56 protein-coding genes and 1 tRNA gene (2 of these 57 running past the window's edge) are annotated in these 57,671 nt (G+C 41.4%); 6 read left to right on the forward strand and 51 right to left on the reverse strand.

What is annotated here, in order from left to right; genetic code table 11:
• A protein-coding gene (locus tag DW025_RS02875) for a GTP pyrophosphokinase (RefSeq protein ID WP_117551290.1) crosses the window boundary here: on the forward strand, window positions 1-470 show its 3' portion. 250 nt of this gene lie to the left of the window's left edge; only the last 470 of its 720 coding nucleotides appear in the window; its start codon lies off the left edge, out of view; it ends in the stop codon at window positions 468-470.
• A gap of 124 nt (window positions 471-594) precedes the next feature.
• Window positions 595-668 (forward strand) — tRNA-Arg (locus DW025_RS02880).
• 124 nt (window positions 669-792) lie between these two features.
• Here the strand turns inward: DW025_RS02880 and DW025_RS02885 are convergent.
• From DW025_RS02885 to DW025_RS02895, 3 genes are all read right to left on the reverse strand, one after another.
• Entirely contained in the window at window positions 793-1,221 is a 429-nt protein-coding gene (locus tag DW025_RS02885) for a hypothetical protein (protein ID WP_117551288.1), read from the reverse strand.
• Window positions 1,222-1,292: 71 nt separating this feature from the next.
• Window positions 1,293-2,060 carry a hypothetical protein gene (locus DW025_RS02890; protein ID WP_243104875.1) on the reverse strand — a complete coding sequence of 256 codons (768 nt, stop codon included), beginning with the start codon at window positions 2,058-2,060 and terminating at the stop codon, window positions 1,293-1,295.
• A gap of 140 nt (window positions 2,061-2,200) precedes the next feature.
• Window positions 2,201-3,142 carry a hypothetical protein gene (locus tag DW025_RS02895; protein ID WP_119998915.1) on the reverse strand — a complete coding sequence of 314 codons (942 nt, stop codon included), beginning with the start codon at window positions 3,140-3,142 and terminating at the stop codon, window positions 2,201-2,203.
• Between the two features lie 230 nt (window positions 3,143-3,372).
• Between DW025_RS02895 and DW025_RS02900 the strand changes: the two genes are divergently transcribed.
• A complete protein-coding gene (locus DW025_RS02900) occupies window positions 3,373-3,603 on the forward strand; it encodes a hypothetical protein (RefSeq protein ID WP_119998632.1) in 231 nt (76 codons plus the stop codon).
• Window positions 3,604-3,667: 64 nt separating this feature from the next.
• On the opposite strand, the gene sstT is transcribed toward DW025_RS02900, so the two are convergent.
• From sstT to DW025_RS02965, 13 genes are all read right to left on the reverse strand, one after another.
• The gene (gene sstT, locus DW025_RS02905) at window positions 3,668-4,918 is read right to left on the reverse strand and encodes a serine/threonine transporter SstT (RefSeq protein ID WP_004853725.1); all 1,251 of its coding nucleotides are present in this window, start codon (window positions 4,916-4,918) and stop codon (window positions 3,668-3,670) included.
• A gap of 247 nt (window positions 4,919-5,165) precedes the next feature.
• Entirely contained in the window at window positions 5,166-6,281 is a 1,116-nt protein-coding gene (locus DW025_RS02910; RefSeq protein WP_119998634.1) for a 5-methyltetrahydropteroyltriglutamate--homocysteine S-methyltransferase, read from the reverse strand.
• A gap of 131 nt (window positions 6,282-6,412) precedes the next feature.
• On the reverse strand, window positions 6,413-8,257 hold the full coding sequence (locus DW025_RS02915; RefSeq protein ID WP_119998636.1) for an ABC transporter ATP-binding protein: 1,845 nt from the start codon (window positions 8,255-8,257) through the stop codon (window positions 6,413-6,415).
• Window positions 8,258-8,260: 3 nt separating this feature from the next.
• Entirely contained in the window at window positions 8,261-10,453 is a 2,193-nt protein-coding gene (locus DW025_RS02920; protein ID WP_119998638.1) for an ABC transporter ATP-binding protein, read from the reverse strand.
• A gap of 451 nt (window positions 10,454-10,904) precedes the next feature.
• On the reverse strand, window positions 10,905-11,111 hold the full coding sequence (locus DW025_RS02925; RefSeq protein WP_117551278.1) for a FeoA domain-containing protein: 207 nt from the start codon (window positions 11,109-11,111) through the stop codon (window positions 10,905-10,907).
• Window positions 11,112-11,401: 290 nt separating this feature from the next.
• Window positions 11,402-12,466 (reverse strand): branched-chain amino acid aminotransferase, encoded by a 1,065-nt coding sequence (locus DW025_RS02930; protein WP_270227997.1) that lies wholly within the window; start codon window positions 12,464-12,466, stop codon window positions 11,402-11,404.
• 232 nt (window positions 12,467-12,698) lie between these two features.
• Entirely contained in the window at window positions 12,699-13,253 is a 555-nt protein-coding gene (locus DW025_RS02935; protein ID WP_015533453.1) for a flavin reductase family protein, read from the reverse strand.
• 136 nt (window positions 13,254-13,389) lie between these two features.
• Window positions 13,390-14,529 (reverse strand): SLC13 family permease, encoded by a 1,140-nt coding sequence (locus tag DW025_RS02940; RefSeq protein ID WP_119998640.1) that lies wholly within the window; start codon window positions 14,527-14,529, stop codon window positions 13,390-13,392.
• A complete protein-coding gene (locus tag DW025_RS02945; protein WP_022216309.1) occupies window positions 14,526-15,071 on the reverse strand; it encodes a domain HDIG in 546 nt (181 codons plus the stop codon). Before DW025_RS02945 ends, DW025_RS02940 begins: the two co-directional genes overlap by 4 nt.
• A 30-nt stretch (window positions 15,072-15,101) precedes the next feature.
• Window positions 15,102-16,523: a glycerate kinase family protein gene (locus DW025_RS02950; protein WP_165854736.1), complete on the reverse strand. Its 1,422-nt coding sequence runs from the start codon at window positions 16,521-16,523 to the stop codon at window positions 15,102-15,104.
• A 178-nt stretch (window positions 16,524-16,701) separates the two neighbouring features.
• The gene (locus DW025_RS02955; protein ID WP_165854737.1) at window positions 16,702-18,603 is read right to left on the reverse strand and encodes a fibronectin type III domain-containing protein; all 1,902 of its coding nucleotides are present in this window, start codon (window positions 18,601-18,603) and stop codon (window positions 16,702-16,704) included.
• 230 nt (window positions 18,604-18,833) lie between these two features.
• Window positions 18,834-20,324 carry a helix-turn-helix domain-containing protein gene (locus DW025_RS02960; protein ID WP_119998646.1) on the reverse strand — a complete coding sequence of 497 codons (1,491 nt, stop codon included), beginning with the start codon at window positions 20,322-20,324 and terminating at the stop codon, window positions 18,834-18,836.
• Between the two features lie 166 nt (window positions 20,325-20,490).
• Entirely contained in the window at window positions 20,491-21,870 is a 1,380-nt protein-coding gene (locus tag DW025_RS02965; RefSeq protein WP_243104876.1) for an MATE family efflux transporter, read from the reverse strand.
• A gap of 476 nt (window positions 21,871-22,346) precedes the next feature.
• Between DW025_RS02965 and DW025_RS02970 the strand changes: the two genes are divergently transcribed.
• The gene (locus DW025_RS02970; protein ID WP_117551266.1) at window positions 22,347-23,201 is read left to right on the forward strand and encodes an ROK family protein; all 855 of its coding nucleotides are present in this window, start codon (window positions 22,347-22,349) and stop codon (window positions 23,199-23,201) included.
• Window positions 23,202-23,264: 63 nt separating this feature from the next.
• Here DW025_RS02970 and DW025_RS02975 read toward each other — a convergent pair whose 3' ends face one another.
• The 4 genes from DW025_RS02975 to DW025_RS02990 all read right to left on the reverse strand — a co-directional run bounded on the left by DW025_RS02975 (window position 23,265) and on the right by DW025_RS02990 (window position 27,027).
• A complete protein-coding gene (locus DW025_RS02975; protein ID WP_117551264.1) occupies window positions 23,265-24,245 on the reverse strand; it encodes a glycosyltransferase family 2 protein in 981 nt (326 codons plus the stop codon).
• Window positions 24,246-24,255: 10 nt separating this feature from the next.
• Complete coding sequence (locus DW025_RS02980; RefSeq protein ID WP_015533459.1) at window positions 24,256-25,404, reverse strand: glycosyltransferase family 2 protein; 1,149 nt, start codon at window positions 25,402-25,404, stop codon at window positions 24,256-24,258.
• Window positions 25,405-25,521: 117 nt separating this feature from the next.
• Window positions 25,522-26,358 carry an undecaprenyl-diphosphate phosphatase gene (locus DW025_RS02985; protein WP_015533460.1) on the reverse strand — a complete coding sequence of 279 codons (837 nt, stop codon included), beginning with the start codon at window positions 26,356-26,358 and terminating at the stop codon, window positions 25,522-25,524.
• A gap of 156 nt (window positions 26,359-26,514) precedes the next feature.
• Window positions 26,515-27,027 carry a DNA-deoxyinosine glycosylase gene (locus DW025_RS02990; protein WP_192934988.1) on the reverse strand — a complete coding sequence of 171 codons (513 nt, stop codon included), beginning with the start codon at window positions 27,025-27,027 and terminating at the stop codon, window positions 26,515-26,517.
• A gap of 239 nt (window positions 27,028-27,266) precedes the next feature.
• On the opposite strand from DW025_RS02990, the gene DW025_RS02995 reads away from it, so the two are divergent.
• A complete protein-coding gene (locus DW025_RS02995; RefSeq protein WP_119998648.1) occupies window positions 27,267-28,589 on the forward strand; it encodes a sodium-dependent transporter in 1,323 nt (440 codons plus the stop codon).
• A gap of 121 nt (window positions 28,590-28,710) precedes the next feature.
• On the opposite strand, the gene DW025_RS03000 is transcribed toward DW025_RS02995, so the two are convergent.
• The 20 genes from DW025_RS03000 to DW025_RS03095 form a co-directional block, all read right to left on the reverse strand.
• Complete coding sequence (locus DW025_RS03000) at window positions 28,711-29,004, reverse strand: hypothetical protein (protein WP_187115877.1); 294 nt, start codon at window positions 29,002-29,004, stop codon at window positions 28,711-28,713.
• The gene (locus DW025_RS03005) at window positions 28,967-30,025 is read right to left on the reverse strand and encodes a lysylphosphatidylglycerol synthase transmembrane domain-containing protein (RefSeq protein ID WP_117551256.1); all 1,059 of its coding nucleotides are present in this window, start codon (window positions 30,023-30,025) and stop codon (window positions 28,967-28,969) included. Before DW025_RS03005 ends, DW025_RS03000 begins: the two co-directional genes overlap by 38 nt.
• A gap of 165 nt (window positions 30,026-30,190) precedes the next feature.
• Window positions 30,191-30,982 (reverse strand): TPM domain-containing protein, encoded by a 792-nt coding sequence (locus DW025_RS15265; protein ID WP_133302869.1) that lies wholly within the window; start codon window positions 30,980-30,982, stop codon window positions 30,191-30,193.
• Window positions 30,975-32,651, reverse strand: coding sequence for a hypothetical protein (locus DW025_RS03015; protein ID WP_119998651.1), 1,677 nt, complete (start codon window positions 32,649-32,651; stop codon window positions 30,975-30,977). The genes DW025_RS15265 and DW025_RS03015 overlap by 8 nt, the downstream gene beginning before the upstream one ends.
• 173 nt (window positions 32,652-32,824) lie before the next feature.
• Entirely contained in the window at window positions 32,825-35,698 is a 2,874-nt protein-coding gene (locus DW025_RS03020) for an AAA domain-containing protein (protein WP_207666793.1), read from the reverse strand.
• 162 nt (window positions 35,699-35,860) lie between these two features.
• Entirely contained in the window at window positions 35,861-36,313 is a 453-nt protein-coding gene (locus DW025_RS14920; RefSeq protein ID WP_207666794.1) for a hypothetical protein, read from the reverse strand.
• 38 nt (window positions 36,314-36,351) lie between these two features.
• The gene (locus DW025_RS03025) at window positions 36,352-36,834 is read right to left on the reverse strand and encodes an Rrf2 family transcriptional regulator (protein ID WP_119998653.1); all 483 of its coding nucleotides are present in this window, start codon (window positions 36,832-36,834) and stop codon (window positions 36,352-36,354) included.
• A gap of 380 nt (window positions 36,835-37,214) precedes the next feature.
• Entirely contained in the window at window positions 37,215-38,024 is an 810-nt protein-coding gene (locus DW025_RS03030) for a TIGR02391 family protein (protein WP_119998655.1), read from the reverse strand.
• A gap of 155 nt (window positions 38,025-38,179) precedes the next feature.
• Window positions 38,180-39,454 (reverse strand): AbiH family protein, encoded by a 1,275-nt coding sequence (locus DW025_RS03035; protein WP_119998657.1) that lies wholly within the window; start codon window positions 39,452-39,454, stop codon window positions 38,180-38,182.
• 120 nt (window positions 39,455-39,574) lie between these two features.
• On the reverse strand, window positions 39,575-40,249 hold the full coding sequence (locus tag DW025_RS03040) for a hypothetical protein (protein ID WP_119998658.1): 675 nt from the start codon (window positions 40,247-40,249) through the stop codon (window positions 39,575-39,577).
• A 1-nt stretch (window position 40,250) separates the two neighbouring features.
• Window positions 40,251-40,652: a hypothetical protein gene (locus DW025_RS03045; protein WP_055224323.1), complete on the reverse strand. Its 402-nt coding sequence runs from the start codon at window positions 40,650-40,652 to the stop codon at window positions 40,251-40,253.
• The gene (locus DW025_RS03050; RefSeq protein ID WP_055224325.1) at window positions 40,642-41,094 is read right to left on the reverse strand and encodes a DUF4869 domain-containing protein; all 453 of its coding nucleotides are present in this window, start codon (window positions 41,092-41,094) and stop codon (window positions 40,642-40,644) included. The genes DW025_RS03045 and DW025_RS03050 overlap by 11 nt, the downstream gene beginning before the upstream one ends.
• Before the next feature lie 351 nt (window positions 41,095-41,445).
• Entirely contained in the window at window positions 41,446-42,354 is a 909-nt protein-coding gene (locus DW025_RS03060; protein WP_021943286.1) for a sensor histidine kinase, read from the reverse strand.
• 3 nt (window positions 42,355-42,357) lie between these two features.
• Entirely contained in the window at window positions 42,358-43,203 is an 846-nt protein-coding gene (locus DW025_RS03065; RefSeq protein WP_119998660.1) for an ABC transporter permease, read from the reverse strand.
• The gene (locus DW025_RS03070) at window positions 43,196-44,149 is read right to left on the reverse strand and encodes an ABC transporter ATP-binding protein (protein ID WP_022118567.1); all 954 of its coding nucleotides are present in this window, start codon (window positions 44,147-44,149) and stop codon (window positions 43,196-43,198) included. Before DW025_RS03070 ends, DW025_RS03065 begins: the two co-directional genes overlap by 8 nt.
• A 51-nt stretch (window positions 44,150-44,200) precedes the next feature.
• The gene (locus DW025_RS03075; protein ID WP_187115875.1) at window positions 44,201-44,884 is read right to left on the reverse strand and encodes a response regulator transcription factor; all 684 of its coding nucleotides are present in this window, start codon (window positions 44,882-44,884) and stop codon (window positions 44,201-44,203) included.
• 474 nt (window positions 44,885-45,358) lie between these two features.
• Window positions 45,359-46,264, reverse strand: coding sequence for a PDDEXK nuclease domain-containing protein (locus tag DW025_RS03080; RefSeq protein ID WP_243104877.1), 906 nt, complete (start codon window positions 46,262-46,264; stop codon window positions 45,359-45,361).
• Window positions 46,265-46,450: 186 nt separating this feature from the next.
• Window positions 46,451-46,780 carry a hypothetical protein gene (locus tag DW025_RS03085; RefSeq protein ID WP_119998662.1) on the reverse strand — a complete coding sequence of 110 codons (330 nt, stop codon included), beginning with the start codon at window positions 46,778-46,780 and terminating at the stop codon, window positions 46,451-46,453.
• Between the two features lie 45 nt (window positions 46,781-46,825).
• On the reverse strand, window positions 46,826-47,293 hold the full coding sequence (locus tag DW025_RS03090) for a hypothetical protein (RefSeq protein WP_119998663.1): 468 nt from the start codon (window positions 47,291-47,293) through the stop codon (window positions 46,826-46,828).
• A gap of 48 nt (window positions 47,294-47,341) precedes the next feature.
• The gene (locus DW025_RS03095) at window positions 47,342-47,725 is read right to left on the reverse strand and encodes a hypothetical protein (RefSeq protein WP_119998665.1); all 384 of its coding nucleotides are present in this window, start codon (window positions 47,723-47,725) and stop codon (window positions 47,342-47,344) included.
• A gap of 169 nt (window positions 47,726-47,894) precedes the next feature.
• Between DW025_RS03095 and DW025_RS03100 the strand changes: the two genes are divergently transcribed.
• Window positions 47,895-48,212: a helix-turn-helix domain-containing protein gene (locus DW025_RS03100; RefSeq protein ID WP_119998667.1), complete on the forward strand. Its 318-nt coding sequence runs from the start codon at window positions 47,895-47,897 to the stop codon at window positions 48,210-48,212.
• Between the two features lie 67 nt (window positions 48,213-48,279).
• Here DW025_RS03100 and DW025_RS03105 read toward each other — a convergent pair whose 3' ends face one another.
• The 11 genes from DW025_RS03105 to DW025_RS03155 all read right to left on the reverse strand — a co-directional run.
• Window positions 48,280-49,275 (reverse strand): hypothetical protein, encoded by a 996-nt coding sequence (locus DW025_RS03105; RefSeq protein ID WP_119998669.1) that lies wholly within the window; start codon window positions 49,273-49,275, stop codon window positions 48,280-48,282.
• 560 nt (window positions 49,276-49,835) lie between these two features.
• On the reverse strand, window positions 49,836-51,020 hold the full coding sequence (locus DW025_RS15050) for a hypothetical protein (protein ID WP_243104879.1): 1,185 nt from the start codon (window positions 51,018-51,020) through the stop codon (window positions 49,836-49,838).
• A gap of 2 nt (window positions 51,021-51,022) precedes the next feature.
• On the reverse strand, window positions 51,023-51,718 hold the full coding sequence (locus DW025_RS03115; protein WP_040466134.1) for an ATP-binding cassette domain-containing protein: 696 nt from the start codon (window positions 51,716-51,718) through the stop codon (window positions 51,023-51,025).
• Entirely contained in the window at window positions 51,715-52,560 is an 846-nt protein-coding gene (locus DW025_RS03120) for a MerR family transcriptional regulator (RefSeq protein ID WP_118136259.1), read from the reverse strand. The genes DW025_RS03115 and DW025_RS03120 overlap by 4 nt, the downstream gene beginning before the upstream one ends.
• Window positions 52,561-52,653: 93 nt before the next feature.
• Window positions 52,654-53,028, reverse strand: coding sequence for a TnpV protein (locus tag DW025_RS03125; RefSeq protein ID WP_015540720.1), 375 nt, complete (start codon window positions 53,026-53,028; stop codon window positions 52,654-52,656).
• Window positions 53,029-53,045: 17 nt separating this feature from the next.
• Window positions 53,046-54,476: a MobA/MobL family protein gene (locus DW025_RS03130; RefSeq protein ID WP_015540719.1), complete on the reverse strand. Its 1,431-nt coding sequence runs from the start codon at window positions 54,474-54,476 to the stop codon at window positions 53,046-53,048.
• Window positions 54,477-54,773: 297 nt separating this feature from the next.
• Window positions 54,774-55,001: a DUF5348 domain-containing protein gene (locus tag DW025_RS03135; RefSeq protein ID WP_118050101.1), complete on the reverse strand. Its 228-nt coding sequence runs from the start codon at window positions 54,999-55,001 to the stop codon at window positions 54,774-54,776.
• Between the two features lie 83 nt (window positions 55,002-55,084).
• The gene (locus tag DW025_RS03140) at window positions 55,085-55,318 is read right to left on the reverse strand and encodes a hypothetical protein (RefSeq protein ID WP_015540717.1); all 234 of its coding nucleotides are present in this window, start codon (window positions 55,316-55,318) and stop codon (window positions 55,085-55,087) included.
• A gap of 95 nt (window positions 55,319-55,413) precedes the next feature.
• Window positions 55,414-56,556 carry a helicase RepA family protein gene (locus DW025_RS03145; RefSeq protein WP_117845757.1) on the reverse strand — a complete coding sequence of 381 codons (1,143 nt, stop codon included), beginning with the start codon at window positions 56,554-56,556 and terminating at the stop codon, window positions 55,414-55,416.
• Window positions 56,546-56,881, reverse strand: a complete 336-nt coding sequence (locus DW025_RS03150; RefSeq protein ID WP_015540715.1) for a plasmid mobilization protein — start codon at window positions 56,879-56,881, stop codon at window positions 56,546-56,548. The genes DW025_RS03145 and DW025_RS03150 overlap by 11 nt, the downstream gene beginning before the upstream one ends.
• A protein-coding gene (locus DW025_RS03155; protein WP_119998671.1) for a site-specific integrase crosses the window boundary here: on the reverse strand, window positions 56,871-57,671 show its 3' portion. 291 nt of this gene lie beyond the right edge of the window; the window shows 801 of its 1,092 coding nt (coding positions 292-1,092); its start codon lies beyond the right edge, outside the window; its stop codon occupies window positions 56,871-56,873. Before DW025_RS03155 ends, DW025_RS03150 begins: the two co-directional genes overlap by 11 nt.

Raw genomic sequence — 57,671 nt, forward strand, 5'->3', positions numbered from 1 at the left:
CAAGCAAGGGCTGTCCGGTGACATGTGCAAGTATACTGAACAATCTGGATGACGTCGCCGGAATAAGAGTCATCTGCCCATTCATCGACGACATATATATGGTGGCAGAAAAGCTCATAAGTCAGGACGACATCACCCTGATCGAGGCAAAAGACTACATATCGCATCCAAAGCCAAATGGCTACCGCAGTCTGCATGTCATAGTCGAGATTCCTGTGTTCTTCGCAGACCACACAAGGAATATGCGTGTGGAGGTACAGATCAGAACAATCGCGATGGACTTCTGGGCGAGCCTGGATCACCAGCTCAGATATAAGAAGGATATCCCGAACGTAGACATGATATCCGCAAGACTTAAGAAATGCGCAGATGTGATATCCGCAACAGACCTTGAGATGCAGTCCATCAAGAACAGCATATATGGTCAGAGGTATATTCCTGAACTTAAGAGAGAATCACCTGAAGAATAACTACAGTTATTTATTACTGATATTTTTCAACCTCAGGTAGAATGAAAAAATTGAAATATTTGCAACTTTTCATTTGACATTTTATCAAATCTGTTGTAGTATAACTGATGTTGTTAAGCAACATGTGTGCATAGCTCAGCTGGATAGAGCACTTGGCTACGGACCAAGGTGTCGGGGGTTCGAATCCTCTTGCGCACGTGACAGAAGCTGTCTGAATTATTTCAGACAGCTTTTTTGTTTCATCAAAACAACTTTATAACAGCCAAATATTATTCATAAAAAAAGCCAGGGGTGCGGCTATAAGCTTTATTTACATAAAGTGCTACTCCCTGCTCCCCAGATATTCTTCCACCTTCTCCGACGTATCCAGTCTCAGCCGTACAATAGTCATCATGATCATATACCGAAGCACTTCCTTTAATATCTCATCCTCAAACTGCGACTTCATATTTTCCGGATACGCATGTACGAGAAAATGCACATTGTAGGCATCGCCCTGTCTTGAGATAAATGCACTCACATAGAGGCCATTCATGACCGCTGTTATGATGTCGTCATCCGTGATCTGTATATTTATCTTATACATCTTTGATATAAACTTTACCGTCTTGTCTTCTTTTACGAGAAAACGCCTGTCTGTAATCTCTCCTATGGAAAAGTTCTGTTTATGGAGTGTTATTGCCTGTAGGAATTCTGATTCTTTGTCATTCTCTATTATATAACCATATATATCATTAGGTGTGTATGCCATATCGTTCAAGTTATCCTTTCATCTATTTGTCTATATGCTAAGCGCTTTTGTCTATCACTCGTCCGGAGTCGTCACGTCACACTGCCCATCGTAAGTCCGATCACAAATACCACAAATGCACCAATCGTAAGCACATACCACTCGATAACACGGACTGTAAGTTCCCAGTCAGACGGCTCAACATCATACAGGTTTCTCACCCTGGGCCACATGGCCAATCTGAAAAGTTCATCTGGAAACAGCATACTTACGACTGCAATAATGCATATAATGATTCCAAATATATATAATACTATATTTCCTCTGTTTGTAGTCTGCGGACCAGTAATAAACTTCACTATTTCATAAATATCCGGCGGATTTGCATAATAATCTCCTAAAACCACATCAAAATCGTTGGTCATCGTGCCGTCCGCATTGTATACCATGTATCCATCTTTTGAGACAGCGCCTCTAAAAAACACCTTATCACCCTCCATGATCTTTACTCCGATATAATCATCAGATGATAACATGCCATCCTCTGTCCCTGCCGGTATGACAGAAGAATCCTCCATCCAGCTATATGGTCCATATGTTATGTCCCTATATTCATCTCCTGTAAATCGGTGATAACACTTAAATTCTATCCTCTGGTCATCATATACTGTGATACTTGTATGTCCATCTGTATATGTCACATTTCCCTGTTCTTCTTTTCGGGGCAGAAAGTCACCCCTGAATTCTATTCCCTTTATGGACATTATAATCGGATAAATTATGGAAAATGCTATGACCATTGCCACTATAATGATCATTAGAACCTTCTGCGTCTTAGATAAATTCTTTATTCTTTCCATACACAGTTCTCCCTTCAACCACCAATTTTCTGTTATCTTCATGAGCTGCCAAAACATGCTCTGCAAGTTTCAAGTACATATCGACTGCCTATATTATCCTCCCGTACTATCCGCAGCCCCTGACTAATGCCCACGCACGCCTAGAACAGATCCAGCGTATTGTCAAGATATATCTCTTCTCTTACCCTCAGCTGATACTCTGGCTTTGTCATATAGTATAGCAGAAATTCCAGCACTATGGCACTCCCAAGACTTCTTCCCTCTATCTTGAAATTGGAAAATCCCATCGGCAGGTAAATGTTCCTTATATCATCTATACCTATAAATCCGGGATTCTCCATCGCTTTGGAGAAACGATAGCCACCTGCTGCGTTCGGCGATGTACAGCGGTGAATTGATCTCTCACCGAGAGCCATACGGCTCACATCCTCATAGCAGGCTTTCCTGTCCTGACAGGAGAACCAACAGCATTCGTTGCACAGGAATTCCACCTTGTCTTTCTGCATTTGCGAAAGCGCCCCCAGCCTGTCAAATGCTTTGTTCAGCCGGAAATCCGGCACAACATATCGGAATTCATCCCGGTCAAGCTCTGCCGAAAACTGGCCAAAGTCCGTAATGACCTTTGTTGTAGATGAAACCATATATAGTCCCGGATAGTTCTCCTGCAGATCGTCAAGCAACAACTCCGAATGGACTATGACGCCGTTTTGAATATCACCCTTCTCAAACGCTCTGCACAAATCATTACACCGTTTATCCGCAAGATGTTCCGGCCTTAACAATGAGTTGCTGAAAGTCAGCCTCGCCGATATTCCATACTCACTCATAAACTCCAGCACATCTCCGGCATCGCTGTCGCCATATCCCACTCTGCCACCACCCCAGAGGCAGTCTTCCGGTGCTCCATACACCGAGCCGATATCACACCAGTCGTAAAAATATTCCCTGTGCTCACGGTATAGTGGCAGAAATACCTTGTACAGCTCGTAGAATTCAAAAAGTCCGGGCAGATGGTAATGTGCCTTGTATTCTGTTTTATTATTCTCTGGCATTGATCTGCCAGACAATGGCTCATTCTTCATAGTGTTCATTTTTCTGTTTTTCTTTCAATTCCCACATGTTATCTTCGTTTCCAGCTTCCGCATACTGTCTACAATTATATAAAAGTTCTTCATCTGTTGCAAACCATGTTTAGGATATTGTATATTTAATATTGCATTTAATGAAGATAAACCTGTTGTTTCTTTCATTGTCAATAGTGATGAGTTAAACTAAAAATACGACTAAACTGCAACGGAGGTTATTATTTATTATGGGAAATACATTCAGGGAAGTGCAGTGTTTCAAATGCGGACACATTTTTATGTGGCAGAAAGATGGTATAGAATATCAGTCTGAATATCGTCTGGAAATCACCAACGAACTGCTGGGAATTGCGGCATGTCCTAAATGCGGAACGGATATGTTGGTAATTCCGCATATTCTTGAGGGAATCTCTAAAGATTCAAATGGAATTGTAGAATCAGGGATACGAGGAATATAAAGACAAAAACAACCGGGTATGTTTCTTCCTGAACATGCCCGATTATTTTTTATATGGGAATATCCTACTCATCTGGATTCACGATGGCGCCTATCTTAAACTCTCTGCCATCCTTTTGCCACTGTCTGTACTCCGCTGTAGCGGCAAAGAGTACATCTCCCGATGAGTTGATTGCCGTCTCAAGTGAATCCTGGACCACTCCGATGATCATTCCGACAGCAACAGCCTGCATGGATATATCCTGTGGGATTCCAAACAGCGAGCACGCCATAGGAATGAGCAACAGCGAACCTCCCGCAACACCTGAGGCACCGCACGCGCCAAGGGTTGCCATAAGACTGAGCATGAGTGCTGTCGGAACGTCAACCGACACTCCCATGGTATTTGCAACGGAAAGCGCCATTATAGTTATAGTGATGGCGGCACCATCCATATTGATGGTCGCGCCAAGCGGTATGGATACCGAATACACATCCGGGTCAAGTCCAAGTCTTTTGCAAAGTGACATGTTCACTGGGATATTTGCCGCAGAACTTCTGGTGAAGAACGCCGTCACACCTGACTCTCTGAGGCATCTCCACGCAAGTGGATATGCATTTCTCCTTAAGACGATAGTCGCAAGGAGCGGATCTACGATCAATGCAACCGTAAGCATGGCGCCCACAAGCACAAGCAGCAATCTGCCATATTCCTTGAATATCGACAATCCACTCTCCGATACTGTCGTGAACACAAGTCCCATGATTCCAAATGGTGCACACCCGATGATCCACCTCACGACGGTTGATACCGCATCCGATATGGATACAAGTGCAGATTTTATAGACTTGCTTGTCCGTCGCATGGCAAGTCCAAACAAAAGTGCCCATGCAAGTATGCAGAGATAATTTGCGTTGAGTATCGCATTTACGGGATTATCGGTGATGTTGAGCAAAAGATTCTGGAGGACCTCCATGATTCCCGATGGGACGACATCCGCCTGATATGATTCAAGGTCCAGTGTCATGGTTACAGGGAAAATAAAACTTGCGCTCACCGCCACCACCGCTGCGCATAGCGTGCTGAGCATATACATGATCGTCACCATACGGAACTGCTGGCCATTTCCCTTTCCTGCATTTGCAATTGAGCTGATGACAAGGGCAAACACCAGTATCGGCGCAATTGCCTTGAGCGCCCTGACGAACATGGTTCCGATCAGGCCTATTCCCGTTGCCCCCGGCACCAGAAGTCCCAGCACCGCACCGATCACTATTCCAACCAATATCTTCGCGATCAGCGACACCCTATTCCACATCTCTACAATCTTTTTCATGAATCTAACTCCTAACTATATCTATATTTCTGCTTTTTAACATACATTTTCTTTAGCATTCTTCTTTCTCAGAAGAAGTATCCTCACGACCAAAAGCACTGGGAATATAACTCCCGCAAGGATTCCGCGTTTCTTAATAGTATCATATATCGATCAGGCTTGTATATAACAGATTTCATAACACAAAAAAGCGGCGAACAGATTCTTGCTTCTGTTCGCCGCCACTTCACTTCTATAATACTCTATTTTATGACCATACTTCCTCTGCTATCTCCTTAACGAGCTTGAGCTTTGCCCACTGCTCTTCCTCTGTCAGCTTGTTTCCGATCTCACAAGATGCAAATCCACACTGAGGGCTCAGGCATAATCTGTCAAGTGGTACATACTTTGCAGCCTCATGGATCCTTGCAATGACCTTCTCCTTATCCTCAAGAACCGGAGATTTTGTTGTGATGAGTCCGAGCACGACCTTCTTGTTCTCTGAAACCTTTGCAAGAGGTGCAAATCCGCCTGATCTCTCATCGTCATACTCAAGGAACAGCGCATCTACATTTTCATTTGCAAATACATAATCTGCAACTGTGTCATAAGGACCGCTTGTGAAGAATGTTGAGTGGTAATTTCCTCTGCAGATATGTGAAGTGATGACCATATCCTCCGGCTTTCCTTCCAAAGCAAGGTTGTTCACTGCAAGCAGCTCCTTCTTGACATCCTCAAGTGATATTCCAAGCGACCTATATCTCTGCTTTGCTGCATCCCCCACTATGGCGCCCCATGTACAATCGTCAAGCTGAAGATTTCGACAGCCTGCATCGTAAAACTGCTTAATAACATCCTGATAAGCCTTTCCAATGTCCTGGATAAGCTCCTCATTTGTAGGATAGAACTTCCTTGTGTTTGCAATATTGTCAGGTACTATCATCTGCTGAAATGTCTGTGCAGGAGCCGGTATCGTATACTTTGCAACAGTATTCTCATCCTCGAACTGCTTTAAGAACTTGAAATATTCAACAAATGGATGAGCCTTTGCCTTTATCTTACCTACAAGATACGTATCATCAAGAACCGCAAGCTCTGCATCGAATTTCACACCATTTCCAGTGTTCTCATGGGCAACTCCATCAAATCCCCACATAAAGTCAAGATGCCAGAATGTTCTTCTGAACTCGCCATCTGTGATCGCATGGAATCCAAGTTCCTTCTGCTTTTCAACGACCTTGGTAATCTCCTCATTAACAACTTTGTCGAACTCCTCCTTGGTGATCTTTCCGTCCCTGTATGCTGCCTTCGCATCCTTGAGTGCCTGTGGTCTCAGAAAGCTTCCTACAAAATCGTATCTGAAAGGTGTCTGTAATTTGCTCATATGTCTTTATCCTCCGTAGTGTTTTCTCGTTTTCTTAACTTGAGGATATTCTAACAGGGGAGGGATTCTATGGAAAATACTATTATTTTGAGGCTTGCCATAGCTTTAAGCTATGGGTATCTATAAATCCTTTAACTCCACTGCGAGTTATACAGATCCGCATAGAATCCATTCTGAGCCATGAGCTCATCATGGTTACCCTGCTCTATGATGTCACCGTCCTTCATAACAAGGATGATGTCTGCATTCTTGATGGTTGACAGTCTGTGGGCTATGACAAAGCTTGTCCTACCCTTCATCAGATTGTCCATGGCTCTCTGAATCCTGTGTTCTGTTCTCGTATCGACTGACGATGTAGCCTCATCGAGGATCAGGACCGGATTGTCAGCAAGAATTGCCCTTGCGATAGTTAAGAGCTGTTTCTGTCCCTGGGAGATATTTGTTATCTCCTCGTTGAGCTCCATGTTGTATCCACCCGGAAGTGCCGAGATAAATCTATGTGCATGAGCTGCCTTTGCCGCTGCAATTACTTCCTCATCCGTGGCATCCAGTCTTCCGTATCTTATATTCTCCATGATAGTGCCCTTGAACAGCCATGTGTCCTGAAGCACCATGCCAAATACATCCCTGAGCTCACGTCTGTTGAAGTCCTTAATATTGTGTCCGTCCAGAAGTATAGCACCGCCATTCACATCGTAGAATCTCATGAGCAGCTTGACCATGGTAGTCTTGCCCGCTCCGGTAGGTCCGACTATAGCTACCTGCTGTCCCGGTTTTACATGGGCTGAGAAATCCTTGATAATGATCTGATCCGAATTGTAGCCAAACTTTACATGTTCAAATGTAACTTCACCCTTGATTCCCTCTGTGGATACGGGATTCTCTACTATCTGCTCCTCTTCTTTCTCTTCAAGAAGTTCAAATACTCGCTCAGCGGCTGCCGCCATCTGCTGCATCATATTTGTGACCTGGGCAACCTGCTGAACAGGCTGTGTGAGGTTCTTCACGTACTGTATAAATGCCTGGATATCACCTATCTGGATAGTTCCTCTGATCGCAAGAGCCGCACCTGATATGGCAACTGCCACATAGCCCAGATTGCCGACAAACATCATAATAGGCTGCATCAGTCCTGAGAAGAACTGTGACTTCCATGCTGACTTGTACAGAGTCTCATTTGTCTCATGGAACTCTCTTCTAACGTCGTTCTCCTTATTGAACGCTTTTATGACATTGTGTCCGCCATACACCTCTTCAACCTGACCGTTTATGTGTCCCACGTATTCCTGCTGCTGCTTGAAGAATCTCTGGGATTTCTTGATGACAAACATCATGAGCATGATACTTATCGGAAGTATCAGCACTGATATAAGTGTCATAAGCGGGCTGATCGTGAGCATCATCACGATTACACCGATGACCGTACTAACCGATGTGATGAGCTGTGTGATACTCTGGTTCAGACCATTTCCCATGGTGTCTATATCATTTGTGATCCTTGAAAGTACCTCACCATAGGTTCTGCTCTCAAAGTAGCTCATCGGCATCCTGTTGATCTTCTCGGACACCTCACGTCTCATCCTGTAACACACCTTCTGGGTGATACCGGTCATGATGAAGCCCTGAACAAAGCTAAATGTCACACTTAGCACATACAAACCGAGACAGAACAGCAATATCTTACCGATATACGTGAAATCAATTCCGCCGTTGCCTGTTATCTTGTTCATGATCCCCTCGGACAGGGCTGTTGTCGCCTTGCCGAGTACCTTCGGACATACTACGTTGAATACCGTACTTCCAATTGCAAATATAGCAACGACAACAACCGCTGCCTTGTACTTGCCTATGTATCTAAATAACTTTCCTATCGTTCCCTTGAAGTCCTTGGCTTTCTCGCCGCCCATCATAGGACCGTGGCCTCTTCTAGGGCCTCTGAAACTTCTCTGATTATTTGTCTGATTCTGTTCTGCCATGTCCTACACCTGCCTTTCTGAGTCAGTTCCAAGACTGGCTGCTATCTCCGATGGGGAAAGCTGCGACTCGGCTATCTGCCTGTACTCCTCACAGGTCTGCATAAGTTCCTTGTGTGTTCCCTTGCCGACTATCGTACCCTCGTCAAGCACAAGTATCTGATCTGCTGAGAGTATGGTGCTTACACGCTGTGCAACGATAAATACCGTGCTGTCATTTACATGCTCGCCAAGTGCCTTTCTGACTGCCACATCCGTCTTGAAATCAAGCGCCGAAAAGCTGTCGTCAAATATCAGGATCTTAGGCTTTCTCGCTATGGCTCTGGCTATTGCAAGACGCTGCTTCTGACCACCTGACACATTTCCGCCGCCCTGGGCAACCGCACTGTCGTAACCATGTTCCTTCTCCTCTATGAAGTCGGATGCCTGGGCAATCTCAGCCGCAAGCTTGACATCTTCATCAGATGCATCCGGCGCACCGAATCTTATATTGGACGCAATCGTTCCTGAGAACAGGATTCCCTTCTGTGGGACAAAACCGATATTCTGTCTCACACTCTCCATGGTGAGGTCTCTTATATCCTGTCCGTCTATTGTTATCGAGCCCTCCGTAACATCGTAGAATCTCGGTAGGAGCTGAACCAGTGTACTCTTACCACAACCGGTACTTCCTATGATCGCCGTGGTCTGTCCTGGCTTCGCCTCAAATGAGATATTCTCCAGCACGTTCTCATCTGCGCCCGGATAAGCAAATGCAACATTATCATACTTTACAACGCCCCTTGGTGCTTCAAGCTTATTTGCCCCGGCTGCATCCTGAACCGTCACATCCGTATCTATGATCTCCTGTATTCTGTCTGCTGCCACGCTGGCACGAGGGAGCATGACTGACATCATGCTGAGCATAAGGAATGACATAATGATAAGCATTGTGTATGTAATAAATGCAGTCATTGATCCTACCTGAAGGACACCCGCATCAATCTTGTGGGCTGCCACCCACTCTATGAGTATGCTTATGGCATACATGATGAACATGAGTATAGGCATTGCAAATGTCATGACTCTGTTGACGAACAATGTGTTCTTCGTCAGATCTTTATTTGCCTCATCGAATCTCTCTTCCTCGCGTTCCTCTCTGCCAAATGCCCTGATAACCGGGATACCTGTAAGTATCTCTCTTGACACAAGGTTTACTCTGTCCACCAGTGTCTGCATAACTTTAAACTTTGGCATGGCAATGACCATAAGCGTTCCCATGAGGATCACAACTGCTGCTATGCCGATGAATATTACCCAGCCCATTCCGGCTCCGTTCTCAACAACCTTGACGATTCCTCCAATAGAAAGTATCGGTGCATATAGAACCATTCTGAGCATCATAACTGTAACCATCTGTATCTGCTGGACATCATTTGTAGATCTCGTTATAAGAGATGCAGTTGAGAACTTGTTAATCTCAGCATCAGAAAATGCGATAACCTTGTTGAACACCTTCTCTCTGAGTCCGCAGGCAACGCTTGCCGCAACCCTTGACGCCACAAGTCCTATGAGAACCGCAGCTGCTGCCATGAGAAGTGACATTCCAAGCATCTTCACCGCTGCCCACTTCAGATATGACATCTGTCCTGCCTTATAATCGTAGCCAAAGCTGTCGTAGCATATTCTTGTACATGCTATGGCTGTGGATTCCATATAATCCTCACCCATGCTGTCGAGCATGCCATCAACCGTAGGCTTCATCTGTTCACCGATCTGCGCCCACATCTCCTCCGGCATCTCGTCAAGGGTGATTCCCATCTTGTCTAGCCCTGTCTTGATCTCGTTGTCCTCGTCAGAGTTCACCATCTGATATGGATAGTAATACATCATAAGCCCCTTCATACAGGCACTATCCACTTCGTCTATGTGTTCCTCGCCGTCTTCTGTCAGGTAATAATAACCATCCGAACCATCTTTATAATATTTCTCCCATACGGCTTTCTCATCGTCATCCATAAATCCGCCTATCACTTTGTAGGCTTTCTCCGGGATCTGTTGCGGACTGCAGTTCTCTATACCGTAGTTCTGTATACCGGTATCTATGAGCTTTGAGGTGTAGTCCGGAAGTGACAGATCACAGTATGCCTGCAGAACGAGAAGCAGGGCTATGATAATGACCGACTTCCAATACGGCTTCAGATTTCTGAATATCTGCATGTCATTTCCTCCTTGAACAATTATTAATCAGATGAATGTATCCCCCTCTAGTCTTTCTATGTGCACAACATAACATCACCTGTACCGGATCGCTCCCGCTCATTTCGGCCTACAGCGGTACTAAGGTGCCACTTACATGCCACCTAAGGACCGGTGGCCTCAAATGTCCTGTACAGGTGATGTTATGTTGTACACGTTAATATACATTATGCAGGGATACATTCATCTGATATCTACGCTTTCTTCTGACGGAGAAAATGCCATGCTTTAGCTGACGTTGTTTTCCCCTTTACATTTCCAAGCGTATTCTTACTTTATTTGAATATCTTTGAAAGTTTATCATTGCATATATTCTCAGTCAATTAAATATCTATAAAGATTTAATAATTTTTATGACAAAAAAACGGCAGCCGCTGTTCTCCAGCAACTACCGTTTCTTCTGACTTTCAATCTAAGCCAGCTTTATCCGCTCCGCCGCGTCCCTTGTTATCGCTAGTCTTTTTCCCTTTACCTTGATTATCACATTACCAAAGTAAGACGATACAACCTGCACCTGATCTCCGGTCTCAAGCTGGCATGCGCCGAACAGTGATCTGTCCGCACAGTTCCAGGCTACCTCTCCTGAGAAACCGTTTACTGCATCTGATAATGACATCATAGTAACCACCCCTTCAAAATAATTGTTTTATGAATTCTATTATGTTTCAATGCACTATCCGATATGCAATTTGTCTTTCGTTTCCTCTATTGTCTACACAATTATAACTCTTCAGGGTCGGTGCAAGTCAATTCTAATTGTTAGTATATGGGGCTAATCTTTCTTACACCGAACTAACCTGGATACACAAAAACCCCACCGACATCCGACTTACCATCAGACATCAGTGGGGTTATAATGTTCTCAATATTTATTATCTTACACCGAATTACTCGATCATTACTCGATCATTACTCGATTACCTTAAGCCATCCCTCTGGACCTTCGATTCTGCCCATCTGGATTCCTGTAAGAGTATCATACAGCTTCTGGATAACTGGTCCCATCTTCTCCATACCGCTTGGGAAGCAGATCTCCTTGCCGTGGTCGTTGATCTTGCCTACAGGTGAGATAACTGCCGCTGTACCGCACAGACCGCACTCTGCAAAATCCTTAACCTCATCGAAGTATACTTCTCTCTCCTCAGCCTCAAGTCCAAGGATATCCTTTGCAACTACCATCAGTGAACGTCTTGTGATCGATGGGAGGATACTGTTTGACTTAGGTGTAACTACCTTGCCGTCCTTTGTAACGAAGATGAAGTTTGCTCCACCTGTCTCCTCAACCTTTGTTCTTGTAGCTGCATCGAGGTACATGTTCTCATCGAATCCCTCTTTGTGTGCTGTAACTATTGCATGAAGGCTCATTGCATAGTTAAGACCAGCCTTGATGTGTCCTGTTCCGTGAGGTGCTGCTCTATCGAAATCTGAAACCTTGATTGTGATAGGCTTTGCACCGCCCTTGAAGTAAGGACCAACTGGTGTACAAAGGATTCTGAACTGATATTCATCTGCCGGCTTAACACCTATAACAGGGTTTGAGCCGAACATATATGGTCTGATATATAATGTAGCACCTGAACCATAAGGTGGTACATAATCAATGTTTGCCTTTACTGTATCTACTATTGCCTGTACAAATCTATCCTCTGGGAAAGGTGGCATCTCAAGTCTTCTTGCTGAGTCTGCCATTCTGCTTGCGTTGAGGTCAGGACGGAAACATACAACACGTCCATCCTCTGTTCTATAAGCCTTCATTCCCTCGAAAACTGTCTGAGCGTACTGAAGAACACCTGCGCACTCGTTTAATACTACGTTAGGATCCTCTGTGAGTGTACCCTCATCCCATGCTCCATCCTTATAATTTGCTACAAATCTCTTATCCGTCTGAACATAGCCAAATCCAAGGTTTGCCCAATCGATATTCTTCTTATCCATATCTACATCTTCCTTTCTTCTTGAACACCAGCCATGCAAAATTTGCCTTCGGCAAATGGCTGGTGCTACATGTCAAGTTTTCATAGAAAACTTAACACATACTACTTTAGCTTGTGCTTTTTTGTATGTGTCTGTTATATCACATTATTTCGCCTTTTTCCATATGTATATTGAACATTTGCTTGAAAAATTAAGGTTTTTCTTCCAAAAACGGCTAATTTTTTCATGTTACAATGTACAATTTGATGATTTTCCCAAGTTACAAACTTGTCTACTTCAACTTATTACCCTCTGAGAAAGCATCGCCAACCCTGTCGCCGAGTGCAAAATATCCATGTCCGATGGTGTCAAACACGATCGGATGGAACTCTTCATATGTGATCTCGCCGTCATCGCCCAGGATACGGTCGTCTGCAACAACATTTACAATCTCGCCGAGGAACTTGTCCCCGTCTATGATCTCCTTGAGCTTGCACTCCATTGTCAGTGAAAGCTCGTTGATGACTGGAGCATTTACAAACTCGCTCTTTCTGGTTGTAAAACCAGCCTTCTTCATCTTGTCTGGCTCGTCATTTGCCGACACGATTCCCACATAGTCACAGGCTGCCACATGCTCTGCATCAGCAATGGCAACTGTGAACGCTTTGTTCAGCTTTATATTCTCGGTAGTCTTATGACTTCCAAGGTCAAATATGATCTCATTTGCTCCGACTATTCCGCCCCATGCCGCATTCATGACATTTGCATTGCCATCGGCATCGTATGTTCCGATCATCATGACCGGTTGTGGCACCAGCATAGGTTTTGCACCAAGATTCTTACTCATATTATCTGCCTCCTTAATTTGAAGAAACTTACCTTTCTATTTTATGACTACTGCCATCTAAGGGCAATATTTTTTTGGCTAAAATAGTCTTACACAATGTACGACAGCAGTGAATATTGTTCATCGTAAGGCACGTTTATTTTATTATATTCCAAATGCATATTAGTACCGCCAGGAACAGCACATTTGCAAATGTGAAGTATGCCAGATATCTTCCTCTGGCGCCCTTGTCCTGTCTCGCCACGTATTTGAATGAGATCAGACTTGCCATGGATGCAATCAAAGTTCCAAGTCCTCCGAGATTGGTACCGACTATCAGATCTGTGTATTTATCTGTAAATCCCGACAATAACACCGCCGCTGGCACATTACTTATGACCTGACTTGCAAGTACTGATGTGATCATCTCATGCCCGCCAAGAACACTCTCCACAAATGTCCTAAATCCTTCTATTCTTCCCATGTTTCCGATAAACACGAAGAATCCCACAAATGTGAATATCAGCGAATAGTCTACCTTCAGCAGCAATCTTTTCTGGCATATAAGGACTACCACAAGCACTACCGCAAATGTCACCCAGTATGGGACGATCCGCGCCACGGTGAGCAGCGACAGCACAAATAGTATGCTATATATACCCACCAGCTTCCTGTTCACCTGTATATCACTGCCTGAAAGTCTGATCTCAAGCTGCCTGTTTTTTCCTTTCATACATACTATGATCCATATCACAAGAAGCGCTGCCGATGCCACTGTATATGGCAGCATGAGCAATACAAACCTGCCTGCGCTGATCCCTGCAAGTCCGTACAGATACAGGTTCTGCGGATTGCCTATGGGTGTCAGCATACTGCCAAGGTTCGCAGCTATGGTCTGGAGGGTTATCACCGGCACCATCCATCTGGTGAGTACTTCCTCTCCTGCCATACCAAGGACCGTAAGTGTCATCGGTACAAATGTTATGAGCGACACATCATTTGTGATAAACATGCTGAAAAAGAAGCACATGAATATCAGGACAATTGTCACCGCCCGGAGCGACCCCATACGATTTATCATACTTTTCGCTATGATGCCAAACATCCCCTGCTGTGAAAATCCCGCGACCACTGTCATAAGACAGAAAAGTATCGCAAGTGTCCTAAAATCTATGTAGTCCACATACACACTGTCCGGAGGCACGATAAATGCCGATATCACCGCCAGCAGAAGTGCCACGGTGAGCACTGTCTCTTTGCGGACAAATTCTCCGATTTTCTTTATACCCCCGATCATGGTCTGAATGTCCTGAGTGCCTCTATAGTCTTGGTGATCAATTCATCAAGTGACCAACCAAGCATATCTGCACCTCTTTCGATGACCTCCCTGGAGCATCCCGCAGCAAATCCCTTGCTCTTGTATTTCTTCTTAACTGACTTGAGTTCCAGATCTTGAACACTCTTTGATGGTCTCATGAGTGTAACCGCTCCGATAAGTCCTGTAAGCTCGTCCACAGCATAGAGAACCTTCTCCATCTCATGTTCTGGTTTTATGTCAACCGTGATACCATAGCCATGGCTTGCCGTCGCATGTATGATTCTCTCATCGACACCGTGCTCTCTCATGATCTCCTGGGACTTGATGCAGTGCTGCTCAGGATACTGTTCAAAGTCCAGATCGTGAAGCAGTCCGACTATTCCCCAGAACTCTTCCTCATCGCCATAACCAAGCTCCCTTGCAAAATACCTCATGGTTCCCTCTACGATCTGTGCATGCTCCAGATGGAACTCATCCTTGTTGTACTCTGTGAGTAATTCCCACGCTTCTTCTCTTGTCATCTTTTTATCCTCCTCGTAAAAATACCATATCTATCTAAGCCGTGCAGGTCTGCACACACGTGCCGACATCTGTTCCTTAAGTTCTGTGATCTTTGCGGCACACGTCGTCAGATTCGCCGCAGCATTTTCAGGCTTCATCGCCGTTCTCACCTGCTCCGAATCACTATCATCTATACCAAGCACATTGTTCACTGCGTAACACTCATTGAACAATCCTTCTTTGACGCAGTTCTCCGCACCATCCCCAAGACATCCTCCTATAGCGATCACATATTTACCATGTTCCTTTGCAAGCCTTGCAACTCCCGCCGGTGTCTTTCCCATCATGGTCTGGGCATCTATCCTGCCCTCACCGGTTATGACAGTATCTGCCCACTCTACATCCGCCTCAAGCCCTATCTCTGACAGAACTATATCTATTCCCGGCATAAGTTTTCCACCTAGGAACATGAGAAACGCATATCCAAGTCCGCCCGCAGCGCCGGCGCCTGGTGTATACCTGTCGAATTTTCCTGTTTCATTTTCACCTACAGTCTCTGTATCTACGTCAGTTTTTTCATATCCACAGTCAATAAGCTGTGCCGATTTGCTCAAACCTTCTACCGATTCTTCTACAATATCAGCATAATGCTTCATGTATTCTTCCATGAGCTCAACAGTCTCCGCATCTGCCCCCTTCTGTGGTGCAAATACCCGGCTGCAACCAAGCTCACCCACAAGGGGATTTGTCACATCACAGGCAATACTGAATGTGCAGTGCAATAATCTGGATGCAAAGTCATCATCATCATCTACACATGACTCATCAACAGCACCTGCACCAGATATCGCAGCAGTGCCTACAATTGGCGTATCGACAGGATCTGCTACAGCCAGCTCTGATGAATTCTTACGGACAAGCATCTTCCCCGGAATAACAATCCTTTCAAGAACTCCAAGCCCCTCTGCCCCATATGGCACCTCATGACCATCCGCGTCAAGGCAGGAAAATCCAAGCGCCTGAAGCATTCCGATGCCGCCGTCATTTGTCGCACTTCCTCCGATTCCGACAATGAAACGCTCACATCCCTTTAAGATAGCGTCCCTTATCATCTCGCCAACACCATAGGTAGTAGTGTGCATCGGATCTCTCTGATCCTCAGGGACAAGAGGAAGTCCCGCAGCAACGGCCATCTCCATAACAGCAGTTCTTCCATCCGCAGCATCGTATATCGTATACTCCGCAGTGATCTTTTTCCCCAGCGGCCCTGTCACAACACAGCTCCCCCTGCTGACGTTATTCTTTCCATATATAATGGCCTCCGTCGTGCCCTCACCGCCATCCGCCACCGGACGAACCCTTATCTCTGCATCCGGCAATATGGACTTTATTCCTTTTTCTATGGCATTCCCCGCTCCAAGACTAGTCATGCTTCCCTTGAACGAGTCAACCGCCACAAGTATTTTCTTCATAATAACTCCTGTCTGTATACTGAAGCACCAGTCATCCATCTTTGTACATGGCTGAAGCTTCACATCGCCTTTGTATATTATAATACCATCTGCAATTTTTGCACACAAAAAGTGGGGCGTATACAAAACTGTTGTTATGTTCTGTATACGCCCCGTTGTTCAAAAGGATGTTATTAAGCTATTTTACTTTAACTGATTTCGCCTTGCTCCACGCAGAGTAAAATGTCACTGACTTTCCATTTATCTTTACTGTCTTGTAGGTTCTCACACGTACATAATATGTCTTTCCACTCGCAAGCTTCCTGACACTTGTTCTGATCGTCTTGTTCTTGCTTACAGTCTTTACCTTTGTGCCTCTTCTGAAATTCTTATTTGCACAATACTGTAACTGGTAACCCGTTGTCTGTGTCATCTGCTTGTTCCATCTGACTGCCATGCTGCCCTTGCCGGACGCAGTCGCAGCAATGGTGGTTCCCTTCGGATTGATGGTGAAATACATTGTCTTCGAATCCTTATATTTATTTCCGCACAATGTGACCTTGACCGAATATTTTCCTACATTTTTTCTCCCCGCACTGTAGGTGGCCTTGTAATCCTTATTCTTTGTCAGAATATTCCCAGCGGCATCTTTTACTGTAACCGCCGGTGTTCTGACCTTTCCATTATATACATACGAAGCCGCATTAAGCTTAATTGTAGACACCTTGGATATTCTGGATGTCGAAAGCTTTTTGCCGCATGACTTACACGTTGTGGTGATGACGCCAGCCTTCGACATTGTTGCTTTTGTTGTCACAGTGTTCACCTTTGTGGCGTGCTTACATACGGTCGTCTTTGCTGTGAGGACGCCAGACGCGGCATTACTATACACCACGTAAGTGTTCTGTATATATTCAAGCTCACCGGATACCTTGTAACCCTGTGACAACATATACTCATTGCTGTAATACTGGTCTCTTGTAAATGAAACATTGTCTTCTGACTTCTCCACCATATAATATGATGACACATTTCCATACTTGTCTGTCACATCGCCAAGTACACCTGCTATGTCATATTTGAAATATGCATAATCTTTGTAGTTATTATCTATTGAATTATATAAAAATACACACTTATCGCCCGTCTTCTCCTCAATGTACACATATGCAGGTGAAGAGGATCTTAAAGAATATCCGGCAACAGATTCTTGTGTATCGGTGTATCCACACCCCTCAGCGTTGAATGTACCCTCTGTAGTCTTCAGCTCATGCATATAATACTTTCCATCGTTTCCTGGTATAGGCATGAGCTCATACTCTGTATATATACGCACATTCTCTGCCTTTATCGTTCCATCTGGATTATACTCGGTACGCACCCCCTCCGTCACAGTATACAATTTCTTATCATCAGCTTTTTTGTACACCTGACAAATGTCACCTTCACCGCTCAGATCAATCTCTATGCTCTGTATCTGCTCATAGTTCATTCTGGTTGCCTGTGTCTTCTGAAGACCGGTCAAACCATTTACAGCAAAACAATCTGCAACCGTTGTGTTCATGGCCAGAACAAGGTTGCCGTCCGTCTTTCCCGCAAATGCGTGTACCTCAGCATTTCCGCTTATCTTGAAGTATGATCTTGTTCCCTCCGGCTGTAAAACTATTGCGTCAGTTGACTTCTGCTTCTCGTTGACATACAATTTACCGTCACCAACGATTTCCACAGAACCGCCATATCCATCTCCCCATGCATACAATGCACTTACATGACTCGTTCCCACGAGCTTGATCTTAAAATCATCGCCCATCATATTGGTAACGACCCTGTAATCCGGCAAATTACAATTGGTGAGTGTCAAAGTGTTCGTACTCTTGTCATACACCGCACCTTTGGCACTGGTAGTTGTTCCTGCCTGCGGAGTCCTGAAGCTGTACACATATATCGCTTCGTTATTATCCGGATTGTAGAACTCAACATATGCAAAGCTCCACTCCTCATCCTCACATGGTCCATTGTTCGCAGCCATCGCCGTGACACCGCCTACCGTCAGAATAAAAATAAACGACAGCAGAAATGTCAATCTTCTGAAATGCTTCATAGTCATTCCCCCTTCTATGATATTTTCCGTCTACAGGCAAAAGGCTTCTCTCACCTGTTGTTTTATGTCATAGATTATAGTCATCTGCTGTCGTTTTCGTAACGTTACATATGTCTCAATATGTGCTATATATTCAATTTTGCATTCATTCATCACTTTTATCTAATCCATATGTATGTTTTCAATCTGGCACACTTATACTTCCATAGCAATCAACTCTCACGCAATCATCATTCCTCATGCCATCCATAATAATACTGAATAAGGCCTACTCTGGTCTTCGTTCCAGTCTTCTCATTCATGGAAGATATATGCCTATATAGGGATGCCCTTGATATGTACAGCTCATCCGCTATATCCTGTACACTGCCATCAGATACAAGCAGCTTCTGCAACACCTCCCGCTCACGTCCAGTGAGGTGATGAGCATCTGCAAAGCATTCAAAATCAACCTCAACTCTTGCGTTAGAATTCTCCGCCGATTTCGTCACTTTTTCTTCATCATATCGTCTATATTGTTCCTTCTGTAGATTTTCAAGCACAAATACCGCAATGCTTATAAGTACGAGCAACAATATGACCACTACACTCATAACCATGATTCCGGGTGAATCTATCAGCATATATGATATTATTCCCACAATACCCGCACCAATGTTGTTGACTGCCCTTCCGGCACCAGGCCAAAGCGCTGACCAACGCATTCCATAGGATACATTTATGAATCCTGTCGTGAAATACACTACGAAGAATCCGGCTGCAAGATAGAATACAATCAGACCTATGATAAATGCCCCTCCAAACTCTATGATAAGCATGGCTATAACGGACAACACTGTAACGCAGTACATCATCTGATTCATAAAGCGCTGATCTTTTATATCAAACAAGAAGCCTGCTACAACTCCGCTTAATGCGAGAAACAACCTTGGCCATTGCCCCACATCTGCCCCGCCCTCAGCGTGGACAACGGTCACAACATTATCCAGTGCGGAAAATATAAACGTCATAAGAAGAACAACCATCACAAGCGCCACAGCCACCGATCCGCTATCAGGAGTTGTTTCGTCACATTTTTCTTTGCAATCCGTTTTGTTCCGCTCATCTACCATGTATGTGTCCACTTCCGCTTCTGCGTATTCATCTCTGGCCAGAAAAAGTATCACTGCAAGTGCCACTATGGCCAGCGAGAACATAACCATACGCAGGATCACACTGTCTATAAGATTATAATTGATATACTGCAGAAGCAGTCCAAGTGCATATGAAATTCCCACAATTACCGTAAGATGCTTTCTATCCGTATAATCGCGGCTCACATCGTGATACACGCGTCCTCCCATAACACCACACACAATAAAGAATATAATTCCATATAACAGTATCAATTTGCCGGAACACAGTATTATCGCTGCGAGCGCGGCAACCTCCACTATATTCAAAGTAATAATTATTATCTGTTTGATTTTGCTGCCGACATATCTCTCAATCAGTGCATATATGAATAGTCCCACCGCACTGGCCAGCAGTATCACGCTCTGATACAACAGAACACTTCTGGCATCCACAAACTCCGCAGCCCCGCTGTCGAAGAAGAATTCCATACCCAGAAATACAAAGCTGAACAGAGCCAGCGAGATCACACTTCTGATATGCGCCGGTTCAAAGCCTTTTTCATTATTATTTATTTTTTCAACATCCACTGATTTTTCCCCTGACATATATGGTCATCTCCTGTTTATTCTGTATTAAAGATAATATAGCGCTGAATTTTTGTCAAAATATAAAGTATGCTAATTCATAACACCTATATCCCTTGGAATATCAATGTGATTGAATCGAAGAAGGACGCCCCCAAAAAGGCGTCCTTGCTATATTAATTATTATCTATGCATTTTCCGTACCGTCATCTTCTCTCTGACACTTTCTTATATACACAGCAAATCTCACAGATGCGGTGAGTGCTATCACAATCCATGTAAATATATTCGTATACCACACTCCCCAGAATCCCATCTTTAACACATACATCAGTATCAGCGCAAATACTATCCTTCCTCCCACCTCAAGAGCACCATTCAGCATGGAGAACACCACATCCCCCATTCCATTTAATGCGCCTCTCATGGTATATATCGTTCCAAGTGCAATATACATACTTCCGGATATCACAAGTCCCTTCGCGCCAAGCCTTATGACATTCTCCTCCGTCACGAAAAATCCCACAACATTTTCCCTGAAAACTGCTACCAGACAGAACATTGCTGCGCCAAGAGCCAGCGTGATGAGCTCTGTCTGCCATACCGCTCTGCGCACCCTTTCGTACTTGCGTGCGCCACAGTTCTGTCCTGCAAATGTAGACAATGCAAGTCCCAGAGAACTAAACGGCTGGAATATGATTCCCTCAACCTTTCCTGTTGCAGTATATGCAGCCATGACCTCCGGACCATATCCATTTATAAGGGTCTGCAGTATTGAGCAGGATATTGATATCATGGAAGTCTGAACCGCCATTGGTATACCGATACTGAAATCTTCCTTCATTATATCTCTGTCAAACTTGAAATGGCCTCTCTTCAGTCTGAAATAGGGATTGGTTTTCACCGCATAACATATAGAGCCAACGCTAGACAGGATCTGACTGAGAACCGTTGCATATGCGGCACCGGCAACGCCCATATCCATGTATATGACAAACACTATATCAAGCACAACATTTATGGCAGAAGCAATCATGAGAAATATAAGTGGGGTCTTTGAATCCCCAAGTGCCCTTAGCACAGCAGAAATTCCGTTATAAATAGCCACCGCTATCGTAAATCCACAGGTGATACTCATGTATGTATATGCGTAGTCAAATGTCTCTGCAGGGGTCTTCATGAGCCTTATAATAGGCCCCGCAAAGCAATATCCCAGTATACTCATGAGTGCACCAACCGCCAATATGACAAACAATGCATTTGCTATGGCTTTTTTTACCTGCTCTTCTTTCTTCGCTCCAAAATATCTTGATATGACAACACCTATTCCAGATGCCATTCCATTGCACAAAGAAAAAAACAGGAAACTGATCATTCCAACTGATCCCACACCGCCAAGCGCATTTGCCCCTAGATGACGACCAACCACTATCGAATCAACCAGGCTGTATACCTGCTGAAATAGATTGCCTATAAGTAGCGGAACTGAGAACTTCATGATCAGTTTCATACTGCTTCCCTCTGTCATATCCATAACATATTCTTTTTTGTTCAATACCTTTTCCACTATGTTTGCTCCTTGTATATATTTAGATTATCCATGATATACAAACTCATGAATCACCTTGCAGATTTTCATAGCAGCACCATCCGTATTGTAATCCCTGTGTATTAACCCATATGCCTCATCATAACATAAGTTATGCTAAGGTCAAGAAGCTAAATGGCTAATCTTCTATATACTCAACATAATCTCTTTCATCAGCGAAAAGCTGGTACTCTCCGTCCACATATCCCATATACCCTTCCGAAACAAAATATCCTTTTATCATAGTGCCACCTCCTGAACTCTTTTACTACCAAATATACCTTAATATGGCTCTATCTTATCTTGTCAAGTGTCCAAAAAAGCGTACACCAAGTCTCTTTTATATTCCACAAGTACCGACGCAAATCCGGGCTTGAAGATAAGTGACACGGCATATATAATGTATATAATTTTGAAAAATTTCTGCCATATAAACATGGCACCAAGGAGGAAATATGTACTACGGCGCACTTGAAGCCGGTGGCACCAAGATGGTTTGTGCCATAGGCGATGCAGACAAGAATATAATAGACAGAATATCCATACCGACGGGCACACCTGACCAGTCCGTGCCTGCCATGATAGATTACTTTAAGAAATATGACATATCCGCTCTCGGAATCGGTACATTTGGCCCGGCCGACGTCAATCCTAATTCCCCTACCTACGGCTCCATCATGAGGAGTCCCAAGAAAGCTTGGGAGGGATTCAGCCTTTACAAAGCATTTACGGATGCGCTTAGCTGCCTGGTTGTGGTGGACACAGACGTAAACGCAGCAGCCTGGGGTGAATACCTGTACGGAGCACTGAAAGGACTCAACTCGGGAATGTACCTCACTGTTGGAACCGGCATCGGCGGCGGTATAATATCCGATGGCAGACTCATTCACGGCATGGAACACCCGGAGACAGGCCACATCCTCATCCCTAGACGAACCGGCGATGATATACCATGTACCTGCCGATTCCACCAGAGCTGTGTAGAGGGTCTTGCATCCGGCCCTATGCTTGAGCGCAGAACCGGAATGAAAGGCAAAGACATCCCAGCCGACTCACCGGTATGGGATCTTGAAGCATTTTATATAGCTGAGGCACTGGTCAACTACACCATGTGCTACTCAGTTGAGAGGATCGTCCTTGGCGGCGGAGTCATGGACAACAAATTCCTGTTCCCTATGATCCGCAATTACTACACTGAACTGCTGTCGGGTTACATCGACATGCCACAGGTCAAGGACACCGACACATACATTGTTCCCGCAGGGCTCGAGGGAAATCAGGGCATCATAGGTGCTATGAACCTGTTCTGATACACACATTTGTCCACAAAAAAACAGTTTCACCAATCGACTGGTGAAACTGTTTTTTCTTTTCTATGCTGTTGCCTTCTCGTACTCCTCAAAGGTCTTATCCATGATAACCTTGTACTTGCCATACTCGGTCTTGTTGTAGAAGCACTCCTCTGAAAGACTCTTGATACCAAACTCCTCGAACCACTCTTCCTTAAGCTTGTTGAACAGAACCTCCTTCTTTGGTCCTGTGATGGTCTCCAGATGCCACAGACTGAAATGCAGTGCATAGTTGATGTAATCCTGCTCATACTCCCAGAAATTGCCGTGGGCTTCAAGCGCCGCCTTGAGTGCCACAAGAGCCTCGTGGAAGCACTGCCATGACTTCTCTCTGGTGTTGGACAATGACTTTGGATTGTTTCTTCTCTGGTGTGCAAGCACCTCGTCCACTATCTCTATATTTGTTGCAAATGCTATCGCTGAAAATACGAACAGCATATCATTCGAAGTTCTGAGCTGCTGGAATCGGAAATGGTTCTCCTCAACATATTCCCTGCTGAAGAGCTTATCCCAAGCCCATCCCACAAATACCTTGAATATATTGCCCGTGAAATTACGGAAATACATTGGTCTGTACGGTGGAAGCTCCTTCTCGTGAAGTGTCCATCTGACCTGAACAAATTCCTGAAGATCCTCTCTGTACTGATCTGATCTGAACACAACTACCTGAGCTCCGGTCTCGTGAGCCTTGCTCCATGCCTTTTCCAGCATGTCCGGCTCAAAGAAATCATCGGAATCCAGAAATGAAAGATACTCTCCGGTCGCGATCTCAAGGCCTTTGTTTCTCGCTGCCCCGGCTCCGGCATTTGCCTGCTGTATAACCTTTACACGCTGATCCTTCGCCTCATATTCCTTCAATATCGCCAGAGAATCATCTGTGGAGCCATCATCCACGCAAATGATCTCTATATCCTTAAGTGTCTGACCCACTATGCTGTCCATGCACTGGCGCAGATAATCAGACACATTGTAAACAGGAAGAATAACTGATACCTTTGTACCCATAGCTTTACCTCTATTTGTTTCGACTAAATAAACTCTTGATCTTTCTAGGTATGAACATAATGACCGCACCGATCCTGAATGTAGGTGTCTTCTTCACTCTGTCCAGATCTGCACGGGTCTGATGAACCAGACCACGGAGTCTCTTGACTTCTCTCTCAAGCTTGCGCTCACGGTCTGTACATGCGATTCTTGTATAATAGTAATCGTCAGGGGACTTGATGATAAACTGGATGTTCGCCCACTCAAGCTTTGTAAATATAGTCTGATCAATCTCCTGCATCTCCATTGCTCTCTTGAACTCGGAGCTGTATCTTCTTATATAATCCTTCTTGAATTCAGGTCCGATTCTCCTGATCGTCTCGTTGTAATTGTGGTATTTCTTGAGCCAGTATACGCCTCTGAAACGCTCCCAGATCTCAGGATCCTTTACAAGTATATCTCTGATGTGATCATACTCAACATTGACACAGTATACCTTCTCTCTGCTGTGAACAGATGAATTCGGGTTATCTCTGCGGTTCATATAATATGGCTTGTTCACTATCATAGCTCTCTTGGCATATATAAATGTCTGGAACCAGAAACCATTGTCCTGGAATGATGCTCCCGGAGTCTCGTTGTGTCTGATATGATACTCCTCTATGAAGCTTCTCTTGTAGATTCCACTCCATGTGTTCATAATGAAACGGATCGCACTTGGTGTCTCGCTTGGATTGAACACAACATTATAATCCTCTGCATTCGGTGACAAGTGGTTGTACACCAAAGTCATGTTGCCATTGTCATCGTTGCGCTTAAATCTATAGAAATCTGCCTTTACAAGGTCAAGGTCGTTCTCAACCGCCTTGTTGTACAGTTCCTCATACATATTAAGTGGCACAAAATCATCAGGCTCAACTATACCAATATACTCACCTGTAGCCTTATCAAGACCGATATTCATGCCTATTCCATAACCGCCATTTTCCTTGTCAACAATAATGATACGGTCGTCTTTCTCCGCATATCCCTTTAATATTTCAAGTGAACTGTCTGTAGATCCGTCATTGATACATATGATCTCGATATCCTTCAATGTCTGATTTACAACACTATCCATACACTCCACCAGATACATCTCTACGTTATATGTTGGAATGATGATTGAAACCTTTGCCATCTTTCTTCTCCCATAAAATTTTATCACAATGTTAATATGTGCTATAATGCACAATTCATGGGCATTATAGCACATACTATATATATTATGCAATTTTTGATTTTATTTATTTATAAGCTATGCAAATAAGGCAAAATATGCAAGAACTATAACTCCGAGCACGATCCTGTACCAGCCAAATATCTTGAAGTCATGCTTCTTGATGTAGCTCATCAGGAACTTGATGACAACAATGGATACAAGGTATGCAACGACACAACCTATGATAAGTATGGCAAATTCTGCGCTTGTAAATGACAGGCCAAATTTGATCATCTTCAATGCACTGAGTCCGAACATGACAGGAACCGCAAGGAAGAATGTGAACTCTGCGGCTGCCACTCTGGACACGCCGATCAGCAAAGCGCCTATGATGGTGGCACCTGAACGGGATGTACCCGGTATGATGGAGAGCACCTGAAACATGCCTATAAGAAACGCTGTCTTGTATGTTATGTCGTTCAGCGTCTCAACCTTCGGTGTTCTGGTCTTGTTCCAGTTCTCAATCACAATAAATGCTATTCCATAGAAAATAAGGGCAATCGCTATGACAACCGCTGTGTGCAAATGCGCCTCTATGTAATTATCAAACAGTATCGTAACTATCGCTCCAGGTATACATGCAACAACTGTCTTGAACCACATACTCCAGGTATCTTTCTTCATGACAGGCTGTGTCTTGTCTTTGAGCTGGAAAGGCCACATCTTATTCCAGAATATGGTCACGACAGCAAGTATCGCTCCAAGCTGTATCACCACGAAAAACATTTCCTTGAAATCAGTGCTCGCATTCAGTGAGATAAATTCATCCACAAGAAGCATATGTCCTGTGCTACTGATCGGGAGCCACTCTGTGACACCCTCCACGATACCAAGGAATACTACCTTAAGTATCTCGATAAAACTTAATGCCATCTCTTCTCTCTCCTTTTAATTCGTTATATTATTGTGTGAACACCATGGATGTCTGTCCGGCATCCTAGTGCGGTCTCTATGATAACATATTCTCACTCGTTGTACATCATTCTACAGAAAGCTTTAGAAAATGTTATGTATGAGTTTATCTTCTGTCTATAATTTGCATATATCCGGTATCTCAGCGCCCCAGATGTCAACCAACTTATCCACCGAAAACGCAGCATTTGCCGGGCTTGTGGACGGAAGTACAACAGGTTCTATGCCAAGTATCTTCTGCTGATATTTTGCATAATACTTTCCTGAGGTCTTGCCGTTGCATATCACTTTTGTAACCTTGGAAGCTTCCACTATCTTCGACAGATCCGTGGGCGTAACATTCTTTATACTGCTGTCGCTTGAACCTATGATGTCACAACTGTAGATTGCATCCCACAGGGCTATGTGGTGTGCATGCAGCATGGCTTTCTTCTCATCTATGGTCACCGGAAGTTTCTCGCCAAGCACTCTGCTGATGACCTTCCAGAATCTGTTCTGCGGATGTCCGTAGAAGAACATCTGCTCCCTGGACTTCACCGATGGCAGGCTTCCCAGTATGAGTATCCTTGATTTCTCGTCGTATAGTGGGGGAAATGGATGTACTATATGTTCATATCTGTCCTCTGTCAATCTTCTCACCTCTCAGATAATATTCAAATAACTTTTTCCATTTTTCTGGTACATTGTACGCCACCTGCCGGTTATTTTTCAATTAAATTCTTGCTTTTGCAGCTATGTTTTAAGTCATGTCCACATTATTTAATTTACTTCCAAATGATATTCATGTATATTAATTAAGTTAACGTAATTTACGGACTATGAGGGAGGTCCGCCAATGCGGTAACGAACACATTTGGGAGGAATTATACATGAAAAAGAGAGAATCTTTTAACAACAAATGGGGCTTCATCCTGGCCTGCATCGGCTCTGCCGTGGGTATGGGCAACATCTGGATGTTCCCTACAAGAGTCTCCATGTACGGCGGCGGATCCTATCTCATACCATATTTTATATTTGTGGTACTCATCGGATTCACCGGAGTTATCGGAGAGATGAGCTTCGGACGAGCTACAAGATCCGGTCCAATCGATGCATTTGGAATCGCCATGGAGAAAAAGGGCAAGCGAAAGCTCGGTGAACTGCTGGGCGGCATACCTGTGCTCGGCGCACTGGCAATGGCCATCGGATACACGGTCGTCATGGGCTGGATACTGAAATACATGATCGGAGCTTTCACCGGAAGCATACTGTCACCGGAGGATATAGACGGCTTTGCTTCAAACTTCGGCGGAATGGCATCTTCATTTGGCAACAATGCATGGCAGATCATTGCACTTGCCATCGGAATCACCATCCTTATGTTCGGCGTGGGCAACGGTATTGAGAAGGCCAACAAGATCCTGATGCCGGCGTTCTTCGTATTGTTCATCATCCTGGCCATATATGCGGCATGCCAGCCGGGAGCCATAGAGGGATACAAATACATCTTCCGCATAGAGCCAAAGGTACTTGCAGATCCAAAGACATGGATATTTGCGCTGGGACAGGCATTCTTCTCACTCTCAGTTGCGGGAAACGGAACTCTGATATACGGCTCATATCTGCCAGACGATGAGGATATACCGGGGGCTGCCGGACGTGTTGCACTTTTCGATACGATTGCTGCCATGCTTGCCGCACTGGTAATCATACCTGCCATGGCAACTGCCGGAGCACAGCTCAACCAGGGCGGCCCGGGATTGCTGTTCATCTATCTGCCATGCCTGTTCAAGTCCATGCCTGGCGGTTATATTGTTGCCATACTCTTCTTTGTGGCTGTGTTCATGGCGGGACTGTCATCACTAATCAACCTGTACGAAGCACCAATCGCAACGGTGCAGGAGAAGCTTGGAGTTGGCAGAAAACCTGCATGTGCCATCATCGGTGTCATAGCAGTTGTGGTATCCATCTGTATACAGGGTATCGTATCTGACTGGATGGATGTACTGTCCATCTACATCTGCCCACTTGGCGCAGGACTTGCCGGAATCATGTTCTTCTGGGTATGTGGCAAGAAATATGTTGAGACACAGGTCAACACCGGAAGGGAAAAGAAGTTCACAGAGAAGTTCGTGCCTATATGCAAATACATCTACTGTCCTGTATGTCTCCTTGTATTGATACTTGGTATCCTTCTCGGAGGCATCGGCTAGACAGACATTTCAATATAATTAATAAAAAGCAGTCTGACGGATCATCACCATGTATAACACTGGCGATGTCCGCAGACTGCTTTTTCTTACTTTTTGTTCTTCAGCACCCAGATATGTTCGTTTATTCATCATCTGAAAGTCCAAATCCCTCTTCCAGGAACCTGTTCCACTCAGCATTATTGCTCTCAAGTTTTTTCTTCTGCATAATCCTGTTCCTATCTGTGAGGATGGACAACATCTCATCCACGATCTCCTCAAGCGGCAGTTCCTGGTAATGCGACAGATAGCCCATCATCCTGCCCGCCGTAAAATCCGTATTCAGATTCTTTGTTATGAGATCACAGAACTCCTCGGGATATCCCCGGTCAAGCATCATCTCATAGAGCTCCATGCTCATCTCTGATCTTGGTTTCATCAGTCTTTCTCCCAATCACAAAATTTGCCACGATCGTAAATACCGCACTGATTATCAACTCCGTGTAATATCCCAGACCTCTGCTGAGTATCATACCCGGCAGCAACAATTTGCTTCCAAATATCGGCAAAAACATCTCCATGAACAGCTTCTCACTGATTCCCATACCACCTGGAAGTGGAAGCATATCGACCGCAACAGCTATAGCTCCCTGCATCAGTATGATAAGTCCTGCAGATGCCCCCGCAAGTCCGAATGCCTTGTACACAAACCATGTCGCTGCAAACAGTGAAAATCTCTGGACAAGTGTTATGAGAAATACTATTACCAGCATCCCGAAATGTCCCATCATATAATCCGCAGTCTGGTTGTATTTCTCCATCGATGCTGCAAGCTTTTCCTCACGGGACTTCTTGTGTCTCAGGAATCTCATCTTCTCAAGAAGTCTGCTGCCCTTCACAACAAATGCCTTGGCAAGTGACGGATGGAATGCGAACAGCACCATACCTGCCACACACACCACGTTCAGCATAAGTCCCAGATAGAACACCCACTGCACATCATCTATATAAGTATGTATAAACTTCTGTCCAAATATAGCGATTCCAAGTCCAAGTAGCACCAGTACCAGCTTGTACGTGATCGTCACTATGAGCAGTACCTGTGTGGACACCGGGATCGGTATCTTCTTTTTCTTCATATAATATATCTGCGCCGGCTGTCCGCCTGATGCAGATGGTGTAATACAGCTAAAGAAGAATCCAACTGATGAGAAAAGAAAGCATGTGCCCCTGCGTATCCTGACACCGAGCTTGCTCATCATATAATGGATGATTACAGATTCTCCCCATATAAATACAACAACACATACCACTCCCGGTATAAGCCACCACGGATTCACCGTCTTCATTATATCCGCGATCTGCCCTAAATCCTTGCCGTGGAACACTCCGTATATGGTACCGGCAAATATCAGGACAAGGAACAATACGTTGAATATCATCTTTTTCTTGTTTTCCATATCTCTGCCCTTTTCATAAGTGGGGGCAATTCCCCTTTTTACACATTGTGGACTTTTTACAAATATCGTATGCCACCGTGTCCTAGTATAGCATGGATTTGAAGGATATATGGGGAAAAAGTGGCGGGTTTTACTTTAATTATTTGTAATGTAGGTTTTATGGAGCTAGAAGCTGTGTCCACCGCCACCGCCGATGCCTCCGCCTCCGCCTCCGAATCCACCGCCGCCGATTCCGCCATGACCGCCGGATCCAGATCTTGTACTTCTCGTTTCACTGATCATATCATATTTATGATTCATATTATATGAAACCTTTGTACCGGTAAGCAGATTTTTTGAACCCATGTCATAAACCTTCGAGGTCTTTTTCATCAGAAGATAATTAAGCAATATAGAAAATATTATTGCAAGGAGTATGTTGCTGATATGCTTCATGGGACGGCTTATCTGCTCTCCTGCCAGCAGCGTATTTATCTGCTTGAACGCCTCGTTTGCACACTCAAAATATTTCTCTTCGCTTGCATATTCATAGACATTGTCTGTTATCGTATACGCATTTGTCTTGGTTATGATCTTGTATGGTTCGCCATACGAATAGATGTATATCTGTCTGTTACGCATATCAATGAAGAACATAACGCCATCGCGGGTACCAAATTCTCTTTTATAGGCAGATTCCGCATGGTATGCTGTAGATTTGTACATAAGGTTCGATGTAACACACAATACATTGCAATAACGGGCAGTCTCCTTCATAGTCTCCGTCAATTGTGCCTCCTGACTTTCAGTCAGCACATCTGCATCATCTTTGATTACCACTTCATGCTGGTGACTATACGAATCATCCTGATCCTTCTCAGATGCCTGAGCAGTCACTACACCATTACATCCCATAACCCAAAACAGCAGTATGATCATTACAGTGATCACCATTCTGGTAATTACCGCTCTACGCACGATGATCACCTCCCTTATACTCAAACTGTGGAAGTGGTCTTGTGGACATCCGGTTGTGGCTGATAACCAGATCTATGAGTGTCAGAATGGTTGCAGCACACACCAGAAGCACGCATCCATAATAATACTTGTCCATAACAGGTTTTATCAACACGACCGCTACAGACAGAATGGTGGCAAATGCAACAAATAATCCCATGACGCCACTTTTTCTTTTTACTCTTCTCACGTTTACTATGCCTTTTACTGCCCCATAAATGGCTACCAGACACGAGATGCACGCCACAACATAGCTGGCCTTTCCCATAATATCCCAGTTAAAAAGAAATGGATTTATATCAAACTTCAGGCAGAATAATACTATTATGCACACTATCAGCTGTATAACTTCCAGAAAACAGGAAAACTTCACAAATGAAGTTATCTTATTTTTTATTTTTCTTTTTGTGTCTTTTTGTGGCTTTTTTGTTTGCAGCTTTTTTGTTTGTTGCTTTTTCTTCTTGCCTCCACTTTTCTTTGCATTGAGTGTATGCCTTGCGAAGAATCCCGGATCATTTTCATGAGTCTCTACATCTGCTATCTTCTCCATCTCATCGCAATATATCATGGTCACAAGCGCACCTATCGCAGATACAAATGCCAGCAAAACGCCAGGTCTCACCGTAAGAAATAAGTTCAGCAAAAAGTATAATGGAGCCACTCCTATCAGGCATCCCAGCAGGAACTTGCCGATATCAAGCGGTATGTCTGCAGCCACTTTTCCCGTGCTGCCATTTACCGCTGCATATGCAATACGCTTACCGTTCTTGTATGACAAAAGCCACACAGGAAACAACCCGGTCTTTGCTCCAGTGATCTTTATATCCATCGTTTCTGACAATGGCTCCTCCGGTTCACCGATAGCATCGTATGTACATAGATGATGCTTTATCTTACTCATCATCACATCATACGCCATATCACCTGTCACCTGCGCTATCTTATCCCTGTACACACCATAATCCACATCCGGCAGATCCGCGTAGAACCCGCTCAGATATCCCATGGAAAATGGTTTCATATCCGCCGAGTCAAATGGTGCCACCTTACTGCTGAGATCATCTGGAAACAGCGATGATGCATCCATGGTTATATTCTCGTAATGATTATCCGCAAAGCATCTTACATTATATGTATGACTGACTGTATCAACCCCTGAGCTATAGCTGTCCGTCGCCCTGACAGCTGTTTTACCTTTCTGGTCAACATCACACAGCCAATACGGCATGTAGATTCCACGGAACTCCTGCACATTTCGTCTGTGTTTCAGCCTGTTCGGAGCGTATATCGCCCTCTTCATGACTGTGGCATATGATGCCTTGCACATGTCCTTCGTCACCGCAAACGGTATCACATAATCCGGTCTTCTCTCGCTTTTCAGCCGGCTGGAAAGCATAGTCGCTGCCCCGCAGTAACTGCAGAATCCCGTCGCTGATTCATCTGTACTGTATATCTCCCCACCACACTGCGGACAAATGAATACAGTAAGCTCCATAAGCTTGCGTTCCTCGCTGTCCTCATCCTTGTCGACACTCTCCGGCTCGTATTCATTTCCACATGCTTTGCAGTACATTTTCTTTCTTGCTATATCATATACCAGATTGCTGCCACATCCGGCACATTGTATCATATGTATTTCCCCCCTGTAATATAAATTGTGAAAGATTATTGACGAAATAACCTAACTCATTATACTACCTCTTTTTATATAGAACCAGTTCCGGATTTGTCCCTTCCGCCTCATATGTCGATATCATAACAGATTGTGGGGATTTGGGAAAGCAACGGGGTGTTGCTCTGTTCCTATACCGACTGCGTAAACCGGCATTTCGGGAAGCCCGAGCAACCTATGAATTTGCCAAATTTTCCCGATCTTTCAACCAACTTTTTCCCGCATTCCGGGCATATCATAGACATCTTTGCAGGTGCAGACTTAATATCTTGGGGCTTACCACCAAATACATCCTCGACTTCTTTAGCTGTTATCATCTCGGCAGTGCACTCTCTCGCAACCCTCACCGGCCTGCAAGTCCATACCGCCTTATCTCCTATCATGTAGAATCTGAATTTCGCCCTTGTCGCTGCAACATTGACGATATTATTGTTCACCCAGTTGACTGCTCCCATAGATTTGCTGTCGCATCCGAGCAGGAATATAACCTCATCCGTTCCCTGCCCTTGGAAAGTGTGCACAGTTCCAATGTTATTGGCATTAAGCCATTTTCTGACTCTTGGCTCTTTTCCATATAACTCCGATTTCTTTATCATCTCCGTCATGTTATCTTTTACCGACGTAAATGGAGTGATGATAAACAGCCTCGGAATATCACTTGAATCCCTTTCAAATTTTCTCGCCAGAAGTTTCAGCACAAGCTCTCCCTGAGCCTTGACAAAGTGATCCTTCTTGCCCGAATTCTCAGCACCTGCTACATCTATCCAACAGCTCTTGTCCAGGATAAATGTTCTTGCCCTGTCCGCCTTAGGAGCTGCCGTCTGCTGCTTCATAGTTCCATCATATGAAAGCACATTTGAGATTGTGTACATCGGGTCAATGCATCGCCTATGGACTACCAGTGGGCAGCCTACCCACTCTTTCTCCTCATCCTTTCCAAGATAAGTTCCATACGGATTTATATAGTCAGCAAAAGCCTGCACAGAGATTTTCTTATCCTTGTAACCTGCCAATATCTCTGCGGTAAGCAACTGTTTTATCATGTCAGTCTCTGCGGTAACCACAGGCTCGATCTGCTTTGGATCTCCGACTATGATCGCCTTTCTACACCTAAACATCGCACCAACTGCCATCTGTGGCTGTGCCTGTCCTGCCTCATCGACGATAAGAGTTCCTAGCACACCGCTTTTCTTCACATCCCCCAGAAATGTCTGTGCAGAAGCAAATGTTGTGGATATCACAGGGGTCATCAGGAAAATGCTCTGAAGCATGTACGGCATGGCTTCTTCTCTGTCAGCAAGCTTCATTCTCTCTCCACAATCATCAAACACATTCCACGCTATCATCAGGTTGATGATATTGTGCCTCATGCATTTTGAAGAAATGACGAATTCCTTGTGCAGCTTACATGCATACAGGAATAACTTTTCACGCTCTCTATTGTACTGGGCGGTAAACCATGGATTGGTTATCTGCGCTTTTGTTGACAGCCTGTCGTCCCCGGATACATAACGTTCCATAAATGCAGCGTCCACCGGGGTCATCTTCATCTGCCCATGCGAGTATTTTGAAATACACCGCTGGTATTCCTGAAGATTCTGCAGGCCAGATATCCTGTTGTTCAAAGAAGTTATCTCTCCATTAAGTTTTGATATTGTCGCTTTCTTCTCCTGAATGAATATATCTCTTGCGGATGTATCCTTACGCCTTGCGAACAATCCCTTCGGTCTGCTTTCCTCAAGCTCGATCAGCTCTTTTTGTTCGGCAAATAACTGACGCTCAAACATCTGCCGCTTTCTTTCCACATCACTTATTTCACATGACAAATCCTCTGGTGCATTTTCCTGCAACTCCACAGGAACCGAACTTGCCAGAGCACAAATCTGTTCCAACTCATTTCGCAGGCTTTCCACCAGTTTATATTGAGATAAAAACTTTTTTCTTACCTCCAGATATTTTGCCTTATGCTGCTCTCTGACACCATTCGATTTATAGTCCTCCACAAATGGCTTCAGGACCGAATTGCAATACTTACGGATATTTGACTTTCTGCCAAACGGAGCGGATATCAATCCCCAGCAGTCAGCTCCGCCTAAAAGTTTATCCGCATAACGCGTAAAATAAATGTCCTTCTCTTCTCGGCTCTTACCATATCTGGTTATAGTCTCCACATCACCTGACTTGTTGATATCAAACAAATCATGAACCTCATCCAGACCGCAGCGGATCTCCTCTTCGTCATCCCCAGACGACTCCAGACTGTCAAGTATATCCCTCGCCTTCGGAAGGTCTATCGTGATATTTTCCACCGCCGCATTGTTACATGACGCGACCAGCATACTATAATTGTTGATCTCATCAACATTTATCGAATAATAATGAGGCGCATACTGGTAATAGGCATTCTCATTTGCCTCTAGCGGTCCATGCGAAAATGAATGCATCTCAAATAAAGAGTCTGGATCTTCTGCATTCTCAGCGAGGAGTCTGGCACGCTCAACGATATTGCTCGCCACAATCTCCTTGAGCAATGTAGTCTTTCCCGTTCCGGGAGGACCATTCACAGAAAAAACTGGAGCATTCCCGTCCTGTCTGATCGCAATATTGACTGCAACCTGCTGCATCAACGCCGGCATATATTTGGCCGGCCATTTTCCACTTGGCGAATTTGTAACGTTAAGAATTCTGTCAAAGAACAACTTCATCTCACTTTTTCCCGCATCCGGCGAGATGATCGTTCTCGGTAAATCGTCTGGGCCTTTCGACTTTTCGTACCCTGCCAGAATATACTCGATCACTTTCTTCTCATATTCATTCCCATCGCCAAAGCTCCCGTTCTGAACCAGCTCTGACAACTGAATAATGTCATTCAAAAAGAAGCTTTTACCCAGATCCGCATAGTCAAATGCGTCTTCGTCCGCATCTCTGACCTGTTCGCTCGCATACCTGTTGTATTCGGCAATTCCCATCGATTCCTGAGGATCATCTAAGAACCTGTGTTTCACATACTCGTTAAAAATCTTTTCATATATGGTTGAAATGAACTCATCAACATTCTGGTTCTGCAGTTCCTCATCGATCTCTCCAACAAATTCTTCATACTCGTTAGTATCGAGAGAAAAGTCATGACTATTATGTGCTCTTGACTCATCCCACTTGGCAACTGCTCACAGTATCGATGACAGCTGGAAACTGTTCTTAAGATACACACCTTTCGTATCTGTCTTGAATGAGCACCATGCGATCGCGCTCTTTTTCGGATAAGCTATCTCAGGATTATCGGATTTATCCTCTATAAACTTCTCAAGATAATCAACTACTGTGTTCCGCTCTACCTTCCCCAGGCAAAAATGGATCTCATCACCAACCGAAGGAAACTTCGCATAGCCGTCCCTGTCATTTTCCAGGATCATTTCCAGATCAATATCAGGAGATGACAAAACTGGCAAATCAAAGAAGACCTCGATCTTCTCTGCCTTAACCTCTTTGCCATTCTTAATATTCTTAATTAGCTTTTTGTTCTCTGTACTTTCCTGTGGAATGTCGGTCTGACCTAGAAATTCTGTGATTTTCCAGTAGTTTAAGATTTCCAGGACTGCGTTCTTTCGTTTGTCTTCCATTCGGTGTGCTCCTTGTGGTGTAACCCCTCGTAATCAGTCTAATCTATAAATACATACTTTCCCTTTTCCTTGCCATTTACAGCTTTAACAACTTCCATATCTCTGAGTTTTGTCATCACGGCTCTTGCTGTAGATGGTGAACAATCAAGTATTTCTGCTATTTCCCTTGTTCCAAAAATCTGATTTTTCTCTATTACATAATATACCTTAAGAATATTTGCTTTCGATGGTTCATTATATTTCTGCTGCGCAATCGCCGACTTTTTTATATCAATCGCTGACTTTTCATGTCCAATCGCCGACTTTTCATGTCCAATCGCTGACTTTTCATGTCCAATCGCTGACTTTTGAGAATCAATCAACGACTTATTAACTACAACATCTACCTTTTCTAATGAAGCCGCATTTTTTTCAACAATAGTTTCTCCTACTTTTAAATTATAAATTACCGCCTGCAACATAAAAGCATTTGTATGATAAACTGGATCTTTTAATCCAACCTGCTCTAACTCATTAAACATCGCCTGAAAAACACTTTCCCACCGCTATTTTCGTCGTATTTTCAATAAAAGCGACAAATTATTTTAATCTACACAACTTACCTTTTGTTTTTTCCTTATCGATGAGTTTACCAAGTGCATTTAATACCATTAGTCTCATCAAGTGTCAAATTTTATAAAACTTTGTTGAGACTATCTCATTACAATGTGCATGTCCAAGTATTTTTATCGTAAAAATTCATAATAAATTACTCATCTTGCATATTGTATTTTGACTTACTGATTTTCCATTGCCAATTTACTATATCGAGTACAACTACTACTTCAAACACTGCTATGCCTCTAAAAACTTGTTATGTACTTACTTTCTCAATATATACATCTTAAAATTAATCAAATTATTATTCTGTATATTTTCTTACAATAACACATTGATCTAAATATTTATGAAGAAATGACACTTGTTGTAATACATCTACCGCTGCATTTTCATCAATGTCCCATCGTATCCTCAACTCATGTGCTGTAACATTACGAACCATGTGTATTATACCAAGTATCATCTCCTTAAGACCATTTTGTTGATTCTGTTCTGATGATGTCCTTAGTGAATTAAGCGCAATATATGGATTCTTACTTGAAAACGCTATCTGAATCAATTCATTTCCATCTCCTGGCAACTCTGTCATTTCTCGTACTCTGTCACATAAACTCTTGGCAGCCTCTTGCACTGCGTGAAAATAGTCCTCTGCCAATAATTCCTCTTTACAACAACGAAGAACATATTGATGTGCCCCATATCCATATAATTTCTGCCTAAGTTCCCTTGTTCTTCTTGTGACTTCCGATACTCCCCGTGCTTTTTGTACTGCTCTGAAATTACCTCCATCATCAATTTCTATACCTTTTAACATGAGAATTTTATTCGTTTCCATTCTTCGCTTAGCATACTTTTCCTCATCCATAAGACCTCTTGCAGGATCCATGCACTTTTGAATAAACATATATATTGAATTACAGGATTCATCACTATTACATCTTTTTACAAAAGAATTATATAATCGCTTGTACTTAGTCATAGTCGGATTCTCATCCGAAAACCCATATTGTTTCAATAACACACCTAATTCTGATCCAGTAAAACCGTACTCTGTATCTGCTAATGCTTTACTTATTGCCAAAATATCTCCTTGCGATAATTCTGGAAACATCAATATTATCACACCTCCTTCATAAATTCAATTTCACGAAAAATCTCCAGTTCTGTATTAATTTCCATTAACACATCATCCAATTTTTCAAAAATACTTTTTACTAATTTGCATGTTTATCATGGCCACACTCTGCATTATCTGCAAGCTATAATTCATTTTGCTTCATTATTATCTTGTACTGATTGAGGAATAAATTCTATTGTTTTGAACTCTCCACCAGTTCTCTTTATAAGTTCATCTTGATCAATTACTCTTACTAAGTTGGAAATTAATTTTTCAAGTGTTCTTTTATCATCTTTCTTTTCCCTATAATAGAAAATCTTTGTATTCACATTATCATTGCAAATTAAAGCGCGTAATATATCCCCATCAGTAATATCCAATGAATGTCCGAATATATATAAGTTTGAACTGCAATGAAAATCCGTTGGTCTTGCTTTTCTTGAGTTGTTTCCCATTTTCCCACTAAACCCAGCAGCCTTATAACAAGCCTCTTCATATGCATCTTTAATTGAATCTATCCAATCTACATAATCACAACCTGTTGATTTAAGAATCCTTTGATAATACTTTTTGAACCCAATAAAATATGTTTCTTTATCTTTTCTATCTTCCGGAAGATATTCATCAATTCCCAAAACCATATTGTTTGATTCTATTGTATTACTTTCCTTTGCCTCCCCATGAATAAAATTATATTCAATACTCTTTCCAATTCCATATTTCTTTTCAAATGTATTAGTATAATTAAAAGACAAAACATGATCTATTTTTAATTCATTAATTTCTGAAATCACAACATCATTATTTATTTTTTCAACAAACTCTGTAAGGTATATTTCCAATGCCCTTACCAAAGACTTTAAATCCTTATATAGTCTACCTGTAAATCTATCAATGTGTTCAATACTACCACATATATCTTTTAAATTTCCCTTTGACTTTTTTATTATTCCCATTAATATACCTTGCATATCTCTTGGAATATCCATAATATCTTTGTGTTGAACTATATAATCCCTTGCTACATCTATTGTCTGTATCACTCTCGAAATCTCTGTTTCAAAATCAATCCAGTTTTCACCAATATACGATGGGCATTCACTAAAATATTCTATCCATACATTTTTATTTATAAGCGGATACAACTTATTTAAAGCATCGTTACTTGTTGTAAATTCATCATGATAAGTTCCATCATCAAATAATTTTCTATTTCTACTTTTATATGCCTCCATTAACGATTCCTTAATTTTTGAATTAATATCCCAATCACGTAAATATTCATCATAATAAAGATTACTTTCTCTTCCATCTATACTTATAAAAATCACTTTTGCCTTAATGCAAAAATCAAGAAAGTTTTTATATTGTGTAGGCAAACCATGAGCAAGATCAAAACCGTTTCCAATAAGCAGAATGTTCATTAAAACCCCCTCTTTCGTACCTTTAATAAAATTAAATCCCCCAGTACAACTGCACCTGTATCCAATATGGTGTATTTTTATATTCTAATCGACTCTTTTCTATTTTTATCTGTTCTAACTTTAATCAATAACCTCTAATATGCGATGTACCTTCTCCGACTGTATCAGTACACTCATTTTCTCATCCCCATCCTCAATCTCAGGCTTACCACACCTCAAGCTATCTGGATGTTCCGACACACAACAATCCTTATACCAACATTCACCCATAAGAGTCCCTTTAACAGACCACTTCTCATTTTGCGTAAATTCGCCCACCAATGACTTCATCACTCGTTCTGTAGAATATCTCTTAAAACCTGCTATATACTGCAAAGTCTTCTCGTCATCAATCTTTGATATATTGATTCTATGATTTTCAACTGCCGTCAAGACTTCTTCGCGAATTTTGATTTTATCTGTCTTTCCAGTGCCTGTCCACTCCACAAGCTTATCAAAGGCAAGAATCAAGTATTCAAAGCAAATCATATCCAGAATTGTAATCTTGCCCTCAGCTTTATCTGCTATTGATTTCAGTATGCGATACTTATTACGAATATCCTGATTATCAACAACATAATCAAATGCAACATAATATGAATCGTCATCTTTAATGTCAATGTCTAACACTGCATCCAATAATCCCTGATTACTTCCTTTACTTTCAACCACAAGTTCATTATCAAAGAAAAGTTGATTTACTAATTTCCAGAAATGAAATCCTGCGCCGGTGTCTTCCGTCCATAAATATCTCATATCACACTTCCTCTTCCAGTGTTATTCTATTGTTATCAAAATTCAACACCTTAAAGCTCTTATCAGATACATTAAGTCCGTCACAGTTTCTTAGAAAAAGCATATACTGATTTGAAAACTCAAAATTAATGAATCTCCTAACGTCATCATTTATCAAGTAATCTGCATTATCTATCACGATAAAACAATCCCGGCACTGCTTTATTACTTCTAAGAAACCATCTGATTTGTAGTTAAATAATTTGATTGCCTTATATTCGTCTGTCAGTCTTATATCTTCCAACATTTCGTAAAGAACTGTTTTACCTGTACCGCTGTCTCCACCAACAAGTGTTATTCTATCGTCAAATTCCAAATCATATGAAAAAGGATCTGCTTTAAATATAATACTCTTATAAATCATCTGCCGCCCTCCTTTCATACTCCTTGCTCCACCAGGCATTATAACCTCTTCCGCCAGTAACTATATCTGAATCATTGAATCTGATTTTTGCATCATTTGGAATGTCAAAAAGCGTTGGTCTAGACATATAAATCTTTATATTATCCATAGTAAAAATGATTCTGAGCACATTCGGGCCGCATTCTTCAACATTTACCACATTATCAGGATGCTTTACAATATTAAGTAAAGTTTTACAGCCTGATGACAAATTACGAATTGTGCCCAAGCCATATTTTGTCTCAATGTGCTTATCTGGCGTCAGTTTTGCCTCATCCACCTGTCGTATTAAATCAATTTCTTTTTGTGACATTTCTTCATTACCTGTATTTAAGTTAAAATACAGGTCATTCTGAAGTATCCAATCCTTTGAGTTCTTTTTTTCTGTATAGATATTTATCATTGATATTTCTCCTTCAATTTACTATCAATTTTGTACCAATGTCTTTTCACCTGATTCCGAATACCACTCTCAAGCACCTTACTTTGACTAAATATCTCATCCGCTTTATATGCATATGTTAAGAAATTCCCATGATCCTTAGAATACTTACTTGCCCCTAAATGTGTATACGAATGATAAACTGCTTTCTTTCCAGCATTAAACGATTTTTCATCCATATTCTCTTTGATTCTTTTAATTTTTCTATATGCTCTACAATAAAACTTTCCTTAAAGAGTACCCTAACATATGAGCTAATGATTCTGCAAGGATAAATAAAAATTATTGATTATCCCTCTACGTCGCAAAATACTATTTAGCATCGGTTACAATCGGAAAGTTCATTTCAACAATAAACTCTTTTTTTTCTATTTTTGCTTCAATCTCTCCATCCATCCGACTAACCAACTCCTTTGCAATAGATAGTCCCAATCCAGTAGATGTTTTACTTCTGGCAACATCTGCTTTATAAAATCGCTCAAATACCTGATCTATATTAATCTGTTCTGGATGTGTAACCTGATTGCTGATTCTAAGCACCGCCTGATTTTGATCACGTTCCAACACAATGCTAATCTTCTTTTCTCCATGATCCAGCCCATTTTTTATCACATTCTGGATAACACGACGGAGTCCCTGCCTGTTTCCATGTATATACAACTGTTCTTCCGTAATCTGAATATCCGGCTGAATTTCCATTCTTACCCATTCATCATAGTATGAAAAAACTGTTTCTTTCAAAATCCGGTTCATACAGCACAATGTCAATTCCAAACTGTAAGATTCGTTTTTTAACTTTGTAAACATAAAAAGTTCTTCCAACATTTCATTCAGACTATGAATTCTTTCGTGGATAATGCTTAAATAACGTTTCTGATCCTCTATATTTTCACATTCTTCCATTAGCTGGAAATATCCGTCCAAAGATGTCAGTGGTGTGCGGATATCATGAGAAAGATTTGTATAAGTGTCCGCAATCAGAGCTTCTTTCTCCTGATAATGCTGCTTCTCTTTTCTTCGCAGTTCCAGAAGCTCATTCAACTTGTCAGAAAGCTTTCCTATTCCACCCACATCAAATTCATGGTTAATCAACATGTTACTGTCATGTTTCATCATAAACGCCAATTGGCGGCAGATGTCTTTCACCTGCCGCTGGTATTTCCACATAATAATAAATTGTAAGATAATAATTCCTGCTAATATCCCAATTACGATATACATCCGTTAAATATCCCTCTTTTGAAAAACAACGCTGCTTACTGATATCATCATAACGATGAACACTATTGCCACACCAAATGCCGCCAAACACTCATTTCCACTCGGATTCATAGGAAGCAGTGATAATTTTCCTGTTATCGTATACTTATAAATCTGGAAATTCTGAATTCCTATTTTTTGAATAGCACTATTGATCACCCCATACACAATGGTCATTACATTCATGCTAAGACAGACAGCAATGACCATGCTGATTACATTATTTTTCAAAATAATTGCAATCGCCATACAAATCAGCACAAGTGCATAATGAAGAGCCAGTTCAGTCACAAAATAAGATAAAATCGCCTTTGTATTTCCCCATTCCAATTCCCCGAAAACAATACCATTCGCCGCTGCCTGAAATAAGAATGCACCTGCCATTGTCAGTACCGTAAAGACAGCCAAGGCAATTGCCCTGGAAAAAATCAAAGTTCCTCTATTTCTAACCTGACCTCCTATATTCTTAATATATCCGCTACTGATATCCGCTGTTGAAAACAGAACAGTAAAAATCACCAAAAGCAGTGCATACAATTTTCCTTGGGAATTGGCAAAAAAGACATCATATACCGTCACCTTTTCTCCCGGCTCCGTAGGCAGCATTACCATCATTCCCACATTAATATTATCCACAGTAGGTTCAGTAACCTGCTCCTGTTTCACGGCATCCTTTTCAGTCAAAAGCTCATAATCTGTCTTGCATAAAGATGTTGTAATCAATAATATTGCTGCCAGTACGATCCAGATTACATACATACTTTTGGTTTTAAGCATCCGGTATAAATCCATTTTAATTATATTAAGCATGATCCGCACCTCCCGTCAGATTCAGGAAATAAGTTTCCAGTTCTTCACTGGTTATGGAAATCCCTTTTACCGGAATTCCTGACTTTGCAAGTTCCATATTCAACGCTGCACTTTCATTCAATCGTTCAAAAATATGAATATGCTCTTTATCTGTTACCTGATAGTTGGTAAATCCCATAGAATCCAGCACCGGAATCGCCTGTTTCGGATGATCCAATGTCAACTCTATCCGTTCACTGCATCTTCTTATTAATTCTTCTCTTGTAATTTCCTGTAATAAACTTCCATTATGAATAATTCCATAATCAGTAGCAATCTTCGATAATTCCTCAAGAATATGACTGGAAATGCATATTGTCATATTCTTCTCTTTCTGAAGTCTCTGAATCGTATCCCGGATCTCTGCAATACCCTGTGGATCCAATCCATTGATTGGCTCATCAAGAACTAATAAATCTGGTTCTCCAACCAAAGCAAGACCAATTCCCAAACGCTGTTTCATTCCAAGTGAAAAATGTTTTGTTTTTTTCTTTCCCACATCCTCCAGACCGATAATTCTCAATATTTCTTCAATATAACTTTTTTTCTTTATTCCAAACAGCTTGCATTTGATATTCAGATTTTCATATGCAGTCATATTTCCATAAAGTCCCGGTGCCTCAATCAGACATCCTATCCGTGATCGAACTTTTTGCAAATCCTTTCCCTTGTATCCGAACATCTCGATTTCTCCACAAGTTGGCTTGGAAAGTCCACTGATCATCTTCAGACAAGTTGTCTTCCCAGCTCCATTCCGACCGATAAAACCATAAATAGCACCTTTTTTAATATGCATATTGACACTGTCCACAGCTTTATGGTGTCCATATTGCTTAGTCAAATTTCTTGTTTCCAATAACATTTCGCTCAAGTTTTTCATCTCCTTTTTCTTATCTGCATTTATCATAAAGGAATAATCCTAATCAAACGCAAATAAATAGTAAAAAAAGAGTAAAGATTATAGATGAAGACGATAACCGATTCCCCAGACTGTTTCAATATATTCCTCAGATGTAACTGTTTTTATCTTTTTACGAATATTGCTTATATGTACATCCAGAGTTTTTGTTTCACCCATATATGGTTCGTCCCACGCATATTCAAAAATGTCCTCTTTACTGAAAACCTGCTTCGGATTTCTGAGCAGTAATTCTAAAATCGCAAACTCCTGTCTTGTTATCTTAGGAAGTATTTTTCCACCAATGCTGACCTGAAAAGTAGCTTTGTTCAATACCATCTCTCTGAACGAAAGGTTAGATTCTTTTATTTCCTTTTCTTCTGTATGACGAAGCTGTACCTTAATTCTTGCCAGTACCTCTCTGATTTCAAAAGGTTTCGTTATATAATCATCAGCCCCACTAGTTAAAACCTTTACCTTTTCATCCAAGCTATCTTTCGCAGTCAAGACAATAACCGGAAGATTTCCCTTTTTCCGTATTTCCTCCAGAACTGCTTCTCCTGTAATTCCCGGCAACATCAAATCCAGCAACACCAGTGCATAGCTATGCTCCTGCATATTCAAAAGCAGCTTTGCCTCAGTTCCGGAAAACGCCTGCTCACAGGAATAGCCTGCTTTGGATAATGCTTCCTGAAGCAGATTATTGATATTTGTATCATCTTCTACAATCAGTATTTTCTGCATGATAGTTCTCTCCTCTATTTTACACTGTGAAAACATTATTTTCTTGCATTATACGCTTTTCCCTTTTTTCCCGCAATTACTCCCCACAGATTCCCGGAATTCTCCAGTACATAACATACTTTTTGTTCCAGCTGAACTTATAATTTTCAGTATCCCTGTGCTTCCAAGATGCATATATCACTTTTTCCTTACCATTATGTCTTTATTTCTCCATCAGTGCTTTCGCAACCCTTATCCCGCCCACAAATAGAGCCAAACTAGAGCCATTTGATAAAACAAATGCCGGAAACCCGCATAAATACAGGTTTTCGGCATTCTAATCCGTTATTCAAACTCGGCTCACGGGAGATTAATTACAATGATTTTAATAGCGTTTTCGCTACTTTTCATCGTTTTATTCGCCATATTTTCTGTCCTGATTTTGACTGGTATAAAAATTGTACTCAAATTGTACTCACGCCAACACAACAAAATTTATTCTTCGATCAGCGGCATATTGATCAATTCCTGCAGTTTTTTCTGCAACACCGCTTTATCCGGCAACTGTAGTTTATATTCCGCTACCATCATCGGAGACAGGGTTCTGCTCATCGCATATTCCACTACTTCATCATCTTTAGAAGCACAAAGAATCATCCCAACACTTGGATTTTCATTTTCTTTCTTCTTCTGACGATCTAATGCCTCCAGATAGAAATCCATTTTAGAGATATATTCCGGTTTGAATTTGCCAATTTTCAATTCAAAAGCAACCAGACACTGGAGTCCTCTATGGAAAAATAACAAATCAATTCGGAAATCTTCGCCACCGACCTGTACCCGGTATTCCTCATCTATGAAAGTAAAATCTTTTCCAACTTCGAGAATAAATTCTTTCATGTTCTGGATCAGACCTTTTCGCAGATCAGCCTCCTTGAAATTCTTTGGTAAATCAAGGAATTCAATAACATACGAATCCAAAAACGGATTCTCTTTCAGTCCCTTTATTTGTTCTGGCAGGAGTTTTTCTTTGGAAAGCATATATCTTTCGTAATAACCACTATTAATCTGTCTATCTAGCTCTCGGGCTGAATATGATTCCTTTATGCAAAGGGTCATATAAAAATGTCTCTCTTCTGCAGTTTTTGCTTTGGACATAATAGCAAGATGGTTACTCCAACTAATTTGTGTCAACAGTGTTGTCACAAATTCATCATTGTAGTAAGTCTCATAAAATTTTTTCATATATGACATGAACTTTGCGCTATCAACAGCACCTATGTCTTTGATACTCCATTCTCCCGACAAGCCTCTATATTTCCATATAACTCTGTGAGTTGTAATAAGAAAACCTTGCTCATGATCTCCTTTGTAATTAAAAATTAACAATGGATCTTCCATAGTTTCTAAAGAATAATGTCGTGTAATATACTTTACAGCATCTCTATCATAATTTTTGTCAAATAAAAGTATTTTTTCGCCAAATACGTTATCCGAAAAATATTTCTCTGCAACTAACCTAACATCATTTGGAGAACTTTCCTTTATTGTTATTTCAGATTCTGTATTATTATAATTACCCCCTACTTATTTTTCATTATTATCTTGTGATTTTACTTCTTTTTCATCAATAAAATTAACTACTGATTTTATGTTTCTTAAAATGGCATAAAGACTTGTTTGCTCAATTTCGGCATTACACACAAAATCTAATTCACCAATTTTTATAGAACTAAACGCCTTTTTTGTTGTTTTATTTTTCAACTCATTCCAAGTGATTTTCCCACATTTATTAGATTGACAATAGTATATTCCATCCGTTCCAATAGCAAATCCAGATTTACCCTTTCCTAAAATAGTAGAATCTAAAATAATAAAAATTTTCTCATCTTCGGGTATTCCAAAATATGTTTTCACCTTATTTAGCTTTGAATTATTATTTTTTATTGGATTTCCATATTCCTAATTGCCATATTTGTCCAGATTATCCTGTCCTATCACATCAACCGCATTTGTCCTGTTCTCAGCATTTACCTTATCAATTATCTTATTGGCCGACTTAATAACAGTTTTAATATTTTCTTTCTCCTGACTTATACCATCCTCAGCCAGTATTGCTTTGAAATCAACCGCCTTCAAATAATCAAGCAGCACACCCATCTCATCATCAAACATTTCCTGTGTATCATAGTAAAGCCGATATAAAAGCATCTTATTCATTCCATCAGAAGGATCTTTGTAATCAACATTACCATAATTTTTCTCTATATCCGAAAATGCAGTTTCATAATTTCCATTGTTTATTTCATCAACTATTTTAAAATAAGTGCCCTGATCTGCCTGTTGCTCTTGTGTTTCATCGTTTCCGCAGCCAAATAATACTGAAACAGTAAGCATGCACATAATGAGCATATATATCTTCTTTTTCATTGCATTTGTCCTCTTTTGATATGTTTTAATCTAAGCTTGTAAATAATCTTATCTTCTCTTCACAAATTTTACGACTTTTTTCATTGCCCAAGCTTTACATTCATAACAGACGTTGGTCTCTTTGTCGTAAATCCATATTCTGCTGGATCTTAAATTCAAATACTTGGAATACCATCCAATTATAAAAGTTTTGAGCTCATACTTACCATCAGGAGATATTATTGATGCCCCCTTCTTCCACGGAGAAAACAGTTTCTTAACTGATGCCTTATACTCATCGTCTGAATTCTGTAAAAATATAGTATCCAGACGTTTGATCATTTCCTCCTTGGATATATTCTCTGTTCTTGCAACTTCACCTTTTGCAGCCTCAATTATCATGTTGTATGTACCAGTTGCCGCCGAAGCGATAGTTATACCTGTCTTATCCATATGTATTCTCCTCTCCTATGCATTGTCCCTATTTACTTATCGTTATAAAGATAAAACTCGCCTCATATTATATATCTATAAAGATAATTTATCAACTCTTTAGATGTAATTTTATCTCAAAAACTTTGATAGTCTATCTCTATAATGAATTAATTGGAGGTTTCCATATATGGCAAATACACATGAACCCTATGAGTACCCTGTCGGAGATAGACTACGCTTTTTTCGCGAGCAAAAGCAAATATCCACCAACAAACTTGCCAATCTTGCTGGAATCAGCCAAAGTTACGTCCGTGATATTGAACTTGGGAACAAAAATCCCACTATAGAAGTGCTATTCCAATTATGTCAGGCACTGGGAATTTCTTTAAAAGATTTTTTTGACGATGAAAGCTTAAATTTGACTAATGATCCTCTTATACAACGAATATACCAACTAAATGCTTCTCAAAAAGAATCATTACTTGCTTTCTTAAATACAATATAAAAAGCTGAACTTGCCAATAATCACAATATTGACAAGTTCAGCTTTTATTATGTAGTAATTTAACTGACTAGTTATTTATTTCCAGAGTGTCTGAATATTCTCCATCAAATCCTAAATCAAGGCTATTTTTCCCCGCACTCTGTGTAAATCCAGCATAATTTTTACCTACATCAAAACCTGCAAAAGAACACAATACATCATATTGCTTGTTCCACGGTGCAGTGTCTTCATCCTCCAAATACAAATCTTTAGAAAAAAGTTTCTCACCATTACAGAATATATCTATAGTACCACATACCAATTCATCATCTGAAGAAGTCATCGTTTCTGCGTACATGGTTACGGTCGCTGTATATTTAGATCCTGTATACTCTCCTGAAAAATCACCATACGAGGTAGAAGTTTCCTCTGTAGCGACCTCATTTTCTGTTGTGGAATCAGTTTCAACAGAATTAGGTTCCGAAGTATCTATCCTTTGCAATACCCACACTGCGCTGCTCACTTGAACTTCTATTGAGTTGACAGAGTTTGCATCGACAACAGCATAAACCCTTCCCTTTGCCTTACGACCGCTATCCAATGAAGTTGTCTGCAATCCATCAGACTCTAAATACGATAAGTCAACTGAATAATCATCGGCGTAAACAGCAAACAAAGCCGTTGATATATTTACCGGATTTTCTCCTACATTGTTAAATTCCGTATCAAACCAGATTATATTTTGCACATAATTATCACTCCATACGCTTCCCCAATTCAATATAGTTAATTCAATCTCTCCTTCCTTTTCACCTTGATCTACAGTAAATGTTGTTGTCTCCCCGACTTTTAGTTCATTAGAATCATCACTTTCTTTTGGCTGATCGACTGTCTGATTGTCTGAGCTACTATCATTTTCATCGCTACTCTTTTTCCCTGAACCATTTCCATCAGTAAAAGCATTATTTTCTATTGCCCACTCCCTATCCTTTTTCATATCATCGACTGCATTATCAACAAAATCACATCCACAAAGACTCATAATAAAACTCGCACTTATAAAAATCATTATTATTTTTTTCATACTCAAATCTCTCTTTCTTCATCTTTATCGTATCATCATTAACACATCTATTTTTTAATCCAATATGTCCCCTCCTCCACCATAATAGTGTTTTAATTAGCAACCATTATAATATCAATAGCGTTAGTAGTCAATCTCTAAAGATATATATCTCTTCGCTTGCACCTGATCTTATAAATTAAAAGAACCACATAGGCAATATTCACCTATGTGGTTCTCTCTAAAATTATTCTCTTTTCTGAAAAGTATTACTTTTTTATTACTTGCTCTGTAACCAAGTTTTCAAAAACTTAGTAAAATCAAAGCCTGCAAGTTCTTAAAAACAACAATCTGTCTATTCAAACTCGACAATCACTAATCAATTTTGTTTAGAGATTATTTGTTGCCGTGTTCGCTTTTCTTTTAATTATTTGATTTATCCATATTATCCTGCCTATACAGGCTAATGTTATCATTTTGTTATCGGCATTGATAACACACGCCCTGTAACTGTGGATAATAGCAATATGTTCCGACTCAAATTATAAGCGGTTTTGCTTAGAAAATCAATAATCTTATTGTTAAAAAAACATCTGCCATACTCTCATAGATAACAATGACAAAATATAAAACGGAAGTATATATAGTAACCTTTGCAGTCGGTTCTTTGCTGTATATATTATAATACTCTGAATCGGTATCCATATCCAAAGGATAATACTAAATAATTCAATTTTATACGCTATCCAATAACAGAGCATTGGAAGTAACAACAAGAACATTCCAATAACTGACTTACATTGTAATTTTTCTTTTAAAGAATATCTGAGCGGAAATCCTTTTCTAACTAAACGTAATTCATTTTGCACATTATAGCTGACAACATTCTGTCCTAATATCAATATAGAAAACAATAATACATACTCAATATATTTTCCGTCTATCTGCGATAATAACATTGTGATTAAAACAATCGCAAAATACTGATACATAATCTGTTTCTTTCTTCTGACAATACTAACCACCTCATAAACCATCAAAAAACGATAGCGGCTGCCATAATATTTCTTCATCAGTCCTTTCATTTCTTTCTGATTATTTTGGAAGAACACTTCATCCTGCGTTTGCAAAACTGTATCATATTCTCTATTCAAAAATCCATATAACATCTGATTATATTGTTGAAAGAACGGGATAATTGCTTGATAGCTAAAATAAGGATATAAAATAAAATATAATCCGTAAATGATCAATAATATACTGGTAACAAATACACTTCCATAAAAAAAACAAATCATTACTACTGCCAACATACATATATTCATAATATCCCGATATTTATATTGTGTTGATAAAACCGTATGCATATTGACGATTGGGTTACAAAGCATAGCCACAATAAACTGTCTTAAGACCATTCCCTCCATTGGAAAAGCCCAAAATAAAATCAACGCAACACACAGCGTCAGTACCATGCTTTTTCCTATCTTCTTCACTCTCCAAATATATGTTTTTTCTATTTTCCAAATATAAGTTTCAGGAGAAATACGCATTCTTGGTATTGTTCCAAACAAATTCATAAACAAGAAACAGAGAATACCATATGGTATAAAAACAGGAATATCCATTCCATAGTTTTTCTGAATCATAGATTGCAATATAAGAATACATGGCACAATAGCAATCAGTATAAAATAAGCACCTATATTTCGTTTGACCATTCTAACTGCAAATTTGAATTTCTGTTTCAAAAGCAACTGATACATACCTACTCCCCTTCAGATAAAATTTTTGCGATTTCCTCCCTGTCAACTTCCTCCATATTGATTTCTCTAATTTGTCCGTTATGTAACAAAAGACACTTGTCACAAACATTTTGTAAACACTCTATATCGTGGCTTGAAATAATGTAAATTCCTTTTTCTTTCTTGTGAAACTCCACTATTACATTTTCTAAAAGTTTCATTTGGACAGGATCAAGCCCTGAAAATGGTTCATCAAAAATAGTAATTTTTTCTTCTTGTATCATTGCACAAGCATTATTTAACCGTTGCATTGTACCTTTTGAAAGTTCTAACGGAGAATAGTTCTCATATTTTTTTAATCCCAACCCATCTAAAATCCTCTCGATTTTATCAAATGCCTCTTGTTTTTTTATCTTTCTGCTTGAAGCAATCAAAAGAAGATTTTCATATATCGTCAACTCATTAAAAAAACTTGGTTGATCCATTGCATAGGCAACCGGCATATCAAGATAATCAACCTTATTCATCTTTTTTCTGTCGATAGAGATTACTCCTGTATAATTTTTTTCATAATTCGAAAGTATATTTAAAAGAGTAGTCTTTCCAGCTCCATTTCTTCCAACAAGTCCATAAATACAAGCATTTTCAAATGTATAGTTTAAGTCCGAAAAAACAACCGTTTCACCATATTTTTTACTTAAATTTGAAATCTGAATCATAAAATTTCTTTTCCTCTCAAATCCATTTTCGTCAGCCCAACGACTAATAATCCAATAAAAACTACTGTGTCCACAAATAACAGTACAACAATATTTTTTACCACTCCGAAAGTAAAAAGTATGGAGAAAATTTCTACCGACAACACAATAAAACACATATAATTTGTCAAATACTCTGTTATAATATCACCATAATAATTGTTCATCTGTAATTTGGCATAAATAAAAGGTTTTAATAAATAACGGATTATGATACAGCTAACGGGACAAATAAAAATCCAGTTTTTATTTACCAAAGATGTTGCCACACCTTTACTCCATTGTACCGGAATCTCTACCGGCAACTTAGAATAAGACAACGCCCCAATAATCAAGCATAATACGGTAATCGTTATCCAAGTAAGCATACTTCCCCATATATACAAAAAGCTGACTGAATCCAATTTGAAAACAGTTTGATTATCTTTCCAATAATCCTGCAACTCTGTTACATATTGTTCTACCTGTAATTTTTCATAACTAATACTTTCTTCATCCAGCATTTTTTCGCACATGAGTTTCGCCTTATTCAAATCAGTAATCTGACTTTTTAATACTTCATTCTGCTTCTCAAGCGTTTCCTGCAAAGTTACTTTCCCAGATATAATACTTCGTATATCCTCAATAGAAATTCCCAATGTACGCAGATATGCTATCTTCTTTATATTTTCCACATCATTTTCAGAATAATCTCTATAACCATTACTTTCATTTCTTGAAGGCTCAACGAGTTTTTCCTTTTCATAAAAACGGACATTAGAACGGGATAAACCTGTTCGTTCTTCTACATCTTTTATTGTCATGTTATGCACTCCTTTCAAGCAACTCTATTTTATCTTAAGAATAAGCTATAAACAAGGTTTACAGTCAAGCATTTATCCAAAATCTCTTTTCTTTTAGTTATAAATCAATTCGGCGTTCACAACCTCTCTTGCACACGCCTGTATATTGTTCATTCTCGATACCCATTCCATCTGATTTTCTGCCTTTAACTGTTCTGTAATGCCCTGCTCCTGTTTCATCTGCTCTATAATCCTTTCAAAGCGTTCTTGTGCCTGTTCTTCTATATCTGCAAGATAACTATTCAGCCTGCCACTTGTAAGTAAATTCAAATATACACTTCTACGATATTCTTTCAGATAGCGTAAATGTCTTTGTCCCCATACGCCGATAAATCTCTGTTCTTCCTCCGTCAAGGTAAGACAGGGGATAAAATAATCCCCGTGTCTGATATAAGTGCCGCCCATTTCTTCAAAAATTGTTTTCTTCATAATCATTTCCACCTTTCTTATCGTTCTCTATCCATAGATTTCTTTTTAACTGACCGTTTCGGCTGCTGTCTGCTTTCCTGCTGATAGCGGTGCAATTTTTCCCGTATACTTGCCTTTTTCGGCGGTTCTGATGACGGCTCTTTCTTCTGCTCTGTCTGATTTTCCCATGCTCGCAGCTCCTCATTATATTCCCTGACCAGTTTTTCCGATTTCTGATACGTCTTTGCAAAGGACTGAACATCTGGATATCCTGCCTGTGTTACCATCTGTTCCATATCTGTATGAATACGTTTTTCCTGTTTCTCTGCCTGTTCAATTTTGCCCTCTAAGGATTTCCGTACTTTTCCTTTGAAAAATCCTGTTGTCTCGGAAAGCTGTTTCTTCAACAAGGAAAGCTCCTGTTGCGTGGACTTCATCGCCTGTGACTGCTTCTGAAGTTTCTCCATCAGCTTCCGCATATCATTCCATTCCTGTAAATCAATCTTCGGTACTGGCTTTGGCGGCAGCTTAAATTTGAAAATCATTTCCTGTAAGAAGTCTTTCGCACCACGGATAATCTGCTGAAACATATCCGGCAGCCAACCATGTGTCCTTATTGATTGCAGCGTTTTGTCAGTGATTTTTTCCCGCTTGACCGTTAAAATATCTTCTTCGGGAACGCCCTCGACTAATGCCACATCAACCGTCCGATTCCATTCCTGCCTTGCCGCATTATCTGCCCGTATTTCTGCTTCTTTCGGATTATTCTTCCCGATTTTCTTCGTTGCCAGATACACACCGCCCTGCTGAAATACAGACAGCTTTTCGGATTCTTCTTTCACATGACTGTTGATGATTTCCGTAAACATTTCCTTCACTTCTCTGGTAAAAGCATCGTTCTTAAACCATTCATCTTTCTTCGTAAAAATATGGCTCTCATAAACTTCCCCTTTGGGAATAATGCTGCATCCTACCCGAAGATTTCCCTGCTCATCTAAAATCTCTTTCTTCGTGCGTCTGTGCTTTCCCTGCTCATCATAAAACATATTTCTGATAGCAATTTTCACTTCGGGATGTTCCAGCATTTTCCGTTCGCTGAATACAAGATGGATATGGTAATTGGTCATTCTTTTGTTATGGTGAAGTGCCGCACTACATTCTACACCATACCTTTTATGAAAGCTGTCCGTGAAAAGCCTTACTACATCATCTGCCTTGTACTCAACAAAACTTTCTGGAAGTGCAATGATAAACTCTCGTCCTTCAATACATTTCCCTGCTGTTCCGCTTGCCTTAAAATCCAACTGATTCTCTCTGGCAAGATTTTTCCAGAACTCTGATGTTGCTCCTTCCGTCTGATAGGTAGCATAGAGATGTTCCTGTCTTTTCGGATTGGAAATATAGTCAATTCTTCCTGCCACATCAGACAGCTTGTTTTGTCTGATAAATGAATGTCTGCCTATAAGCATTCTCCTTTCCGGCTCTCGCCTGCTTTGCTGTGAGTAGGTGCATAGGCACCTGTTTACGAACTATCCGCCTGTCGGCGGTTGCCCCCTGCAAGGGCGAAATACACAGAGCATAAACGAAGTTTGTGCGATGGGTGTATTTCGCTCTCAAACGCCGAGGGCTTTATAAGGTGCTATCTTCCTCTGTCATGTTCCGGCTTGGACTTTTTATTTTGGGCGTATCCGCCCTTTTTATTTGCCCGTATCCGGGCTTATTTTTTATCCCTGACACCAAACCGATTCTTTACTTTTCTGTCTGATTTATTCCGGTATCCTTGCCCGTACATACTCCAGATCACCGCAATAGGGCGTTCCCACCAGATACCATTCCCTCGCCAGATTCATTTCCATCCTGGTCTTTACCCACTGATCATCTACCAGAACTTCCATACACTCTCCGCAGTGAAATCCCGTATCAATCCATAAGTCCATTGACAGCAATCCATATCTTCCCTTTTCACAGTTATAACCTAATCTTCCTTCTCTCATTGCATGATTCTCTTTTCCAGATTTCTCCTTGTCTATGCTTAACAGGGGCGTGCCACGCTCCTGTTCTTATCACCAAGGAAGAATTACCATCGGAAACTCTCCGGCACTCCACGTCTGTCCAGATACTCTTTTCTCGCCCGTTCCCGTTCTTCCTCTGTCGGAGCAGTTTTAAATTTTCCATACAGGTCACGCATGACCATTCTGTCCAGTTTTTTCTCCAATCCCTGCTTGATTTCTTTCTCACAGCTCCCATCTTCAACCAAGTGAAAGCGGAGCAACTGCATAAATAATTCCTGTGATATTTGCACATTTCCCATCTTATCCATCCTTTCCGTGACGGTATGTGACAGTCGTGACGGTTATTTTGATACCGCCCCGCTGTCAAAAATACCGTCACAACCGTCACGTACTGTCACGCATTCTCTGTATTGTCTTTCCAGAGCCTTAGTTTCCGTCCCTCATGGACACGCTCACTCCGAAAGAGAATCCCATGCTCTGCATACAACCTTCCTGCAAGAACATTCAGCTTTCTTGTAATAACATGAGGTTGAATGTCCACATTTATCAGTGCAACAAGTGCCGTTGGAGAACCCTCCCAATAAGGATTGTCTTTCATAACAAGCTCCGCAATCTCATCCAGTAACGGCTCTGGCGGTTCTTTCCATAATTCCGTTTCTGCCTTTTGCAAATCCCACAACAATGTTTCTGTATTGCGGATAAGATACAGCTTCTGGTCTTGCTGATCTCTGCCCGATACTTCCAGTGTTGCGGCATTGCCTGTCCGTTTTTCTTTCTGAAGAAGAAACGCTCCGTCTGCCGCCCCAAGCAGTCCGCTTGTCCCGGAAATCATGTCAAACTTATCATCCGCATTCTGCTTTCTCGTGTGGTGTACGAGCAGTAAGCAAAGTCCGTGAGCATCCGCAAAACTTTTCAGTCTTGCCATAATCTGATAATCATTTGCATAACTGTAATTATCGCCGCCAACCTCACGCACTTTCTGAAGCGTATCAATGATAATCAGCTTCGTGTCCTTATGCTCTGCCACAAATCTTGCAAGCTGTTCATCCAGTCCATTTCCAAGCTGGCTGGCAGAAACAGAGAAGTAAAGATTATCGGTACTTTCTGTCCCGAACATCCGGTACAGACGCTCCTGCAAGCGGCGGTAATCGTCCTCAAGTGCCAGATACAGCACCGTTCCTTTTCGGGTGGTATAATTCCAAAGCGGTGTACCTGTGCTGACATGGTAGGCAAGCTGTGCCATCAGAAAGCTCTTCCCCAGTTTGGGCGAACCTGCAAAGATATAAGTGCCGGGGTAGAGCAGACCGTCAATCAACGGCTGCTTACTCCGATACTGTGTGTCAAACAGTTCATTCATGGAGATTGTCTGGAGATAGGACGGGTCTGATCGCAACTGCATTTCTCTCTGCAATTCCTCAAAACTCTTGATATTTCCACCATTCTCGGATATACTACTTGTAGTGTTTTTACGAATTGGCTGCTCCGTATCTGCGCCAACAGATACATCCGGGGCAGTCTTTTCTTTTTTATTTTCCATCCTCGTCCTCTCCTTTCAGACCGCCCATAATAACAGCGATCAGTTCAATGACATTCAGCAGTTCTTCATCCACACCGTTTCCTGCTTCAATCCGCTTTAATTCTGTGAGCACAGTGGCAAGTTCCGTTTTAAGTGCCTTGAATATTCTGGGATTGCCCTGTACCACTACATCCTGATTCAGACAGCGGCGGTAACAGTATTCCTGCTTTGGCAGTCCCGATAAGGCAACTGCCTTGTTAATGAGTTCATTTTCTTCGGGCGATACCCGAAACCCTACTGTGATGTTTCTCCAACGGTTTTTGTTATCTCTGTTCTTAGCTGACATTTTCAATCTCTCCTTTCCCTAAATCCTCTAATCTATCTGCCATTTCCGTTTGCTTTGACGGGAACAGATGAGCGTACTGGTAAGTGATGTCAATGCTTTCATGCCCTACACGGTCTGCAATCGCCACCGCTGAAAATCCCATATCAATCAACAGGCTGATGTGGCTGTGCCGTAAATCATGGATACGGATTCGTTTTACGCCTGCGGCTTTCGCACCTCTGTCCATCTCGTGATGAAGATAACTTTTTGTGACTGTAAAGATTCGGTCTTTCTTCTTCAATCCGTAAAGCATCTGCAAATATTCCTGCATTTCTTCACATAGGAACTTCGGCATTTTGATGATGCGGTTACTTTTCTTTGTTTTCGGTGTGGTAATCACATCTTCGCCGTGTAATCGCTGATAGGACTTATTGATTCTGACCGTTTCTTTCTCAAAATCGAAATCAGCGGCGGTCAGTGCCAGCAGTTCTCCTTCACGGATGCCGCACCAGTAGAGCATTTCAAAAGCGTAAAAGGAAACAGGCTTGTCCATCATCTCAAATGAGAATTTCTTGTATTCTTCTTTCGTCCAGAACAGCATTTCCTTGTGTTCCTCACTTCCCATATTTCCCGCTTTAGCGGCTGGATTGGAACGCAGCTCATAATACCGCACCGCATGATTGAAGATAGCGGACAACTGATTGTGCAGCGTTTTCAGATAGGTCTGTGAGTATGGCTTTTTCTTTTCGTCCCGATAGGCAAGCATCTCATTCTGCCATGCGATAACCTCTTTTGTAGAAATCTCGCTGAT

The sequence above is a fragment of the Coprococcus sp. AF38-1 genome, from assembly GCF_003603945.1.
Lineage (GTDB): Bacteria > Bacillota > Clostridia > Lachnospirales > Lachnospiraceae > Coprococcus > Coprococcus aceti.

Bases quoted from the DNA above. Each gene is read 5' to 3' on its own strand.
- DW025_RS02885 (WP_117551288.1), bottom strand. From the start codon at position 1,221: ATGGCATACACACCTAATGATATATATGGTTATATAATAGAGAATGAC.
- DW025_RS02890 (WP_243104875.1), bottom strand. From the start codon at position 2,060: ATGGAAAGAATAAAGAATTTATCTAAGACGCAGAAGGTTCTAATGATC.
- DW025_RS02895 (WP_119998915.1), bottom strand. From the start codon at position 3,142: ATGAAGAATGAGCCATTGTCTGGCAGATCAATGCCAGAGAATAATAAA.
- DW025_RS02900 (WP_119998632.1), top strand. From the start codon at position 3,373: ATGGGAAATACATTCAGGGAAGTGCAGTGTTTCAAATGCGGACACATT.
- sstT (WP_004853725.1), bottom strand. From the start codon at position 4,918: ATGAAAAAGATTGTAGAGATGTGGAATAGGGTGTCGCTGATCGCGAAG.
- DW025_RS02910 (WP_119998634.1), bottom strand. From the start codon at position 6,281: ATGAGCAAATTACAGACACCTTTCAGATACGATTTTGTAGGAAGCTTT.
- DW025_RS02915 (WP_119998636.1), bottom strand. From the start codon at position 8,257: ATGGCAGAACAGAATCAGACAAATAATCAGAGAAGTTTCAGAGGCCCT.
- DW025_RS02920 (WP_119998638.1), bottom strand. From the start codon at position 10,453: ATGCAGATATTCAGAAATCTGAAGCCGTATTGGAAGTCGGTCATTATC.
- DW025_RS02925 (WP_117551278.1), bottom strand. From the start codon at position 11,111: ATGATGTCATTATCAGATGCAGTAAACGGTTTCTCAGGAGAGGTAGCC.
- DW025_RS02935 (WP_015533453.1), bottom strand. From the start codon at position 13,253: ATGAGTAAGAATCTTGGTGCAAAACCTATGCTGGTGCCACAACCGGTC.
- DW025_RS02940 (WP_119998640.1), bottom strand. From the start codon at position 14,529: ATGATCGGGGGTATAAAGAAAATCGGAGAATTTGTCCGCAAAGAGACA.
- DW025_RS02945 (WP_022216309.1), bottom strand. From the start codon at position 15,071: ATGACAAGAGAAGAAGCGTGGGAATTACTCACAGAGTACAACAAGGAT.
- DW025_RS02950 (WP_165854736.1), bottom strand. From the start codon at position 16,523: ATGAAGAAAATACTTGTGGCGGTTGACTCGTTCAAGGGAAGCATGACT.
- DW025_RS02955 (WP_165854737.1), bottom strand. From the start codon at position 18,603: ATGAAGCATTTCAGAAGATTGACATTTCTGCTGTCGTTTATTTTTATT.
- DW025_RS02960 (WP_119998646.1), bottom strand. From the start codon at position 20,324: ATGTCAGGGGAAAAATCAGTGGATGTTGAAAAAATAAATAATAATGAA.
- DW025_RS02970 (WP_117551266.1), top strand. From the start codon at position 22,347: ATGTACTACGGCGCACTTGAAGCCGGTGGCACCAAGATGGTTTGTGCC.
- DW025_RS02975 (WP_117551264.1), bottom strand. From the start codon at position 24,245: ATGGGTACAAAGGTATCAGTTATTCTTCCTGTTTACAATGTGTCTGAT.
- DW025_RS02980 (WP_015533459.1), bottom strand. From the start codon at position 25,404: ATGGCAAAGGTTTCAATCATCATTCCAACATATAACGTAGAGATGTAT.
- DW025_RS02985 (WP_015533460.1), bottom strand. From the start codon at position 26,358: ATGGCATTAAGTTTTATCGAGATACTTAAGGTAGTATTCCTTGGTATC.
- DW025_RS02995 (WP_119998648.1), top strand. From the start codon at position 27,267: ATGAAAAAGAGAGAATCTTTTAACAACAAATGGGGCTTCATCCTGGCC.
- DW025_RS03000 (WP_187115877.1), bottom strand. From the start codon at position 29,004: ATGAAACCAAGATCAGAGATGAGCATGGAGCTCTATGAGATGATGCTT.
- DW025_RS03005 (WP_117551256.1), bottom strand. From the start codon at position 30,025: ATGGAAAACAAGAAAAAGATGATATTCAACGTATTGTTCCTTGTCCTG.
- DW025_RS03015 (WP_119998651.1), bottom strand. From the start codon at position 32,651: ATGATACAATGTGCCGGATGTGGCAGCAATCTGGTATATGATATAGCA.
- DW025_RS14920 (WP_207666794.1), bottom strand. From the start codon at position 36,313: ATGGAAGACAAACGAAAGAACGCAGTCCTGGAAATCTTAAACTACTGG.
- DW025_RS03025 (WP_119998653.1), bottom strand. From the start codon at position 36,834: ATGTTTAATGAGTTAGAGCAGGTTGGATTAAAAGATCCAGTTTATCAT.
- DW025_RS03030 (WP_119998655.1), bottom strand. From the start codon at position 38,024: ATGTTTCCAGAATTATCGCAAGGAGATATTTTGGCAATAAGTAAAGCA.
- DW025_RS03035 (WP_119998657.1), bottom strand. From the start codon at position 39,454: ATGAACATTCTGCTTATTGGAAACGGTTTTGATCTTGCTCATGGTTTG.
- DW025_RS03040 (WP_119998658.1), bottom strand. From the start codon at position 40,249: ATGAGATATTTATGGACGGAAGACACCGGCGCAGGATTTCATTTCTGG.
- DW025_RS03045 (WP_055224323.1), bottom strand. From the start codon at position 40,652: ATGATTTATAAGAGTATTATATTTAAAGCAGATCCTTTTTCATATGAT.
- DW025_RS03050 (WP_055224325.1), bottom strand. From the start codon at position 41,094: ATGATAAATATCTATACAGAAAAAAAGAACTCAAAGGATTGGATACTT.
- DW025_RS03060 (WP_021943286.1), bottom strand. From the start codon at position 42,354: ATGTATATCGTAATTGGGATATTAGCAGGAATTATTATCTTACAATTT.
- DW025_RS03065 (WP_119998660.1), bottom strand. From the start codon at position 43,203: ATGCTTAATATAATTAAAATGGATTTATACCGGATGCTTAAAACCAAA.
- DW025_RS03070 (WP_022118567.1), bottom strand. From the start codon at position 44,149: ATGATAAATGCAGATAAGAAAAAGGAGATGAAAAACTTGAGCGAAATG.
- DW025_RS03075 (WP_187115875.1), bottom strand. From the start codon at position 44,884: ATGCAGAAAATACTGATTGTAGAAGATGATACAAATATCAATAATCTG.
- DW025_RS03080 (WP_243104877.1), bottom strand. From the start codon at position 46,264: ATGGAAGATCCATTGTTAATTTTTAATTACAAAGGAGATCATGAGCAA.
- DW025_RS03090 (WP_119998663.1), bottom strand. From the start codon at position 47,293: ATGAAAAAGAAGATATATATGCTCATTATGTGCATGCTTACTGTTTCA.
- DW025_RS03095 (WP_119998665.1), bottom strand. From the start codon at position 47,725: ATGGATAAGACAGGTATAACTATCGCTTCGGCGGCAACTGGTACATAC.
- DW025_RS03100 (WP_119998667.1), top strand. From the start codon at position 47,895: ATGGCAAATACACATGAACCCTATGAGTACCCTGTCGGAGATAGACTA.
- DW025_RS03105 (WP_119998669.1), bottom strand. From the start codon at position 49,275: ATGAAAAAAATAATAATGATTTTTATAAGTGCGAGTTTTATTATGAGT.
- DW025_RS15050 (WP_243104879.1), bottom strand. From the start codon at position 51,020: ATGTATCAGTTGCTTTTGAAACAGAAATTCAAATTTGCAGTTAGAATG.
- DW025_RS03115 (WP_040466134.1), bottom strand. From the start codon at position 51,718: ATGATTCAGATTTCAAATTTAAGTAAAAAATATGGTGAAACGGTTGTT.
- DW025_RS03120 (WP_118136259.1), bottom strand. From the start codon at position 52,560: ATGACAATAAAAGATGTAGAAGAACGAACAGGTTTATCCCGTTCTAAT.
- DW025_RS03125 (WP_015540720.1), bottom strand. From the start codon at position 53,028: ATGAAGAAAACAATTTTTGAAGAAATGGGCGGCACTTATATCAGACAC.
- DW025_RS03130 (WP_015540719.1), bottom strand. From the start codon at position 54,476: ATGCTTATAGGCAGACATTCATTTATCAGACAAAACAAGCTGTCTGAT.
- DW025_RS03135 (WP_118050101.1), bottom strand. From the start codon at position 55,001: ATGAGAGAAGGAAGATTAGGTTATAACTGTGAAAAGGGAAGATATGGA.
- DW025_RS03140 (WP_015540717.1), bottom strand. From the start codon at position 55,318: ATGGGAAATGTGCAAATATCACAGGAATTATTTATGCAGTTGCTCCGC.
- DW025_RS03145 (WP_117845757.1), bottom strand. From the start codon at position 56,556: ATGGAAAATAAAAAAGAAAAGACTGCCCCGGATGTATCTGTTGGCGCA.
- DW025_RS03150 (WP_015540715.1), bottom strand. From the start codon at position 56,881: ATGTCAGCTAAGAACAGAGATAACAAAAACCGTTGGAGAAACATCACA.